Annotated in this window: 50 protein-coding genes and 2 tRNA genes (2 of these 52 running past the window's edge); 23 read left to right on the plus strand and 29 right to left on the minus strand. The window is 67.5% G+C overall.

Annotated elements, in window-relative coordinates; translation table 11 throughout:
* Both KF783_RS09430 and KF783_RS09435 read left to right on the plus strand, forming a co-directional pair.
* Positions 1 to 724, plus strand: partial view of a nitronate monooxygenase gene (locus KF783_RS09430; protein ID WP_294078527.1) — the 3' portion only. Its footprint begins 680 nt before the window's first position; the window shows 724 of its 1404 coding nt (coding positions 681-1404); its start codon lies off the left edge, out of view; its stop codon occupies positions 722 to 724.
* The gene (locus tag KF783_RS09435; RefSeq protein ID WP_294078529.1) at positions 724 to 1116 is read left to right on the plus strand and encodes a hypothetical protein; all 393 of its coding nucleotides are present in this window, start codon (positions 724 to 726) and stop codon (positions 1114 to 1116) included. The genes KF783_RS09430 and KF783_RS09435 overlap by 1 nt, the downstream gene beginning before the upstream one ends.
* A gap of 48 nt (positions 1117 to 1164) precedes the next feature.
* Here KF783_RS09435 and KF783_RS09440 read toward each other — a convergent pair.
* A tRNA-Gln gene (locus tag KF783_RS09440) sits at positions 1165 to 1238 on the minus strand.
* A gap of 182 nt (positions 1239 to 1420) precedes the next feature.
* Between KF783_RS09440 and KF783_RS09445 the strand changes: the two genes are divergently transcribed.
* From KF783_RS09445 to KF783_RS09470, 6 genes are all read left to right on the plus strand, one after another.
* Positions 1421 to 2491 (plus strand): Ppx/GppA phosphatase family protein, encoded by a 1071-nt coding sequence (locus KF783_RS09445; RefSeq protein ID WP_294078531.1) that lies wholly within the window; start codon positions 1421 to 1423, stop codon positions 2489 to 2491.
* A gap of 10 nt (positions 2492 to 2501) precedes the next feature.
* A complete protein-coding gene (locus KF783_RS09450) occupies positions 2502 to 3194 on the plus strand; it encodes an RlmE family RNA methyltransferase (protein ID WP_294078533.1) in 693 nt (230 codons plus the stop codon).
* A 51-nt stretch (positions 3195 to 3245) separates the two neighbouring features.
* The gene (locus KF783_RS09455; RefSeq protein WP_294078534.1) at positions 3246 to 4724 is read left to right on the plus strand and encodes an NAD(P)/FAD-dependent oxidoreductase; all 1479 of its coding nucleotides are present in this window, start codon (positions 3246 to 3248) and stop codon (positions 4722 to 4724) included.
* 67 nt (positions 4725 to 4791) lie between these two features.
* On the plus strand, positions 4792 to 5559 hold the full coding sequence (otsB, locus tag KF783_RS09460) for a trehalose-phosphatase (RefSeq protein ID WP_294078536.1): 768 nt from the start codon (positions 4792 to 4794) through the stop codon (positions 5557 to 5559).
* On the plus strand, positions 5526 to 7352 hold the full coding sequence (locus tag KF783_RS09465) for a glycoside hydrolase family 15 protein (RefSeq protein WP_294078538.1): 1827 nt from the start codon (positions 5526 to 5528) through the stop codon (positions 7350 to 7352). Before otsB ends, KF783_RS09465 begins: the two co-directional genes overlap by 34 nt.
* A complete protein-coding gene (locus tag KF783_RS09470) occupies positions 7349 to 8767 on the plus strand; it encodes a trehalose-6-phosphate synthase (RefSeq protein WP_294078540.1) in 1419 nt (472 codons plus the stop codon). Before KF783_RS09465 ends, KF783_RS09470 begins: the two co-directional genes overlap by 4 nt.
* Before the next feature lie 12 nt (positions 8768 to 8779).
* On the opposite strand, the gene KF783_RS09475 is transcribed toward KF783_RS09470, so the two are convergent.
* Positions 8780 to 9136 (minus strand): Rieske (2Fe-2S) protein, encoded by a 357-nt coding sequence (locus KF783_RS09475; RefSeq protein ID WP_294078542.1) that lies wholly within the window; start codon positions 9134 to 9136, stop codon positions 8780 to 8782.
* Between the two features lie 100 nt (positions 9137 to 9236).
* Positions 9237 to 10289: a 4-hydroxyphenylpyruvate dioxygenase gene (gene hppD, locus KF783_RS09480; RefSeq protein ID WP_294078543.1), complete on the minus strand. Its 1053-nt coding sequence runs from the start codon at positions 10287 to 10289 to the stop codon at positions 9237 to 9239.
* A gap of 172 nt (positions 10290 to 10461) precedes the next feature.
* Here hppD and KF783_RS09485 point away from each other — a divergent pair, with 172 nt between their 5' ends.
* From KF783_RS09485 to KF783_RS09530, 10 genes are all read left to right on the plus strand, one after another.
* Complete coding sequence (locus tag KF783_RS09485; protein WP_294078545.1) at positions 10462 to 12147, plus strand: tetratricopeptide repeat protein; 1686 nt, start codon at positions 10462 to 10464, stop codon at positions 12145 to 12147.
* A gap of 124 nt (positions 12148 to 12271) precedes the next feature.
* The gene (locus tag KF783_RS09490) at positions 12272 to 13699 is read left to right on the plus strand and encodes a trypsin-like peptidase domain-containing protein (RefSeq protein ID WP_294078547.1); all 1428 of its coding nucleotides are present in this window, start codon (positions 12272 to 12274) and stop codon (positions 13697 to 13699) included.
* Complete coding sequence (locus tag KF783_RS09495) at positions 13699 to 14505, plus strand: response regulator transcription factor (protein ID WP_294078548.1); 807 nt, start codon at positions 13699 to 13701, stop codon at positions 14503 to 14505. Before KF783_RS09490 ends, KF783_RS09495 begins: the two co-directional genes overlap by 1 nt.
* 4 nt (positions 14506 to 14509) lie before the next feature.
* Positions 14510 to 15901: a HAMP domain-containing sensor histidine kinase gene (locus KF783_RS09500; protein WP_294078550.1), complete on the plus strand. Its 1392-nt coding sequence runs from the start codon at positions 14510 to 14512 to the stop codon at positions 15899 to 15901.
* A gap of 20 nt (positions 15902 to 15921) precedes the next feature.
* Positions 15922 to 17301: a trypsin-like peptidase domain-containing protein gene (locus tag KF783_RS09505; protein WP_294078553.1), complete on the plus strand. Its 1380-nt coding sequence runs from the start codon at positions 15922 to 15924 to the stop codon at positions 17299 to 17301.
* 313 nt (positions 17302 to 17614) lie between these two features.
* Positions 17615 to 18286 (plus strand): hypothetical protein, encoded by a 672-nt coding sequence (locus KF783_RS09510; RefSeq protein ID WP_294078554.1) that lies wholly within the window; start codon positions 17615 to 17617, stop codon positions 18284 to 18286.
* A gap of 351 nt (positions 18287 to 18637) precedes the next feature.
* Positions 18638 to 20401 carry a CHAT domain-containing protein gene (locus KF783_RS09515; RefSeq protein ID WP_294078557.1) on the plus strand — a complete coding sequence of 588 codons (1764 nt, stop codon included), beginning with the start codon at positions 18638 to 18640 and terminating at the stop codon, positions 20399 to 20401.
* 79 nt (positions 20402 to 20480) lie between these two features.
* Positions 20481 to 21596 carry a tetratricopeptide repeat protein gene (locus KF783_RS09520; RefSeq protein WP_294078559.1) on the plus strand — a complete coding sequence of 372 codons (1116 nt, stop codon included), beginning with the start codon at positions 20481 to 20483 and terminating at the stop codon, positions 21594 to 21596.
* A gap of 130 nt (positions 21597 to 21726) precedes the next feature.
* Complete coding sequence (locus KF783_RS09525) at positions 21727 to 22425, plus strand: hypothetical protein (RefSeq protein ID WP_294078561.1); 699 nt, start codon at positions 21727 to 21729, stop codon at positions 22423 to 22425.
* Between the two features lie 18 nt (positions 22426 to 22443).
* Complete coding sequence (locus tag KF783_RS09530) at positions 22444 to 24843, plus strand: caspase family protein (RefSeq protein WP_294078562.1); 2400 nt, start codon at positions 22444 to 22446, stop codon at positions 24841 to 24843.
* Between the two features lie 18 nt (positions 24844 to 24861).
* Here KF783_RS09530 and KF783_RS09535 read toward each other — a convergent pair whose 3' ends face one another.
* Positions 24862 to 26352 carry a glycerol-3-phosphate dehydrogenase gene (locus tag KF783_RS09535; RefSeq protein WP_294078564.1) on the minus strand — a complete coding sequence of 497 codons (1491 nt, stop codon included), beginning with the start codon at positions 26350 to 26352 and terminating at the stop codon, positions 24862 to 24864.
* 194 nt (positions 26353 to 26546) lie between these two features.
* Between KF783_RS09535 and KF783_RS09540 the strand changes: the two genes are divergently transcribed.
* Genes KF783_RS09540 through KF783_RS09550 form a run of 3 tightly spaced genes read left to right on the plus strand, consistent with a single transcriptional unit; the run spans position 26547 to position 29747 of the window.
* Positions 26547 to 27923: an acyclic terpene utilization AtuA family protein gene (locus KF783_RS09540; RefSeq protein ID WP_294078566.1), complete on the plus strand. Its 1377-nt coding sequence runs from the start codon at positions 26547 to 26549 to the stop codon at positions 27921 to 27923.
* A 10-nt stretch (positions 27924 to 27933) separates the two neighbouring features.
* Positions 27934 to 28740 carry a lipocalin-like domain-containing protein gene (locus KF783_RS09545; RefSeq protein ID WP_294078568.1) on the plus strand — a complete coding sequence of 269 codons (807 nt, stop codon included), beginning with the start codon at positions 27934 to 27936 and terminating at the stop codon, positions 28738 to 28740.
* Positions 28737 to 29747: an NADP-dependent oxidoreductase gene (locus KF783_RS09550; protein WP_294078570.1), complete on the plus strand. Its 1011-nt coding sequence runs from the start codon at positions 28737 to 28739 to the stop codon at positions 29745 to 29747. The genes KF783_RS09545 and KF783_RS09550 overlap by 4 nt, the downstream gene beginning before the upstream one ends.
* Before the next feature lie 65 nt (positions 29748 to 29812).
* Here the strand turns inward: KF783_RS09550 and KF783_RS09555 are convergent, their stop codons facing one another.
* The 23 genes from KF783_RS09555 to KF783_RS09665 form a co-directional block, all read right to left on the minus strand.
* Positions 29813 to 31165, minus strand: a complete 1353-nt coding sequence (locus KF783_RS09555) for an MFS transporter (RefSeq protein WP_294078572.1) — start codon at positions 31163 to 31165, stop codon at positions 29813 to 29815.
* Positions 31159 to 32028, minus strand: coding sequence for an SDR family NAD(P)-dependent oxidoreductase (locus KF783_RS09560; RefSeq protein WP_294078573.1), 870 nt, complete (start codon positions 32026 to 32028; stop codon positions 31159 to 31161). The genes KF783_RS09555 and KF783_RS09560 overlap by 7 nt, the downstream gene beginning before the upstream one ends.
* Entirely contained in the window at positions 32028 to 32828 is an 801-nt protein-coding gene (locus tag KF783_RS09565) for an acetoacetate decarboxylase family protein (protein WP_294078575.1), read from the minus strand. Before KF783_RS09565 ends, KF783_RS09560 begins: the two co-directional genes overlap by 1 nt.
* A gap of 57 nt (positions 32829 to 32885) precedes the next feature.
* Positions 32886 to 33869, minus strand: coding sequence for a Rieske 2Fe-2S domain-containing protein (locus tag KF783_RS09570; protein WP_294078577.1), 984 nt, complete (start codon positions 33867 to 33869; stop codon positions 32886 to 32888).
* Positions 33870 to 34001: 132 nt separating this feature from the next.
* The gene (locus KF783_RS09575) at positions 34002 to 34907 is read right to left on the minus strand and encodes a LysR family transcriptional regulator (protein ID WP_294078579.1); all 906 of its coding nucleotides are present in this window, start codon (positions 34905 to 34907) and stop codon (positions 34002 to 34004) included.
* 61 nt (positions 34908 to 34968) lie between these two features.
* Positions 34969 to 36162 (minus strand): amidohydrolase family protein, encoded by a 1194-nt coding sequence (locus KF783_RS09580; protein WP_294078581.1) that lies wholly within the window; start codon positions 36160 to 36162, stop codon positions 34969 to 34971.
* A 127-nt stretch (positions 36163 to 36289) separates the two neighbouring features.
* Entirely contained in the window at positions 36290 to 37528 is a 1239-nt protein-coding gene (locus KF783_RS09585; RefSeq protein WP_294078681.1) for an MFS transporter, read from the minus strand.
* 25 nt (positions 37529 to 37553) lie between these two features.
* Positions 37554 to 39893, minus strand: coding sequence for a TonB-dependent receptor (locus tag KF783_RS09590; protein ID WP_294078582.1), 2340 nt, complete (start codon positions 39891 to 39893; stop codon positions 37554 to 37556).
* A gap of 258 nt (positions 39894 to 40151) precedes the next feature.
* The gene (locus KF783_RS09595; RefSeq protein ID WP_294078584.1) at positions 40152 to 41693 is read right to left on the minus strand and encodes a FadD3 family acyl-CoA ligase; all 1542 of its coding nucleotides are present in this window, start codon (positions 41691 to 41693) and stop codon (positions 40152 to 40154) included.
* Positions 41690 to 42079 (minus strand): nuclear transport factor 2 family protein, encoded by a 390-nt coding sequence (locus KF783_RS09600; protein WP_294078586.1) that lies wholly within the window; start codon positions 42077 to 42079, stop codon positions 41690 to 41692. Before KF783_RS09600 ends, KF783_RS09595 begins: the two co-directional genes overlap by 4 nt.
* Entirely contained in the window at positions 42072 to 42548 is a 477-nt protein-coding gene (locus KF783_RS09605) for a MaoC family dehydratase (protein WP_294078588.1), read from the minus strand. The genes KF783_RS09600 and KF783_RS09605 overlap by 8 nt, the downstream gene beginning before the upstream one ends.
* Positions 42545 to 43324 carry an SDR family oxidoreductase gene (locus KF783_RS09610; protein ID WP_294078590.1) on the minus strand — a complete coding sequence of 260 codons (780 nt, stop codon included), beginning with the start codon at positions 43322 to 43324 and terminating at the stop codon, positions 42545 to 42547. Before KF783_RS09610 ends, KF783_RS09605 begins: the two co-directional genes overlap by 4 nt.
* Positions 43321 to 44499, minus strand: coding sequence for an acyl-CoA dehydrogenase family protein (locus KF783_RS09615; protein WP_294078591.1), 1179 nt, complete (start codon positions 44497 to 44499; stop codon positions 43321 to 43323). Before KF783_RS09615 ends, KF783_RS09610 begins: the two co-directional genes overlap by 4 nt.
* On the minus strand, positions 44496 to 45533 hold the full coding sequence (locus KF783_RS09620; protein WP_294078593.1) for an acyl-CoA dehydrogenase family protein: 1038 nt from the start codon (positions 45531 to 45533) through the stop codon (positions 44496 to 44498). Before KF783_RS09620 ends, KF783_RS09615 begins: the two co-directional genes overlap by 4 nt.
* Before the next feature lie 2 nt (positions 45534 to 45535).
* On the minus strand, positions 45536 to 46438 hold the full coding sequence (locus KF783_RS09625; RefSeq protein WP_294078684.1) for an SDR family oxidoreductase: 903 nt from the start codon (positions 46436 to 46438) through the stop codon (positions 45536 to 45538).
* 2 nt (positions 46439 to 46440) lie between these two features.
* Positions 46441 to 47592, minus strand: a complete 1152-nt coding sequence (locus KF783_RS09630; protein ID WP_294078595.1) for an acetyl-CoA C-acetyltransferase — start codon at positions 47590 to 47592, stop codon at positions 46441 to 46443.
* A gap of 6 nt (positions 47593 to 47598) precedes the next feature.
* Entirely contained in the window at positions 47599 to 48534 is a 936-nt protein-coding gene (locus KF783_RS09635; RefSeq protein WP_294078597.1) for an acyl-CoA dehydrogenase family protein, read from the minus strand.
* Complete coding sequence (locus tag KF783_RS09640; protein WP_294078598.1) at positions 48534 to 49697, minus strand: acyl-CoA dehydrogenase family protein; 1164 nt, start codon at positions 49695 to 49697, stop codon at positions 48534 to 48536. Before KF783_RS09640 ends, KF783_RS09635 begins: the two co-directional genes overlap by 1 nt.
* Complete coding sequence (locus KF783_RS09645) at positions 49697 to 50446, minus strand: enoyl-CoA hydratase family protein (protein ID WP_294078600.1); 750 nt, start codon at positions 50444 to 50446, stop codon at positions 49697 to 49699. The genes KF783_RS09640 and KF783_RS09645 overlap by 1 nt, the downstream gene beginning before the upstream one ends.
* Positions 50446 to 51540 carry a nitronate monooxygenase gene (locus KF783_RS09650; protein ID WP_294078602.1) on the minus strand — a complete coding sequence of 365 codons (1095 nt, stop codon included), beginning with the start codon at positions 51538 to 51540 and terminating at the stop codon, positions 50446 to 50448. Before KF783_RS09650 ends, KF783_RS09645 begins: the two co-directional genes overlap by 1 nt.
* A gap of 4 nt (positions 51541 to 51544) precedes the next feature.
* Entirely contained in the window at positions 51545 to 52453 is a 909-nt protein-coding gene (locus KF783_RS09655) for an enoyl-CoA hydratase (RefSeq protein WP_294078604.1), read from the minus strand.
* On the minus strand, positions 52450 to 53238 hold the full coding sequence (locus tag KF783_RS09660; RefSeq protein WP_294078606.1) for a ketoacid CoA transferase: 789 nt from the start codon (positions 53236 to 53238) through the stop codon (positions 52450 to 52452). The genes KF783_RS09655 and KF783_RS09660 overlap by 4 nt, the downstream gene beginning before the upstream one ends.
* Entirely contained in the window at positions 53238 to 54122 is an 885-nt protein-coding gene (locus KF783_RS09665; protein ID WP_294078608.1) for a CoA-transferase, read from the minus strand. The genes KF783_RS09660 and KF783_RS09665 overlap by 1 nt, the downstream gene beginning before the upstream one ends.
* Before the next feature lie 123 nt (positions 54123 to 54245).
* On the opposite strand from KF783_RS09665, the gene KF783_RS09670 reads away from it, so the two are divergent.
* Together KF783_RS09670 and KF783_RS09675 are read left to right on the plus strand one after the other, a co-directional pair.
* Positions 54246 to 55025, plus strand: a complete 780-nt coding sequence (locus tag KF783_RS09670; protein WP_294078609.1) for an SDR family oxidoreductase — start codon at positions 54246 to 54248, stop codon at positions 55023 to 55025.
* Positions 55022 to 56185: a helix-turn-helix transcriptional regulator gene (locus KF783_RS09675; protein WP_294078611.1), complete on the plus strand. Its 1164-nt coding sequence runs from the start codon at positions 55022 to 55024 to the stop codon at positions 56183 to 56185. The genes KF783_RS09670 and KF783_RS09675 overlap by 4 nt, the downstream gene beginning before the upstream one ends.
* Before the next feature lie 176 nt (positions 56186 to 56361).
* Here KF783_RS09675 and KF783_RS09680 read toward each other — a convergent pair.
* Together KF783_RS09680 and recJ are read right to left on the minus strand one after the other, a co-directional pair.
* Positions 56362 to 56436, minus strand: a tRNA-Glu gene (locus KF783_RS09680).
* Between the two features lie 60 nt (positions 56437 to 56496).
* On the minus strand, positions 56497 to 57671 hold the 3' portion of the coding sequence (recJ, locus tag KF783_RS09685; protein ID WP_294078612.1) for a single-stranded-DNA-specific exonuclease RecJ. It continues 580 nt past the right edge of the window; the window shows 1175 of its 1755 coding nt (coding positions 581-1755); its start codon lies off the right edge, out of view — the gene reads right to left on this strand; the stop codon is at positions 56497 to 56499.

The following is a 57671-nucleotide window of genomic DNA, read 5'->3' on the forward strand; positions in this document are numbered from 1 at the left end:
CGTGATGGCGGGCGGGGTCTGGTATCTGCGCGACTGGAACGACTGGATCGACAATCCCGAGCTTGGCACCATCGCGTTCCAGTTCGGCACGCGCCCGCTGCTGACACAGGAATCGCCGATCCCCGACGCGTGGAAGGCGAAGCTGACCCAGATCGAGGAGGGCGAGGTGCTGCTGCACCGGTTCTCGCCGACCGGCTTCTATTCCTCCGCGGTTCGCAACCCCTTTCTGCGCAACCTTGAGGCGCGGTCGGAACGGCAGATTCCCTATTCGACCGAGCAGGCGGGCGATCACACCTTCCAGCTCGATGTCGGGGTGAAGGGCAAGAATTTCTGGGTGACACGCGGCGACCTGTTGCGCGCGCGCGAATGGGTCGGGCTGGGCTATACCGACGCGCTCAAGACGCCCGACAACACGCTGATCTTTGTCGATACCGACGAAAAGAAGGACATCCGCAAGGACCAGGCCGATTGCATGGGCTGCCTCAGCCAGTGCAGCTTTTCGTCCTGGGCGGATACCGAAACGAATTCGACCGGCCGCCTGGCCGATCCGCGCAGCTTCTGCATCCAAAAGACGTTGCAGGACATCGCCCATGGCGGCGATATCGACCAGAATCTGATGTTCGCCGGCCACGCCGCCTATCATTTCAAGCGCGACCCCTTTTATTCGAACGGGTTCGTGCCGACCGTGAAGCAACTGGTCGATCGCATCCTCACCGGCGACTGATGCGTCGCGCCGGCGTCGCGGCGGGACTGGCGCTGGCGCTGCTGGCGCCGCCCGCGACGGCGAGCCGGCTTCTGGGTCCGTTCGAGGTGCGGTTCGACCCCGGCACCGCGCGTCCCGCCGCGGGTGAGGCGGCAAGGCTCGCCGCCGGACTGCGCGACGTGGTCCGCTTCGGAAGGCCCGGCGCCGTCGCCTATCTGTGCGCACCGGGTGAGGCGGGGCGGGGGGATGGCCGCGCGCTGAAACGCCGCCGCGTCGCCACGGTCCGCGCGATGCTCGCCACGGGCGGGGTACGCGCGGCGCGCTACGATCCGGAAAAATGCGCCGAAATCGAGGGGCAGGAACGCGCCTATGACCGGGTCACGGTACGGATCTGGCCCGAATGGGTAGGCTGACCACACCGCTCGCTCGGCACGGCTGATACTGGCGCGGTGGAAGCGGATTGGATGCCCGACGTGGATTCGAACCACGATTGACGGAGTCAGAGTCCGTTGTCTTACCATTAGACGATCGGGCAGCACCGATAGGGGGGCGCATCTAGGCGGGGGCGTGGCGGGGGTCAAGGGGGTTGATCGCCTTTGCGCCGGATCGCCGCGCTCTCCCTCGCCTTGCCCCTGGTTCGCGCATGCGCTAGCGTTCCTGCCAAGCACCGGCGGCCCCTGATGGACCGTGACGGAAGAACATAAGCGAGTTGGTTTGATGGGGGATGGCTCCGCCAGGATGCCGCGCCCGCCGGCGTCCCAGCCGGCCCGAGCGGCCCCGATACAGGCCCCGCCCAAGATCAGGGCGCGATGGCCGGAGGCGCGGCACTATGCCGCGCTCGACCTCGGCACCAATAATTGCCGGCTGCTGATCGCGCGTCCGCAAGGCGGAGGGTTCACCGTGGTCGATGCCTTTTCGCGGATCGTCCGTCTGGGCGAGGGGCTGGCATCGACCGGCCGCCTGTCCGACGCGGCGATCGAGCGGACCATCGCGGCGCTGCGAATCTGTGCGGACAAGCTGCGCCGGCGCCATGTCGCGCTCGCCCGCTCGGTCGCGACCGAGGCGTGCCGCCAGGCGGCGAACGGTGCCGAGTTCATCGAACGCGTCTATCGCGAGACGGGCATCGTCCTCGACATCATCACCGCGGAGGAAGAGGCGCGGCTCGCCGTGCTGGGTTGTCATGCGCTGCTGGAGCCGGGGGACGGACCGGCGCTGGTGTTCGATATCGGCGGCGGCTCGACCGAACTCGTCCTGGTCGAGGGCGGCGGCGATGACGGCGAAACCCTGCCGCGCATCATCGACTGGCACAGCGCGCCATGGGGCGTCGTGTCGCTGACCGAGGCGCGGGGGATCGCCCCCGATGCCGACGCGGCCGCGCGCGAGGCCGGCTATGCGCGGATGCGCGAGAGCGTGGCGGAGGCGTTCGCGCCCTTCGTCGCCCGCCTGCCCGCGATCAACGGCAACCGCCGGCTGCTCGGCACCAGCGGCACGGTGACGACGCTCGCCAGCGTGCATCTTGGCCTGTCCTCCTATGACCGTTCGGCGATCGACGGGCTGATCGTCCCGGTCGCGTCGATGCGGTCGGTCAGCCGGCGGATCGCCGGACTGGACATGGCCGGCCGGTCGGCAGTGCCGTGCATCGGATCGGAACGCGCCGATCTGGTCGTGGCGGGCTGCGCGATCCTGGAGACGATCATGGATCTGTGGCCGGCCGAGCGGCTGGGCATCGCCGATCGCGGCATTCGCGAGGGCATTCTGCGCCATTTGATGGGGAGCCGCGCGCAATGAGGAGGTGGCGATGAGCCGGGGCGGAACCCGGGGACGCACCCGCGTGCGCACCGCGCGTGGCCGGTCGAGCCAGTCGGTCCGCTGGCTGGAGCGCCAGCTCAACGACCCCTATGTCAAACAGGCCAAGGCAGAGGGTTATCGCAGCCGCGCCGCCTACAAGCTGATCGAGCTGGACGAGAAGTTCGACGTGCTCAAGGGGTCGAAGCGCGTCGTCGATCTGGGAATCGCGCCGGGTGGCTGGAGCCAGGTGGTGCGGCGCAAGCTGCCCCGGGCGGCGGTCGTCGGCATCGATCTGTTACCGGTCGATCCGATCGACGGCGTCACCATCTTTCAGATGGATTTCATGGACGACAGCGCCCCCGATCAGTTGATCGCGGCGCTGGGCGGCGCGCCCGATCTGGTCCTGTCGGACATGGCGGCGAACACCGTCGGCCACCCCCAGACCGATGCGTTGCGGACGATGGGGCTGGTCGAAACCGCGCTCGATTTCGCGATCCGCAACCTCGCGCCGGGCGGAGCCTTTGTCGCCAAGGTGTTCGCCGGCGGCGCGGACAGCGGCCTGGTCGCCGAGATGAAGCGCAATTTTTCGACCGTGAAGCACGCCAAGCCGCCGTCCAGCCGCAAGGGGTCGGTCGAATGGTTCGTCGTCGCGCAGGGGTTCAAGGGACGTTCCGGGGCCGGTGATCCCGAAGGCGCGGAATGATTGCGCTTTATTGACATCGGTGTAAATATCGTCGGAATGTGAGAGGACGCGATGGGCGAACATTTCGACGTGGTGGTGGTGGGTGCCGGCATTTCCGGCATCGGCGCGGGCTATTTCCTGCAACGGGACTGCCCCGACCGCAGCTATGTGATCCTGGAGGGACGCGAGCGCAGCGGGGGGACGTGGGACCTGTTCCGTTATCCCGGCATCCGATCGGACAGCGACATGTACACGCTGGGCTACAGCTTCCGTCCATGGACGCAGGCCAAGGCGATCGCCGACGGCCCCTCGATCCTCCACTATCTCGACGAGACCGCCCGCGAATATGGCATCGATCGCCATATCCGGCACCAGCACAAGGTGATCGCGGCCAGCTGGTCGAGCGACCAGGCCCGCTGGACGCTGACGGTCGAGCGCGGCCCCGATCGCGAGATCGTGGAGATGAGCTGCAACTTCCTGTTCAGCTGCACCGGCTATTATAATTACGAAGCCGGCTATTCGCCCCGGTTCGAAGGCAGTGAGACCTTTGCGGGGCGGATCGTCCATCCCCAGCATTGGCCCGACAATCTCGATTATACGGGCAAGCGGGTCGTGGTGATCGGTTCGGGCGCGACGGCGGTGACGCTGGTCCCGGAAATGGCGAAGACTGCGGCACATGTGACGATGCTTCAGCGCTCGCCCACCTATATCGTCTCACGCCCCTCGCAGGATGCGCTCGCCAACTGGCTGCGGCGCAAGTTGCCGGCGCGGCTGGCCTATCGACTGACGCGGATCAAGAACGTGTCGCTGCAACAGCTGTTCTTTCGCCTCGCGCGCAAGAACCCGGAAAAGACCAGGGAGCGTCTGCTCCAGATGGTGCGCGACGAACTGCCCGGCCACGATATCGAAACGCATTTCACGCCGCGCTACAATCCGTGGGACCAGCGGCTGTGCCTGGTGCCGGACGCCGATCTGTTCGCCGCATTGCGCGAAGAGCGGGCGTCGGTGGTCACCGGCCATATCGACCGGTTCGAGGAAACGGGAATCCGCCTCAAATCGGGCGACCTGATCGAGGCGGATGTGATCGTGACCGCGACGGGGCTTGACCTCAAGCTGATCGGGGGGATCGAACTTGACGTCGATGGCGTGGCGAAAAACCCCGCGCAATCGCTCAGTTACAAGGGGATGATGTTCTCCGGCATTCCCAATCTGGCCTATTCCTTTGGCTACACCAATGCGTCCTGGACGCTGAAATCGGACCTTACCGCCGCCTATCTGTGCCGTCTGCTCAACGCGATGAAGCGGCGGAGGATGCGCCAGGTGACGCCCCGGCTGGACGCGAGCGTGACGCCCGAGCGATTGTTCGAATTCACCTCCGGCTATATCGAGCGCGCGGTCGATCGCATGCCCCGCCAGGGCGACCGCAAGCCGTGGCGCGTGCCGCAAAACTATACACTCGACCTGATGGCGCTGCGGTTCGGCGGGATCGACCAGGACATGGAATTCTCCAACCCCGCGCCGGCCGCGGCGCGCTCACGCGAGTCCGCCTGAGCAAAAAATCCCGCATTGCAGCGAAAAATCGGAACGAACGCGTTCCAATTGCTTTAAGAGGGGTCAGATGCCTGATCCTGCGGAAACGAAGCTGGCGGACGCACTCGCGCCGCCTCCGGTCGATTTGCTTGTCGGCGCCAGCCTGTTCCTCGATTTCGACGGCACGCTCGTCGAGATCGTCGATCGGCCCGATGCGGTGCGCGTCGATGCCGATCTGGGCGGATTGATCCGCGCGCTGGCGCGCCGGCTCGATGGCCGGCTCGCGATCGTGAGCGGACGCGGCGCGCATGAGATCGCCGCGCTTTTCGATCATCCGGATTTCACGATCGGCGGCAGCCATGGTGCGGAGCTGCGGCTGGCCGACGGGACCGTTCGGGGGGCGACGCGCCCGGCGGAGCTGGATCGGGTTCTCGACACAATGCGCGCCTTCGCCGCTCGTCGCCCGGGCGTGCTGGTCGAGGCGAAGACGCTGGGTGCCGGCCTTCATTTTCGCGGCGCACCGGCGGCGGAAGCGGAATGCGCCGCGCTCGCCGCCGACCTCGCCCAGACCTCGGGGCTGACGCTTCAGGAGGGCAAGATGGTGTTCGAGCTGCGCGCGCCGGGCGACAAGGGCGCGGCGATCGGCGCGCTGATGGCGATGACGCCATTCGCCGGGTCGCACCCCGTCTTTCTGGGCGATGACGTGACCGACGAGGATGGATTTGCGGCGGCGGACGCACTGGATGGCGCGGGCATTCTGGTCGGGCCGATGCGGGCGACGGCTGCACGCCACCGCCTGCCCGATGTCGCCGGGGTCCGCGCATGGCTGACGCAATTCGTGGAGGAATGCCGGTGACGCCCAATCTTGACCTGTGGCCGATCGGCAATTGCCAGGTCAGTGCGCTGATCGACCGCGCGGGCCGGTTCGTCTGGGGCTGCGTGCCGCGCGTCGATGGCGATCCGGTCTTTTCCTCGCTGGTCGATGGTCGCGATCCGACCGCCGATGACGCGGTGGGCCTCTGGGCGATCGATCTGGAGGACCGGGTCGGGATCGAGCAGACCTATGTCGCCAACACGCCGATCCTCGTCACGCGGATGACCGACAGCCAGGGCGGCGCGATCGAGATCACCGACTTCTGCCCGCGGTTCGAACGGCTGGGGCGGACCTATCGCCCGGTCGCGTTCGTGCGGATCGTCCGCCCGGTTCACGGATCGCCGCGCATCCGGGTGCGGCTGCGTCCGACGCGCAACTGGGGCGATGCGAACGTCGTTCACACCAGCGGGTCCAACCATGTCCGCTTCCTGCTCGACGGGCTGCAACTGCGCCTGACGACCACCGCGCCGGTCGGCCTGTTGCAGGAGGAGCGCAGCTTTCGCGTCGAACGGCCGCTGCATTTCTTCCTCGGACCGGACGAGAGCTTTTCCGGCGACATCGGCACCACGGTCGAGGAGATGGAGGGCTATACCCGCCACCACTGGCAGAGCTGGTCGCGCGGCCTGGCCACCCCGTTCGAATGGCAGGAGGTGGTCATCCGCAGCGCGATCACGCTGAAGCTGTGCCAGCACGAGGAAACCGGCGCGATCGTTGCCGCGCTGACGACCTCGATCCCCGAACATGCCGGTTCGGAGCGCAACTGGGACTATCGCTACTGCTGGATCCGCGATGCCTATTACACCGTCCAGGCGCTGAACCGCGTCGGCGCGCTCGACGTGCTGGAGGGGTATCTGGCCTATCTGCGCAACATCGTCGATCAGGCGCGCGGGGGGCATATCCAGCCGCTTTACGGGGTGCAGGGCGAACCCACGCTGATCGAGACCCAGGCACCGCGCCTGGCCGGCTATCGCGGCATGGGGCCGGTGCGCGTCGGCAACCAGGCCTATGAGCAGGTTCAGCACGACGCCTATGGCCAGATCGTCCTGTCGAACGTGCAGGCGTTTTTCGACCGCCGCCTGTTCCGCATGGCGGGGCGCGAGGATTTCGAGGCATTGGTGCGGATCGGCGAGCGGGCGCTGGAGCTGTTCGACAAGCCCGATGCCGGGCTGTGGGAGCTTCGCACGCGCCAGAGCGTCCACACCTATAGCGCCGCAATGTGCTGGGCGGCATGCGACCGTCTGGCCAATGCCGCGGAGCGGCTGGGCATGGAGGGCGAGCGGGCGCTGTGGCAGGAACGTGCCGACCGCATGCGCAGGGCGATCGAGGAAGCGGCGTGGCGGCCCGAAACCAACCGCATGTCGGCCACATTCGGCGGCGATGACCTGGACGCGAGCCTGATCCAGCTGCTCGAGCTGCGCTTCCTGAAGCCCGACGATCCCCGGTTCCTCGGCACGCTGGAAGCGGTGGAACAGGGCTTGCGGCGCGGCAGCCACATGCTCCGCTATGCGACCGAGGATGATTTCGGCCTCCCCGAAACCGCATTCAACGTCTGCACCTTCTGGTTGATCGAGGCGCTGCACTTTACCGGCCGCGACCCCGATGCGCGACAATTGTTCGAGGAGATGCTAGAACGGCGCACCGCCGCCGGCCTGTTGTCCGAGGATATCGATCCCGTGACCGGTGAATTGTGGGGCAACTACCCGCAGACCTACTCGCTTGTCGGCATGATCAACTGCGCCGTCCTGTTGAGCAAACCATGGAGCGCCATCCGATGAGCCGCCTGATCGTCATTTCCAATCGCGTCACCGCGCCGCTGGAGTCGCATTCGGGCGCGCAGGGCGGGCTGGCCGTCGCGTTGCAGGCGGCGATCCGCGAGTTTGGCGGTATCTGGTTCGGATGGTCGGGCGAGACGACCGAGCAGTTCACCGGCCACATCAACCTTCAGCGTGCGCAGGGGGTGACCACCGCGACCGTCGATCTGGAACAGCAGGATGTCGAGGAATATTATAACGGCTATGCCAACCGCACGCTGTGGCCGCTGTTTCACTATCGCATCGATCTGGCCGAATATGAGCGCGGGTTCGCGGGCGGCTATCGCCGGGTGAACCAGCGCTTCGCGGACACGCTCCGCCCGCTGGTCGAGGCCGACGACATCCTGTGGATTCAGGATTACCACATGTTCCCGCTGGGCCAGGAAATGCGCGATCGCGGGTGCCGGAACCGCATGGGCTTCTTCCTGCACATCCCCTGGCCGCCCAGCCGCCTGCTCGCGACGCTGCCCGAGGCCGAGGCGCTGGTGCGGACCATGTTCGCCTATGACCTGGTCGGATTCCATACCCGGCAATGGCTCGATTCGTTCCGCCATTACGCGACCCATGAGATGGACGCGGTCGCCGATGGCGACACGCTGACGCTGGATGGGCGAACGCTCAAGCTGATCGTCGCGCCGATCGGCATCGATACCAAGGAGTTCGTCGAGGGCGCGAATGGCGGGGCGGCGAAGCAGGCATTCCGCCGGATGCGCGACAGCGCGGTGGGGCGCGACATGATCGTCGGCGTCGATCGGCTCGATTACTCAAAGGGGCTGGAAGAGCGGTTCCTGGGCTATGAACGGTTCCTTGAAGAGCATCCGGAAGAGCGCAAGGAGGTGTTCCTGCTCCAGATCGCGCCCCCCTCGCGCGGGGCGGTGGAAAGCTATCAGAAGATCCGCGCGACGCTGGAGGGGATCGCGGGGCGCATCAACGGCGCCTATGCCGATGTCGATTGGGTGCCGATCCGCTACGTCAACCAGGGATATCCGCGCGACGTGCTGGCCGGCATCTATCGTGCCGCACGGATCGGGCTGGTGACGCCGCTGCGCGACGGGATGAACCTGGTCGCAAAGGAATATGTCGCCGCACAGGATCCCGAAGATCCCGGCGTGCTGATCCTCTCACGCTTCGCCGGCGCGGCCGTGCAGTTGCCGGAGGCGGTGCTGGTCAACCCGTACAGCGCCGACGAAATGTCGGACGCGATCCTGACCGCGCTGCGGATGGACCTGGGCGAGCGCAAGCGGCGCTGGCGGGCGATGATGGACAATATCGAGGCGGAGGACGTGGTGTGGTGGCGAACGCTGTTCACCGACGTGCTCATGGCCGATGGTGACAAGACCGCGCCGCTGGCGACCAGCCACGACAGCGCCGCGGCCTGATCGGGCCGGCCGTCACGCGGTCCAGATCGCCCCGTCGCGCAGCGCGATCGGCCACGGGGTCAGACACGCGCCCGCGCACGGGCCGCCGACGCATGCGCCGTCATTCGTGCGGAACAGCGCGCCGTGCCAGCTGCACCGGATGAGCGTGCCGTCGTCGGTCAGGTAATCGTCGAGCTGTTGCGCAAGCGGCAGCCCCATATGCGGGCAGCGATCGACAAATCCCCGGACGCCGTCGCCCGAGCGGACCGCGAATCCGTGAAAGCGGCCCGCCTTCATCTCGATCACGAAATTGCGCGCGGCGCCATCGGCGATCAGATCGACCGGACCGAGGCGGATTCCGGGCGGCGTGGCGGTGAGGCGATCGGTCATCGCCAGGTACGATAATGGCCGGGGTGGAGCGACGCCATACGCAACCCGCGCGCTCCCCCCGACTCTCCTCTCCAACCCGTCTCAGGCGTCCCGAACGCGATCAGGCATCCACCTTGATCACGCCGCGACGAATCTGGTCCAGCTCGATGCTTTCGAACAGCGCCTGGAAGTTGCCGTTGCCAAAGCCTTCATTGCCCTTGCGCTGGATGATTTCGAAAAAGATCGGGCCGAACATGTTCTCGGTAAAGATCTGAAGCAGAATGCCTTCGCCGGTTTCGACCGATCCGTCGATCAGGATCCGGTTCTGCCGGAGCCGCTCAAGATCCTCGCCATGGCCGGGAACGCGCTTATCGACCAGCTCGTAATAGGTGAGGATCGTGTCCTGCAACTTGACGCCGCGTGCGCGAAGGCGCTCGACCGTGTCATAGATGTCGTCGGTGGTCAGCGCGAGGTGCTGGATGCCCTCGCCCTTATAGTCGCGGATGAATTCCTCGATCTGGCTCTTGTCATCCTGGCTTTCGTTGAGCGGGATGCGGATCGCCCTGTCCGGCGCGATCATCGCCTGGCTGAACAGCCCGGTGGCCTGCCCCTTGATGTCGAAATATTTCTGCTCCTCGAAATTGAAGAGCGTGCGATAGAATTCGCTCCACACCCGCATCTGGCCGCGCCGGACATTGTGGGTGAGATGGTCGAGCAGGTCGAGCCCGACATTGTTCTCCGCCTCGGCCGCCTGCCAGCCGGGAATTTCTTCCCAGTCGGCATAGAGATCGGTGCCGTCCTGGATGAAATAGAGATAGGATCCGCCGATGCCCAGGATGCAGGTGTCGTCCTCCGCCGTCCGCTCGGCCCCATGTTCCAGCGCCCATTTCATTGCCGCGTCGGGATCCGCGACGCGGAAGGCCATCGCGCTGGCCGACGGGCCGTGCGCGGCACGGAACGTCGCCACGCGACCGCTCTCGTCGCGGTTGAGCATCAGGCTGATCCGCCCCTGCTTGTATCGGGTGATCGCCTTGGTCGGGTGGCGATGCGAGGGGACGAAGCCAAGCTGTTCGAACTGCCGCGCCATCGCCTCCGGATCGGGCGAGGTGAATTCCACGAACTCGAACCCGTTCAGGCCAAGGGGGTTGTCGGGCGTGGTGGTGGGGCCGGTCATGTCGATCGCTCCTGTGCTTTGCGCGCCGGTTACAATGCACGCAATTTGGTGTCAAATGATACCAGTTTGATGCGTGCGGCCTGGTTTGACCTGCCGGGGCCTGTCAGGGGTTGTCGCTTGTGAACGCGCGGGGATAGGCTGAGGTTCACCGGTAAGAGGGGGAGCGAGCCGGATGCTTGAGCTGCACCGATCAATTGCCATCGCGATATTGCCGGCCGCCTTCGCCGTGTCGGCGGCGCACGCCCAGGTGCAGGTTCAGGTCAAATCGCCCAGCGACGCCTTCACCGCCGCGTTCGAGGCCGGCGATCTGCGCAAGGCACTCCCGCTGATCGAGCCGGACGCAAAGGCGTGCATCGCCGCAGCCGGCGGTGACAAGGCGACCGTGGACTCGCTCGATTCCTGTGTCCTGCTGCTCGCCTATTACGGCATGGCGCTGAGCGAGAATGGTCGCTCGATAGAGGCGGTGCCGATCGCGCGGCGCGCGGTCGATGTGGCGGCGACGTTCGGCGTCGAGAGCGAGGTCTCGCTGGTCGCCAACTTCTTCTACGGGCTGGTGCTGGAGCGGCAGGGACGCAATGCGGACGCGGAGGAGCCGTTCCGGCTCGCGCTCGAAGGCGCCGAAAAGCTGCTGGGCGACGATCCCGCGCTCGCTTCCTATGTGGCGCGGCGGGGCAACAACCTGGTCATGCTGGGCAAGTTTGCCGAGGGCCTGGTGTTTGCGGAACGGGCGATCCGCATCGCGGGCGATACGGTCGATGGCAATTTCTTTCGCCTGACCCAGGCAAATGCCCTGATGGCGCTGGGGCGGCTGGGCGAGGCGGAGGCGACGTTGCGCACCGGCATCGCGCGGCTGGCGGCACTGACGAGTCCGGCATCGGCGGAGGTCGTCTCGCTCCAGCAGTCGCTCGCGCTATGTCTTGAAAAACAGAACCGCACCGATGAGGCGATCGCATTGTGGCGCCAGACGCTGGTCGCGCGCCGCGCCGCCGGGGACGAAGCCGGCACCGCCGACAGTCTGACGGGTCTTGGCGTCGCGCTGGTGCGCAGGGGCGACCTGCGCGAGGCGGAACCGGTGCTGCGCGAGGCGCTGACGATCCGGCTGCGCCTGTTCGGAGAGACGAGCAACCTGACCGGGCTCGCCTATTCCAATGTCGGGCTGGTGCTGATGGAATCGGGACGCAATGACGAGGCGGGGAACATGTTCCTGCGGGCGGTGAGTGTCCTCAACGCCAGCGGCGGCGCCAATCCCGACGAACTGGTGACCGTGATGGGCAACCTCGCCACGGTGCTCACCCGTACCGGCGGACTGGAAAGCGCGGTTTCGATCCAGCGACAGGTGTTGCAGATCGCGGTGACCAGCTTCGGCGCCGGCCATGCACGGACCGTGCTGATCCGCAACAACCTGGCGGTCGCGCTGCTGAAGCTGCGGCAACGCGCCGAGGCGATCGATCTGCTCAAGACGAACTATGCGGCGGCGACGGACCTGGGGGCGGAGGCCGCCCAGCTGCGGGTGATGATCGCCGGCAGCCTCGGCACCGCGCTGGAGGAGGCGGGCGACATGGCGGCGGCGCGCATGTGGTTCGGGCGCGCGGAGCGCGATTCGCGTACCGCGTTCAGCGCCGATCACAGCCAGCGGATCAACATCGCCTGGCGCTATGGCCGGTTCATGATGGGCCAGCCTGCCGGCCTTCCGCTCGCGCGCACGTTGCTGCGCGACGCGGGGCGGCAGGTGCTGACGCGGGCGGGCGGTGGCGCGGGCTTCGATGCGCGCGCGCAGCAGGAACTGTCGGATTTCACCATCGTCTTTCGCGACCAGGTCCGCGCCGATTGGCAACTGAGCGCCGGGGCGGGAAAATAGCAGGCGCACCCGGCCGGAACCGGGCGAAGCCACTGCGAATCGGGGACTTGTCTGAACCTGACCGTCGAACCGGGATGAACGAAATGACAGATAGATCGGGTCTTAGTCTTTACCCGGATTATCCATGACTTCCACAACATCCGCAAATCTGATGCGCCGGACGCTCGGCTGGTTTCTGGCGTCGGCGCTGTGCCTGGGCATCGCGCTTCCTTCGACCGCGCGGGCATCGGCGATGTCGCCCGTCGCGATCGCACAGGCCGCCGCGCCGGCACAGACCGGCATCGAACGGGCGATGAAGGCGGTCGTCGCGATCAGCCCCCAGGACGAAGCGGCCCGCAAGCGCAACGGCGACAGCGAAGCGGCGGGCGGCTCCGGCTTCGTCATCGACGCGTCGGGCCTGATCCTCACCAACGCGCATGTCGTCGCGAAGCTCGACACGGTCGAGGTCGCGTTCGCCGATGGGCGCAAGTACAAGGGACGGGTGCTTGGCCGTGACGGCCGGACCGATCTCGCCGTCGTCAAGATCGATGCGGAGGGGCCGCTGCCGGTGGTGCGCTTCGTCAAATCGTCACGGCTGCCGCTCGGCACACGCGTCTATGCGCTCGGCAATCCGCTGGGAAATCGCTTTTCGGTCAGCGCGGGCATCGTCAGCGGCTATGATCGTTCCTACGACGTTGCGTGGCCCGTGAATTTCATCCAGCATGATGCCGCACTGAATCCCGGAAACAGTGGGGGGCCGCTGATCACGGAGGATGGGGAAGTGATCGGTATCAACACGGCGACTCCGCCCGAGACGATTTTCGACATCGGCATCGGCCTCGCGATTCCGGCCGAACTGGCCGAGAAGATCGCGGCCAAGCTGGTCGCCGACGGCAAGGTGGTGCGCGGCCGGCTCGGCGTCACCGCCAGCAGCGCGGATGCCGGTATGGCCGAAGCGCTGGGCGCGCCGGGCCAGAGCGGCCTGATCATCGACGCCGTCGGCAAGGGTGGTGCCGCCGAGCGGGCGGGCGTCCGCATCGGTGACCTGCTGCTCTCGGTCGAGGGGCGCAAGCTGGAGGTCGTTCGCGACCTGTCCATGGCGCTGATCGACACCGTGCCGGGCGAAAAGGTCAAGGTGAAGATCGTCCGCGATGGCAAGCCGGTCGAATTGTCGGTTGCGCTGGAAGCCGATGAGGATACGGCGGGCGAACGCGGCAAGGTCGCCGCATTGTCCATGTCCGACGGCATCGCCCCGGACGGGGGCTTCACACTCGGTTTCGAACTCAAGGCTGGCGCCCCCGGCAAGGTGATGGTGGGCAAGGTAGAGGAGGCTTCGATCGGCCAGATGTACGGACTTTACGAAGGCGATGAATTGCTCGCCGTCGATGGCGCCCCGGTTCGCGACGCGGCCGCGGCGATGACGGCGATCACCGGGTCCAAGCGCGATGTGGCGGTGCTGCGCATCCAGCGCGCCGGGCAGGGAACGCTCCATGTCGCGCTGCCGCTGAGCGCGCAGGCCGCGAAGGCCCGCCGCCCCGGCGTGCCGCGCCGCTTCCCGCGGGGGCCGCTCTGATGGCCGCGCTGAACCTGGACGCGGAAGCCGCGCAGAACATCGCCGACACCTTCGCCGGATGCCGCGCGCTGATCCTGGAGGACGAGATCGGTGCCGAGATGAAGGCGGCGCTGGAAGATGCCGGATGCGAGAGCGTCGATCTGTTCGAAACCGGCGATGCCGCGCTCGAAGCGATGGTCGATGCCGCCTATGACGTCGTCGTCCTCGACCGCATCAATCCGGGGATCGAGGGGCTTGAGGTGCTCGACCGCATCCGCCGCCGTCCCAACGGACTGAAGACCGATCCCGACGTGCCGGCGCTGGTTTATTCGCTGCTCGGCGGGGAGGACCAGCGGATCCACGGGCTGATCGCGCGCGGCGCCGACGATTATGTTCCCAAGCCGGCGACGAGCGAGGAACTGGTCGCGCGGGTGGCGGCGCAGCTGCGCCGTCGCAAGCCGACGATGCGGTCGAAGGGGTGGACCTGCGCGCCGATCGAGGTCGATGCGGATACCAAGGAAGTCCGCTGCAATGGCCGGCTGCTCCAGCTGACCAGCCGCGAGGCGGACATCCTGGTCGAACTCTATCGCGAGCGGGGCAATCCGCTGTCGCAATCGATGCTGTGGGACCGGTGCTGGATCGGCAAGGGGTGGAGCCACTTCCCCGAGGAATTCGCCAACACCGTCGATCAGGCGATCAAGCGGTTGCGCAAGTCGCTGAAGCGGCAATGCCCCGACATTCCCGACGAATATCATCCGCTGGTGACCAACATCTGGGCGCAGGGGTTCGCGCTGCGCAATCTCGCCGGGATGGAGGGCGCGCGCTGAGCTGATGCTGCGCTGGCTTCCGCTTCGCACGACGCTGGTGATCGGCGCGCTTGCCGCCGTCGCGCTGGCCGGGCTGACGCTCGGCCTGTTGCAGATGGTGGCGGGCAACGCCCGGGACCTCGCGCTGGTGCGTTCGCAGGCGGACGCGGCGGTGTTGTCGAGCAAGATCGCGAGCCTGCCACCGGGCTATTCGGTCGAGGAGCGCGAGGCGGAGGTGCTGACGATGATCGCCGCGCGCGCGCTGCAAGCAACCGATGGCGGGCGCTGTGACAGCGGCGAGCGGACCCGCGCCCTGTTCCTCTATCGCATGGCCGATGGGACGACGCGTGGCACCCCCCGGCTGGTCTGGCCCGGCGGCAGCGGCGAGGTCCGGTTTTCGGTGCCGGCCGGCGTGGCCTGTCAGCATGCGAGGGCGACGGCGGTCGGGGTGATCGAGGATCTGGGCGGAGGGCGCAGCTTCCTCAGCGCGCGTATCTACAGTCCCGACCCGCGCCTGGTCACGCGCGCCTATCTGCTCGCGGGCGGGGTGGCGATCGCGTTCCTCGCGCTGGCGAGCCTGCTTGCCTGGGCGCTGATGCGGGGCTGGCGCACCCGGCTCGACCGGTTCAACGCGCTGCTCGACCGGGCGGACCGCTCCGGCTTCTCCGAGCGCGCGGAGGAGGATGATGACCAGCCCGAATTCCGGTCGCTCGCCCGTCATCTCAATGCGTTGCTTGCCCGCTCGGAGGACATGATCGGCGGCATGCGGCGGCTGCATCGCCACGTCGCGCACGATCTGCGCGGGCCGGTAATGGTGGCGCGTCGGCATCTTGAGGCGCTGGGCGCGAAGGCGCCGGGCGAGCCGCTGATCGGAGAAACCGATGCGAAGCTGGTCACCGTCGACAAACGGTGCCGGATGCTGCTCGGCATCATCGACGCGGAGGTGTCGCGGGGTGCGGGAACCGACATCGTCGATCCCGCCGCGCGCGTGCGCCAGCTGATCGACGACATGTTCGTCTATCTGGGCGACGACAAGGATCTCGATTTCGATCTGGACGCGCAGCAGGGGCAGGTGCGGGTGCCGGGCGACCTGTTCGACCGAATGATCGAGAACATCCTTGGCAATGCGGTGAAGTTTGCGACGCCCGAAACGATGGTGCGCTGTCGCGTCGAACGCGACGGCGACGAGATGCGGATCACCGTCGAGAATGACGGGCCGGGGATCGAGCCGAGCAAGATCGACCGGATTTTCGAACCGGGCTATTCGAGCGGTGGCGCGGACAGCCACGGGCTGGGCCTCGCATTCGTCAAGACGGTGTCGCTGCGTGCGGGCGGAAATGTCCAGGCATCGAACATCGCACACGGGTTTCGCATTGCGATTTCGTTGCCGGCGGTAAAGGAAGAGGCAAGGGCATGAATCGGGGAAAGGGTTACATGATGTCGAAGGTTCGTTCGCTGCTGGGCGGCGTCGCCGCAGTGGCGCTGATTGCCACGTCGGTGCCGATCGCGACCGCGTCGGCGCAGACCGCCCCGGTTCCCTATGACACGCAGCGCGGCGTCTATTCCTATGCCCGCGACCTGCGCGCGGTGGCGCCGGCGGTGGTGAAGGTGATCGTGCTCGGCCAGAAGGGCGCGAGCAGCGGCGACGATGACGATGATTCGCCGCGTCAGCAGGCGCCCGCCCAGGGCAAGCCGGAGCCGATCGGCAGCGGGTCGGGCGTCATCATCGACGCGGCGAAGGGCGAGATTCTGACCAACAACCATGTCGTCGAAAAGGCGCAGGCGTTGCAGGTCCAGCTTTATGACGGACGCGTGGTCGATGCGACGCTGGTCGGTCGCGATCCGCAGACCGACATCGCGCTGATCCGGATCAAGCCGGGCGGGTTGCAGGCGATCCAGGTCGGTGACAGCGGCAATATCCAGGTCGGCGATCTGGCCTTTGCGATCGGCTATCCCTTCGGGTTCGACCAGACGCTGACGATGGGCATCATCTCGGGCCTGGGGCGGACCGGGATCGGCGACGGATTCCAGGACTTCATCCAGACCGACGCAGCGGTGAACAGCGGCAATTCCGGCGGCGCGCTGATCGACAGTCGCGGCCGCCTGATCGGTATCAACACCGCGATCTGGTCGAAATCGGGCGACAATGCCGGCATCGCCTTTGCGATTCCCGTCAACATGGCGATGGCGATCGTCGATCAGCTGCGCCGCAACGGCACTGTCAAGCGCGGACGCATCGGCGTCACCGTCGGCCCGGTGAGCCGCGAGGCGGCCGGGGGCGGATCGACGCGCGGCGCGATGGTGTCGGAAGTGCAGGCCGACAGCCCGGCGGCGCGTGCCGGCCTGCGCGCCGGCGACGTGATCGTCGAGGCGGATGGCCGCACCATCGAGGGGCCGGGCAACCTCACCGCGATCCTGGGCGTGCTCGAACCGGGCAAGACCGTGGCGCTCAGCTATCGCCGCGGCGGCCAGACCGCCCGGACCACGGTGACGGTCGAGGCGCCGCGCCCGGTGCAGGTCCAGCGCCCGACCACCGGCAGCGGTCAGGGCCTGGGCGCGCTCGGGGCCACGTTCCGCGACGTGAACGCGGGCGATCGCCTGCCCGCGCAGGTGCGCGGCGCGGTGGTCGCGTCGGTGCAGCCGGGGTCGCCGGCTTCGCGCTCGGGCTTGCAGACCGGCGATGTCGTCGTTGGCGTCAATGGCGAACAGGTGCGCAGCGCGGCCGAGTTCGCCCGCGCGCTTCAGAACATCGCCGGCGGCGCGGTGCTGTTCGTCGCGCGGGGCAACAGCCTGGTCCAGCTGCGACTCGAGCGCTGACCGCCACGAGCGGGCGGGTTTAGTCGATTCGCGAGACTGGCAAGATGACGTGAAGATGTAACAAGGTTACATTTAGGCGCGTCTGTCGCCAGCGACTCGGCTTCGCCGTCCCATAAACCGCTCTTTTCGGGCGCCGATTCGGGTTCGGAACACCAAATCGGTCTGGAATTGAGGACTGAAACTGTTAGTGTCGCGGCGGCGGGGGCCACACTACAGAAGAACCTGCCTGATCGAGGGATCAGTAACGAAGGTCTGCTTGGGAGCAGGACCTGAGAGTGAGGAGACGTAGGTAATGGTTAAGTTCAACAACAAGATGGCGCTGGCTCTGCTCGCTGCGAGCGTTCTGGCCTCGCCGTCGATCGCGCAGGACAAGAAGGGCACGAACCTTGGCGACAAGGAAGTGGCCGCCACCGACAGCTCGAAGGCCGTCGATACGCTGACGCTCGGATATCGCCTGGCCGATTACGCCCGCACCACCAAGGATGCGCGCGCGATGATCGTTGCCGCCAAGATGATCGATTCGATCACCGTCAAGGAAGGCACCGACAAGGGCAAGATCGAAGGCACCGGCAAGGGTACCGGCACCGCGAAGACCGCGACTGCCGCCGACCTGTTCGCCGAGGCCAAGCAGCTCGCCGCGGGTGACCCGGACGTCATCGCGGCGGTCGACGAAGCGCAGGCCGGTGGCGCCAAGGGCGTTGTCGGCGGTGCGATCCGTACCGTCCAGTACGTCCCGAGCGCGACGACCTGGACCGTCCGCTTCGCTGCGCGCGGCGGTGAGCCGCTGGTCGTCGGCGCCCGCCGCGACTCGGCGACCCCGGTGGACATGAAGGTCTATGACGAGAACGGCAACCTGGTCTGCCAGGACATGTCGCACAACGTCACCCTGTACTGCCGCGTCAACCCGATCTGGACTGGCCCGTTCTCGGTTCAGCTGATCAACCATGGCGATTACGGCACCGGCATGGCGCTGGTGACCAACTAAGCCAGAGAACCGACCGCCCCGGACGTCATCGGCGTCCGGGGCGGCGGCTTTTTCGCTGGATCGCGCACGACGCGATCGCGAAAGCAGGAGTGGGCGCATGAACCGGACCGCGATGATCCGATCGTTCCTGCCGCTGAACGCGGCGCTCCCCCCTTGCACCCCCTGCCGCCGCGCGGGACAGGCGCGGTCCCGATATCAGCGACGGCCAGGCGGCGGAAACCGAACGCGTTCGCGCGGTTTCCACGATCGCGCGCGGCGGTCGCTCTCGATCCAGACGATCAATCATCGCGACACCGGCACCGGCATCAAGTTGGTGACGAACTAATCGAACGACGAAACGGAGGCGGCTCGGTGGTATCGAAATTCAAGCAATTGGTGGCGTTGCCGTTGCTCGCCGGCCTGCTGACCGCGCAGACCACGCCCGATATCAAGATCGAGCCGGTTCCCTCCCCCGAAGTGCTGCGATCCGAAGCGTTCGTCGCCGCGCAATATGCGCTGATCTCGGGCGCGGCCGCCGCGCTCGACCGGGTGACGGCGCGCTACGCGGCGGGGTCGGGCGGCCTCGCCGTGCTGGAGCAGGAGCGTGACAAGAAGCTCGCCGAGATCGAGGCGGTCGATCGTCAGTTCAGCGCGCTGATCGAACGCGGCAGCGCCGTGCCGGAGGAGGAGCGCCGTACGCTCACCCAGCGCCGCGCCGCGCTGCGCGACGAGGTGACCGCGATCGAAGCGAAGATCCAGAAGGATTTTCCGCAATATTTCGACCTTACGCGCCCCAAGGCGCTGGACATCGCGCAGGTGCAGAAGCTGCTCAACCCCGATGAGGCGATGGTGATGATCCTCGTCTCCGACGATGCGAGCTACACCTGGGCGATCACCCGCGAAAAGGCGAGCTGGTCACGGTCGGAAGCGATGAAGGAAGAGGCGCTCGCCGCCAAGGTGAAGGCGCTTCGGGCCAGCATGCAGGTCGATGGCGCGCGGGGCAGCGCACGCCAGCCGCCCCGCGCCGCCGGAGCGACCGGCCCCGCGCCGGGCGAGCAGGTGTTCGATCGCAAGGTCGCCTATGAAATCTACAAGGAACTGCTCGCGCCGTCCGAGGCGGTATTGGCGGGCAAGAAGGTGCTGCTGACCAACGTCACCGGGCCGCTGACCTCGCTCCCGCTGTCGCTGCTGCTCACCGCGCCGCCGCAGGGGAGCGACACCGATGCGGTGGCGGTCGCGACCAGCGCGTGGCTGATCGACAAATATGCGCTCGCCGAACTGCCGTCGGTCTCTTCGCTCCGTTCGCTGCGCTGTCTTCTCATCGCCAATCCGGCGGATGCGCATCCCGGTTGCGACGTGAAAGCGGCGTCGGCGAGCTATGCCCAGGCAAAGGCCGGCAGCGTGGCGCTCGCCGCCTATGGTGCGCCGACGCTCGCGGGCAAGTTCACGACCGCCGACAAGGATCGCTCGGTCACGCCGGATCTGGCCGGCAGCATGTATGACGGCAAGCTCGCCAATACCGAGAAGCTGCGCGCGCTCGCCTATCTGCCGCAGGCCGCGGCCGAGCTGAAGAGCCTTGGCGCGACCTTTGGCGACAAGGCGCAGGTGGTGCTGGGCGATGCCGCGACCGAAACCGCGGTCAAGCAGAGCAAGGTCATCCCGGCTGCGCGGTTCGTGGTCTTTTCGACCCATGGCCTGCTCGCCACCGAAGTGGGCGACAATGCCGAACCCGGCCTTGTCTTCACCCCGCCAAAGACGGCGACGCCGCTCGACGACGGGCTGCTGACCGCGTCGGAGGTCGCGCAGCTCAACCTGCGCGCCGATCTGGTCGCGCTGTCGGCCTGCAATACCGCCGCGTCGAGCGGCAAGCCGGGTGCGGAGGGCCTGTCGGGTCTGGCGCGCGCGTTCATCTTCGCGGGTGCGCGCTCGCTGATGGTTAGCCACTGGGCGGTCAGCGACGAGGCGACCTCGCTGCTGATGCGCGAGACGTTCCAGCATATCGAAAGGGGCGATGTCGCCGGTCGCGCGCGGGCGTTGCAGGCGGCGATGAAGACCGTGCGCGAGGCCGGATCGGGCCAGTTCGTCAGTCCGAAATTCTGGGCCGCCTTCTCGCTGGTCGGCGATCCGGGGAAGTGACGTGAGGCGGGGGGCGCCTGGTCGATCCCTCGCCGCGCTGAACCGCGCGTTCGCATATTGCCCTGGCGCCTGGGCGGCCGTGCTCGTCCTCGCCAGTGCCGGCACCGCCGCCGCGGCCGAGCGCGCGCCGATTCCCGCCGACGCCTCCGCCGCGCTGGAAGGCGGCGATGCGGCCGGTGCGCTGGCGCTGGCGCAGGCGGCGGCGGAGCGCTGCACCGCGAGCGCGCGCGAACGTGACGCCTGTTTCGACATCTGGGAATTCGTCGCGCAGGCGGGATTGGCCGCCGATCGCGCGGACGTGGCGGAGATCGGCGCCCGCCGCGCGATCGCGCTTGTCGCGCCGGACAGTGAGGACGGCATCGGTGCCGCCGTGGTCCTCGCCAGCGTGTTGCAGGCACGGGGCCGATATGCCGATGCCGAACCGCTGTTGCGCGCCGCCCTTGCAACCGCGATCGGCGTCGAGGGGGCGGGCGGCGCCGGCGCGGCGATCATCTCCGCGCGGCTGGCGGCGGGGCTGATCGCGACCGGCAACTGGGACGAGGCCGAACGGCTCGCGCGGCGGGCGGTGGCGGTGCTGTCCGCCATGCCGCAGGTGCCGCCCGAATTGCTGGCCGGGGTGCTGGTCCAGCATGGGCTGGCGCTGGCGATGCTCGATCGCCATGCCGAGGCCGAACCGGTGCTCCGCCGCGCGCTGACGATGACCGACTCGGCGGGACTGGGCGGCACGAAGGAGCTTGCCAACGCCACGCTTGCGCTGGGCATCGGGCTGATGGGGCAGGCACGTTATGCCGATGCTGCGGCGATGCTCGCCCGCGCGGTCGATCTGTGCGAACGTCAATTCGGCAAGACGCATTTCGAGACGCGCAAGGCGCTGGTCGCACTGGGCCTTGCCCAGCAACAGCTGGGTGCGACCGCCGAGGCGGAGCGGACGCTGCGCCGCGCGGTCGCCCTGCACGCGGTGACCGGTATCTGGGACAATGTCGAGGCGATCACGGCGGCGGCCGCCGCCGGCGACCTGATCGCGGAACACGACCCGCGCGGGGCGCGCATCTATTTCGCGCGCGCGACGCTTGGTATCCGGCAGCGGATCGACGGCGCCCGCGACTATGGGCCGGCCGCGCAGGCGGAACTGCGGATGTTCGGCCCGATCTTTCAGCGGCAGGTGAGGGTCGCATGGCTATCCCAGGCGCGATGACGGCCGCAGCGGCGAACCGGGATCCCGCGCCCTGTCTGTCAGGGAATGACAGTGGATCGCGGTTGCCCGCGATGGCAGGGTTGCCGGACTGGTTTGAACCGAGAAGAATTCGATCGATCCCATGCGATTCATGAAATCCCTATTCGCCCTGATCCTCGCCACCGCGCTCCTTGCCGTTCCGTCGGGGACGGTCGTCGCGCGTGGGAATGAGACGCCGTCCGCCGATGCGTCGGCCACCGATGCCATGATCGAGCGCGCGGAGCTGGTCCGCGACCTGATCGCGCGCGCGCGCGCCGATCGCGACGTGCCGATGATGCTGGTCGCCGCGCGCATGTTGCGCGAGGGCGATTTCGTGCTCGTCCCGGCGGAGAACGCGCCGCTGGTGCTGGGCCGTGCGCGCAAGGGGGAGGAACTGCCGGTCACCGAACCCGCCGCGCTGCTGGTCGAGGCGAAGGGCTGGGCCAAGGGCGATCCCGATCAGCTCGCGGCGGTCGATGAGGCGCTGGCGGAGGCATCGCGCGGGATCATCCCCGCCGCCATCGTCTACACCCACGACCTGCCGGCCGAACGGACGCTGACGATGCGCGCGCGTGCCGAGGGCGGGCGCATCGCGCTGGTCCGCGTGCGCGGCGATGGTGACGCGGCGCTCGAACTCTCGGTGACCGACAGCAACGGACGCGTCGCCTGTACCGACCGGCCGACCGACGCCGTGGCGATCGCCCGCCGCGACCTGCTCTGTCGCTGGACACCGAACCGGACCGAGGAATATCGTATCGTTCTGAAAAACCGGGGGCGGGTGTGGACCCGCGCGATCCTGGTATCGAACTGACCCGCAGGGAGATTATGCGTGTTCAAGCGGCTGCTGCTTTCGATCATCACCATCGCCATGACCGTTTCCGCCGTGCCGCAGCCGTTGCTCGCGGCCGGCGCCGCGCCGACGCCGGTTCCGGCGCCGGAGGCGAAGGGCCGGATCCGCGCGGTGATCGTGGCGGTCGCTGCCTATAAGGAGGGGATCGCAAGCCCGCTGCTCGGCACCTATAACGACGCGATGCTGATCGCCGAAACGCTGATGCGATCGGGCGCGAAGCGCGACGACCTCACCATTCTCGCCGACAAGCCCAGTCCGGAGCTGCTCGCCTCGAAGGGGAATCCCCGGCTGGTGTCCACCGAGATCAAGGCCGATGCGATCGCGACCCGCGACAATATCCTCGGCGCGTTGAAAAAGGCGGCCCAGGATACCAGGCCGGGCGACGAGGTGTTGCTCAGCTTCTCCGGCCATGGGGTACAGCAGGTCGAGGCGGTGGCGGGTTCCGAACCCGACGGGCTGGACGAGGTGTTCCTGCCCTATGACACCGGCCCACCCGACGCGAACTTCACCAAGGTGCAGAATGCGGTGATCGACGATGAGATCGGCGCCGCGATCGATGCGATCCGGTCCAAGGGGGGCAATGTCACCTATATTGCCGATTTCTGCCATTCGGGCGATTCGAGCCGCGGTACCGAGGGCGCTGCGGCAGTCGAGCCGATCGAGGCGAGGCTGAAACTGCCCCCGGCTAAATATGCGTCGCTGACGTCAGCCGGGTTTATCCGCGACCTGTCGGGCGAAACGCAAAAGGGTCGCGCGGGCTGGGGCGCCTATGTCGGGATGATGGCGGCGCCATCGCCCACCCAGGCGCGGCAGGCGATGGCCCCCAAATCGGCCGACCGGTCCGAACAGATGTCGCATGGCCTTTTGAGCGTCTATGCGATGGCGAACTGGAACAATCCGCGCGTCGTCACCTATCGCGATCTCGCCAACCGCATCACCGCGGGAACGGACATGTATCCCGGCGCGCCGCGACCCGAATTCGATGGCGACGTCGATCGCCCGTTGATGGGTGGCCTGATCAAGGCGTCGGCGGGCGGTGGCAGCTGGGCGGTGTACAAGCCGGTCACGATCGACGGAAAGATCGACCAGCTTCAGATGACGGCGGGGCAGTTGCAGGGCGTCGTACCCGGCACGATCGTCCGCCTGGCGATCCCCGGACCCCAGGGGGACAAGACCGTGCTGTTCGGCCGCGTGGACAAGGCGGACGCGAACACCGCGATCCTGGTGCCGGTCAGCTTTGGCGACATTCCGGCCGAGCGCTGGGCCGACGCGCGCGTGTCCGATCCGTCGATGACGCGCGAGATGCGCCTGATCGCGACGATCGAGCAGCAACCGGTCCAGCTCGACTATCGCGTCGCATTGCCCAGGGTGCCGTCGGCACCGACCCCGGCACAAAAGGCCGCGCTCGCCGCGTTGGCGGCGCTCAAGCCGGCGGATATCGGTGCGACATTGGTGCCGGCCGGGCAGGATGCCGACCTGATCCTGAAATTCGAACCGGAGGACAAGATGTCGCTGCGCCAGCCCCCGGGCATGGTGACTGCCTCGTTCGGCGATATCGATCTGGGCGCGGTCATGGCGGCGGGCGGCAACGATCCCGAACTCGCCATGCGGCTGCGCGTGATCGGCCCCGCGCTGATGAAGGTCGCGCGGTTCAGCCGGCTGAAGAAGGTCCTCGCCAATCCCGGCCTCGCGACCTCGACCGAAGACGGTGAGGATCCGGCAAAGGCGCTGAAGGTCGAATTCTATGTGGCGCGGCCCAAGCCGGTCGCGGCGGATGCGGCATGCCCGGATACGAGTGCGGACTTCTATGCGGTCGCCAAGGACGCCACGAAGATCGGCGGCGACGGCAGCGAACAGGGCAGCTTCACCTTCCAGCGGTGCGACTGGCTGTTCGTGAAGTTCACCAACACCGGCAAGGCCGATCTGTACGTCAATCCACTGATCTTCTCGCCCGATGGCGGCATCCTTCTGTTCGATGGCCGGGACGATCGTGCCGGCATCAAGCAGGACAATCCGACCCGCCTGCGCGCGGGTGAGACGGGCGTGCTGCAATACAGCCTGAGCGACGCCGAGCAGGGCGCCAGCCTGAAGGACGATCTGGTGGTGCTCGTCAGCGACGTCACCGACGGCGTGCCGGCAAGCTATGCACGCCTGGTCCAATGCCCCGTCGTTCCGGGGCCGGAGGATGGTGAGGCCTGCATGAAGGAGGCGGGGGTTTCGCTCGCCAGCACCCGGCTGCGCAGCGGCGGTGCCGGCGGCACCTCGGTCGAGGATCTGATCGACTCCGCGCTGATCGGGTCGGCAACGCGTGGCGGGATTTCGAAGAAGCCGACGGCGGTCAGCGCGCTGCGCTATAGCTGGCGGACGCAGGAACGCTGATCCCGCGCGTCGCCCGGCTTACCCGGCCGGGCGCGCCACCTCCAGATAGGTGGCGAGCGCGGCGCGTTCGTCGGCGCTGAACCGCAGGCCCAGCTTGCTGCGCCGCCACAGAATGTCGTCCGCCGTCCGCGCCCATTCGCGCGCGACCATGTGATCGACCTCGCGCGCGGTCAGGCCATGGCCGAAATGCTGGCCCAGGTCGTCGAGCGATTGCGCGTCGCCCAATATCCTCCACGCCGTCGTGCCATGGGCCGGGACGATCCGCGCCAGCCATTCGGGTTGGAGAAATGGATAGCGCGCCGCCAGATCGGCATGGAGCGCGGCGACCCCCAGCTTCGGAAAATCGCCGCCCGGCAGCGGCGCGCCCGCAGTCCAGTCGCCGCCATTCAGTGCGGGAACGAACGGCGCGAGCAGATCCACCGCCTCCCGCGCGAGATGGCGATAGGTGGTGATCTTGCCCCCGAACACAGAGAGGATCGGCGCGCCGCCACCCTCGCCATCGTCGAGATCGAAGCGATAGCCGCGCGTCGCGGCTTCGGGCTTGCCCGAGCCGTCATCGACCAGCGGGCGTACCCCCGAATAGCTCCAGACGACGTCCGACGGCGCGATCTGTGTCCGGAAATAACGGTTCGCGCCGTCGCACAGATAGCTGATCTCGTCCGGTGCCGCATGGACCAGGTCGAGATCGCCATGCTCGTCGCGGTCGGTGGTGCCGATCAGGGTGAAGTCACGCTCATAGGGAATCGCGAAGAAAATCCGTCCATCGGGCAATTGAAAGAAATAGGCATGGTCATGGTCGAACAGGCGCGGGACCACGATGTGCGATCCGCGTACCAGCCGCATCGCGCGATCGGTGGGTATCGCCGCGCGCGCGAGCAGGTCGAGCACGCGTGGTCCCGCCGCGTTGACGACCGCACGCGCGTGATGGGTTTCGTCCCCCGCCTCGATCCGCCAGCCATCGCCCAGGCGCGTCAGTCGCGTCGCCTCGCACCGGGTTCGCACGCTTGCCCCCCGGTCCGCGGCGTCGCGCGCGTTCAGCATCACCAGCCGCGCGTCATCCACCCAACAGTCCGAATAGGCATATCCGGTATGGAATTCGGGCTTGAGCGGCGCGCCGGCGGGATGGCGCGCCAGATCGATCGTGCGCGTCGGCGGCAGATCGCGTCGACCGCCGATATGGTCGTAGAGGAACAGGCCGGTACGCAGCAGCCAGCGGGGCCGCAGCCCGGGGCGATAGGGGAGCACGAACCGCATCGGGCGGATGATGTGCGGCGCGATGCCCCAGAGCCGTTCGCGCTCCTGTAGCGATTCACGAACCAGCGCGAATTCATAATGCTCCAGATAACGCAATCCGCCATGGATCAGCTTGGTCGAAGCCGACGATGTCCCCTGTGCAAGATCGCCGCGCTCGATCAGCAGAACATGCGCGCCGCGTCCGGCGGCGTCGCGCGCGATTCCCGCGCCGTTCACGCCGCCGCCGATCACCGCGATATCATAGGGGTCGCTCATGGCGCCCTCATCCCGCCTCGATCGTACAAGCGCAAGGGGGAAGGCGCGCGCCGCGACCGCCGTCTTCCCCCCTCGACTGGTTCGCGCTCGCGAACAGAGCGTGCATGCCAGACGGCTTATTCACGCGCGTGCGCTCCTTTAGGGTTCGGGTCGAATTCACGGGCCAGGAGGTCCGGAAGCGGGAGAGAGTTGCGATGACCCGAGCGGCGCCGGACCGGCAGGACGATCGCGTGGTCCGCATCGGCTGTGGATCAGGCTGGTGGGGCGATCCGATCGAACCGGCACGGCGGATCGCGGCGGAGGGCCGGCTCGACTATCTCTGTTTCGAAACCATGGCGGAGGTGACGATTTCCGCGGCGCAGGTGCGCAGGCGGCGCGATCCGGAGTTCGCCGGCTATGAAACGCATCTCGACGCGCGCGCGGAGGCGGTGCTCCCCGCCTGTATCGAGCAGGGGGTTCGCATCGTGTCCAACCAGGGCTGGATCAACCCGGTCGGCGCGGCCGAGCGTTATGCCGATCACGCCAGGCGGATCGGCGCGGCAGGCATCCGGATCGCGGCGGTCGAGGGGAGCCTGATCACCGACCGGATTCTGGATCTCGCGGATACGATCCTGGAAACCGGCGCCCCGCTGGCGGACCTTGCCGACGCGATCGTGTCGGCAGAGGTCTATCTGGGGGTGGCGGGCATATTGGAGGCGCTGGCGGGGGGCGCCCAGATCGTCGTCACCGGGCGCGTCGCCGACCCGTCGATCTTTGCCGCGCCGCTCATCCATGAATTCGGCTGGTCACTCGACGACTGGGACCGGCTGGGCCAGGCGCATGGCATCGGCCATCTTCTCGAATGCGGGACGCAGGTGACGGGCGGCTATTTCGCCGATCCCGGGTTCAAGGATGTACCGGCCCTGTGGGACCTGGGCTTGCCGATCGCCGAGGTTTCGGCGGACGGAACGGCGATCCTGTCGAAGCTGGACGGCACCGGCGGCGCGATCGATCTGCGCACCGTGAAGGAACAGATGCTCTATGAGGTGTTCGATCCCGCCGCCTACATCACGCCCGACGTGGTGGTGGATTTCACCACGGTCGAGCTTGCGACGGCCGGTCCCGACCGCGTGCGCGTCGCCGGAATTTCCGGGCATCCGCGCCCCGATATGCTGAAAGCCTCGATCGGCTGTCTGGAGGGGTTCGTCGGGGAGGACTGGTTCTATCACGCCGGCCCCGGGGCGATCGACCGGGCGATGCTGGGGGTGGATGTGTTGCGACATCGGCTGGCGGCGGCGGGGATGTCGGCATTCAGCGTCGATCTGCTGGGCGTCAACGCGCTGCATCGCGCCGCGACGCCGGCGGACGTGCCGACACCCCATGAGATCGGCATCCGCGTCACCGCGCACGGGGCCACGCGGGAGGACGCGGAGAAGATCGCGCGCGCGGTCGATGGCATGGCCGTTTCCGGTGTGGGGATGACCGGCAAGCGTCTGCCCGGAAGCGATCGCGTGCGTGAGGTGGTCGGCGTGTGGTCCGCATTGGTCCCGCGCGCGGCGGTTCCGCCCCGCGTTCACTGGGTGGAGGTTTGAGCCGATGCGATTGACGACACTCCGCCGGATCGCGCATGTCCGATCGGGGGACAAGGGCAATGCCGCGTCCCTTTCGGTCATCGCCTATGCGCCCGAATTCTACCCGTTGCTGATCGAGCAGGTGACCGCCGCGCGCGTTGCGGAGCGGCTGGGCGCGGCGGCGACCGGGCCGGTCACATGCTATCGCGTCGATGCGATCGAGGCGCTCAATTTCAGGATCGACGGCGTGCTGGGCGGTGGCGTGTCGCGCAACCGGCTGCTCGACGTCTATGGCAAATCGCTCTGTACGGCGATGCTCGACCTGCCGGTGTTCGTGCCGACGGCGCTGACGCCGTTGCTGGCGGGACCGGGGGACGCGCCCGCATTGCTCGCCGGGTCGTGGGAACTGGTGGCCTATCGGCGGCGACAGCATGGCGAAACGCTGTTCCCCTTTGGCCCGGATGCGCGCGGGTGGATCAGCTATACCGGTGAGGGGCGGATGTCGGCGACGCTGTGCGAACGCGCGCGCCCGCCGATGCGCAAGCCGGTGGATGCGCGCTGGAACGGCGATCGCGACGAACTGGCTGCCGCCGCGGCGAGCTACCTTGCCTATACCGGCACCTATGTCGTGCATGAGGATCGCGTCGAACATCTGGTCGAGGCATGTTCCTATCCGAACTGGATCGGCACGACGCTGACCCGCTGGTTCGACTGGGTGGAGCAGGATGGCGACATGCTGCTGCGGCTCGTTACCGCGCCGCCGGAGCGGGACGACGCGCGCGAACTGGTCAGCGAATTGCTGTGGCGGCGCTGGCAGCAACCCGGGGGAGGGGCATGACCGTCAATCGCCAGTTCGTGCTGATGGCGCGCCCCAGGGGAATGCCGGTCGAAAGCGACTTCGCGCTGCGCGACATGCCGGCACCCGAACCGTGCGAGGGCGAATTCCTGATCCGCAACCATTATGCCTCGATCGACCCGGCGATGCGAAACTGGCTCGACGATGTCGAAAGCTACTATCCGCCGGTCCGGATCGGCGATGCGATGCGCGCCGGCACGGTGGGACAGGTCGTGGCCAGCCGCAATGCGGCGTTCCCGGTGGGCGCATGGGTAAAGGGCGTCAACGCGATCGAACGCTATTCGGTCGGGCGGGCGGGGGACGCGAACCGGCTGATCGATCCCGATCTGGCCGGGTCGATGCGCGACTATATCTCGGTCGTCGGCGGGGCCAGCCTGACCGCCTATTTCGGCGTGCATCGCATCCTGATGCCGCAGGCGGGGGAGACGTTGCTGGTCAGTTCCGCCGCCGGCGGCGTCGGCGCCGTCGCGTGCCAGTTGGGCCGGCTGGCCGGCGCGCGGGTGATCGGCATTGCCGGGGGCGTCGAAAAATGCCGGCGACTGGTCGATGAACTCGGGATCGACCATGCGATCGATCATCGCGGCAGGGACGAAAACGACCTGGCGGCGGAAATCCGGCGGGTGGCGCCCGGCGGGCTGGACATGGTGTTCGAGAATGTGGGCGGGGACCCGCTCGATGCGGCGTTGCGCAATCTGGCAAAGGGCGCACGGATCGCGCTGTGCGGCCTCATTTCCGAATATAACCGTCCCCGGCGGGGCGCACGCAACCTGATGGAGCTGGTGTTCGCCTCCGCGACGATGCGCGGCTTTGTGATGCTCGATTATGCCGAGGCGATTCCCGATGCGACGCGCGCTCTGTTCGCCCATGCCCGTTCCGGCGAAATCCGCTTCGCGGAGCATGTCGAGGAGGGGATCGACCGGGCCTTCGCGACGCTGATGATGCTGTTCAAGGGCGGCAATCGCGGCAAGCTGATCCTCAAGATCGCCTGACCGCGCCGCCGCCGCGCCGCGCACCCGAAAGGCGCGCAACGCGGCGGCCGACTGGACTGGACCCGTCAGGCCGAAAGGCGCTCCACCTCGCGGCGATAGTCCGGCAGCGCGATCGCGAGCATGGCCAGGATCAGCGGCAGCGTGACCGCGCCGGTGATCGCGATCGAATAGCGGAGCGCGGACTGATCGCCGAACCCGAATTCGGTGATCGCCGCGATCACCGCAGCGCCAAGCCCCATGCCGAGCAGGTTGACGATCAGCAGCGCGATCGCGGTGACCTGGCCGCGCAGCTGATTGGGCGTCACATCCTGAAGCGCGGCGAGCATGACGCCTTGCGACGCCTGTCCGATCAACGTGCCGATTCCCATCAGAACGAGCGAGAGCGTCATATTGGGCATCAGCGGCGCCAGGATCAGCGGCAGCCCCTTGAGCACGGTCGAGACGAGCACGATTCGCATGTTCGCGTCGCTGCGCCCGGAACGCATCAGGCGCACCGACAGCCAGCCGCCGCACAGCGTGCCGATCGTGCCGCAGACCAGCATCACCGTGCCGTAGGACGCGCCGACCTGTGCCGGCGTCATGCCATAGGTGCGGATGAGAAAGGTGGGAAACCACAGCGACGTACCGATCGCCAGCAGCGCGATCAGCCCGAGCGAGCCGATCAGCGATCCGAACACCAGCTTGCGCTTCCACAGATAGGAGCCGGCGTCGCGCAGCGTCGCTTCCCTCGAAAGCTCCGCCGTCACGTCGCGGCGTTCGGGTTCGCGGATCAGCAGCATCAGCGCGGCGATCAACACCCCCGGTGCCGCGACGCACAGGAACACCGCCTGCCATGGCGCGAACTGGCCGATGCCGGGGATGTGCAGGCCCCCGGCGCGGGTGAACATGCCGAGCAGATAGCCGCCGATCAGCAGCGCGAGGCCCCCCCCGATCGGATAGCCGATCGCATAGAAGCTGATGGGCAGTGCGCGACGGGCGCGGTCGAAATAGTCGCTGATCAGCGAATAGGCCGTCGGGCTGAGCGTCGCCTCGCCCGCGCCCACCCCGATCCGCGCGATGAACAGCGCGACGAAACTGCCCGCAAAGCCGCAACTCGCGGTCATCAGCGACCAGAAGATCACGCCCCACATGATCAGCACCGATCGCCGCTTCGTGCGATCGACGAAGCGGCCGATCGGCAGCGCCGAGATCGAATACATGATCGAGAAGGCGAAGCCCTGAAGCAGGCCCATCTCGAAATCGCCAAGGCCCAAGTCGCGCTGGATCGGCCCGACCATCAGCGTCAGGACGCGCGCGTCGATGGCGCTGAAGCAATAGCCCACGAACAGGATTGCGACGACCAGCCAGGGATACAGGCCGCCGGTCGGCGTCCGGTCGGCGGCGCGCGGCGCCGTCGCGGCGACGGATCCGGTCACCATGCCGATGGCGGGTCAGCGCGGGCGATGATCTGTTCGTGGCGGGCGTTCAGCAATTGATCGTTCTCCGCACTGTCGGGCAGCATCCAGAACCGCCCTTCCGCCACGCAGTCAAGCGCGAAGGCGGCGACCTCTTCGGGTTCGGTCAGCTTGAGCTTGAGGCCGGTCGCGACGAGCAGATCGTCCATCGACTTGTAGGCGACGTTCCGCTGCGATTCATGTTCGACATAGTCGTCGGGCCGGACCGCGCCAGAGGCGAGGATGCCGGTATTGACGGTGTGCGGGCCTGGGAAGAGCAGGCCGGCCTTCAGCTTCCCGCCCTCGCGCAGCAATTGCTGGTGCAGCACTTCGGTGATGCTGGTCACCGCCGCCTTGGTCGCGGCATAGATCGGCGTGTTGGGCAGCGAGCGTAGCCCGCCATTGGTGGAGGAGGTGTTGATCACCATCCCCTCCTGCCCGGCGGCGAGCATGCGCGGCACATAGGCGGCGATGCCATGCACCACGCCCAGCACATTGACGTCGATGCCCCAGCGCCAGTCGCTGAGCGGAAGGTCCCAGATCTTGCGCTGCGATTCGCCCAGCCCGACGCCGGCATTGTTGAAGAGCAGGTGGACCGTCTCGAACGCATCGAACACCCGGTCCGCAGTCTCGCGGACCGACGCCTCCTTGGTGACGTCGCAGGCGAGCGCGAGCGTTCGGCCCGCGCCGAGTGCATCGATCTCCTCCCGCACCTGTTCCAGCCGCGCCGGATCGATATCCACGATCACGACATGCGCGCCGGCGCGGGCAAGGTCTGCGCACAGACACTTGCCGACCCCGCTCGCACCACCGGTCACGACGGCGACCTTGCCCGAGAAATCCTGCATCAGGCAGCCTGCTTCCGGCCGAGTTCGACGCCGATGTTGCGCGGATCGTCGAACCGGCCGACCCAGTGCGGCGCGATCCATTCGCCCGGCACGGTGCGCAGGATCTGGCCGCCGGTGCGCGTGCCGCCCTCGACATAGTTCATCGAGGTGAGCTTGCGCACCGGGATGTCCGCGAGCGGATCATAGGCCGAATCGCGCAGCGTGATCGTGCCGGTCATCGCGCGGCGATCGCTGTAGTTGCGTTCCCAGTTGAGGCGCGTGAGATAGACGTCGCCGTCGAACGCGCCGGGATCCTGGATCGCCACCAGCCCCTTGTAGCAGAACAGATGCTCCTCGAACTTGAGCGGCTGGTCGATGCTCTCGCCGATCGTCCCTTCGATCTCGAAATAGGGGATGCCGTGGCGGGTGCAGGTAGCGCGCAGACGATCGCCGTCGCGCTCGAAATGGGTCTGGGCGATCTTCTTCGGCTCGCCGAAACGCTCGCGGCCCGAAGTGACGACGCTTTCGCCCTCCATCGCCATGTGAAAGCAATAGGCGCCGGGCGCGCCTTCATGCGTGCAGGTCACGCCGACCGTCAACGCGCCGATCTCGACCGCGTCGGTTTCGGTGACGTGCATGGTCACATGCATCATCTGAAGCCAGATTTCCGGGCGCTCCACCGCTTCCAGCGGGCGCGGCAGCAAGGCGTCGATCACCTCGCGATCGGTTTCATAGGTGGCGCGGATGCCGTAAACCGAATTGCGCAGCATGCCCGCATCGCGCGATGCGGCGGGACCCTGGACGTAGCGAAGGCGTGTCATGGCATTCTCCTGACTTCGTGATTTGTGTCGGCCGGTCGGACCGGCGCGATGGGGGAATTATTCGGCCGCGACCGCAAGTTCGCCGCCTTCGGGACCGTCGGCGTAGAACTGTTCGAAATATTTGCGGAAACGCAGGATCGGCCCGTCGCCGTCGCACAGGAACGGCCGTTCGAGATGGATCTTGTTCGCCCAGATGGGAATGTCGCCCTCGACCCCGGCCTGGCCACAGGTGTTGGCGATCGCCGCCTTCACCGCCGCTTCCTGCGGCGAGCCGGGCTCGACCCTGGGATGGGTGAAACAGAAGCGCAGTTCGACATCGTCGCGCTCGACCGGGGTCGCGATCACCAGCAGGCTGAGCTCGACGATACCCTTCAGCCGGGTATATTTCTGGCCGGCACCGTTCTGCACCGTTTCCACCGAATAGGGGATCTGCCGGGTTTCGCCATCGATCGGCACGGTGCGGTGGCCGCGCGCGACGCTGCGGCGCTGGACGCCGTCATAGCTGGTTTCGCCCTCCGGCACCGCGTCCATCTGATGGACATAGGCGAAATGGGCGACATCGACGCCGTTCTCGGCGATTTCCTGCGGGTTGCTGGCAAAGCGCCATTCGCGCTTGGTCGGTTCGGCCCACTCGGCGTCGGTGAATTCGGGATAGTCGATGACGTCGAACGCCGGTTCGGCATTGTCGGGATGATACCAGGCCCAGATCACGCCCGATTTCTCGACCAGCGGATAGGCGCGGGTCAGTGGTTCCCGTTTCGCACGCGGCGGAAACGCCTTGGCATAGGGGATCTTGCTGCAAAAGCCGTCGGGGCGATACTGCCACGCGTGGAACGGGCAGCGGATGCTGTCCCCCTCGACCGTGCCGCCGATGCCGAGATGCGCGCCGAGATGCGGGCAATAGGCGTCGAGCAGTCCCGCCTCGCCCTGTTCGTTCCGGAAGAGGACGAGGTCGCGACCGAAATAGCGCAGTGCGCGCACATCACCGATCGCCAGATCGCCGCTATAGCCGATGCCAAACCATCCGAACGGAATGGACATCGGGAATCGTTCGACCTTTGACACGGGCCGCTCTCCTATCATCGCGTCTGTTTGGCAGCATACTAGCCGGACGAGACGCAAAGGTAAGACAGTCGCGGTGTACGCTTTGTACACAAAGGTGGACAATTGCCGCTATTTGCGGCGGGCAATGTCCTTCGCCATGGCGGGGCGCACCTTCACCCGCGACACGCTCTTGACCAGATAGTTGATGAACGCGCGCGAGGAGGCGGGCATGATGCCCGGCGAATAGACCGCCCAGCACTCGCGGTCATAATAGGCCCATTCCTCGTCCAGCGCGACGACCGATCCGTCGATCAGCGAATCGATCAGGATGCTGACCGGCAGGCTGGCGATGCCGATTCCCCGTCGCACCGCGCTGCGCAGCGCGATCCCGCTGTTGCTGCGCCAGCGTGGATCGACCTTCACCTCGATCCCGCCGTTGAAGACGAGCGTCGAGCTGAGATCGGTCAGGCAGTCGAAATTGCGCAGGTCGGAGGGGCCGGTCGGCCAGCCATGCTGATCGACATAATCGCGCGAGGCGCACAGACAGTGGGAGAGATAGCCGAACATCCGCGCCTTGCGGTTCGAATCGGACAATTGTCCGTAGCGGATGACGAGATCGAACCGCTCCTGCGCGACGTCGCCTTCGTCGAGATAGGCGATCGGCTCGATCTTGATCCCCGGGTTGCCGCGGCTGAAATCGGCGAGCAGGGTGGACATATAGTCCGATCCGAAGATGTCGCTGAGGCCGATGCGCAGCCGGCCGACCGGCTCCGCGCTGTAGCGCCCGATCGCATATTCGACGTTGCGGAGCCGTTCCTGAAGCTCCGAACATTCGCCATGGAACACCTTGCCCGCGTCGGTCAGCGACAGGCGGCGCGTGGTGCGGATCAGCAACTGGGCGCCAAGCCGGTCCTCAAGTTCCTGGACGGTCTTGCTGATGAACGATTTGGAGACGCCCAGCTTGCGCCCGGCGGCGGTGAAGCTGCCATAGCGTACGACCGCCAGAAATTCCTCGATCCCGCGCCATTCCGACATGATTCACCCCCGCCCAACATCGCTGCCGGACGGGGGTGCGGAACCTGCGACCGTCCGATGCCTATTCGGCCGCGTGCTTGAGGAAATTCTCGCGCTTCGGACCGATCCGCTTCGCGATATCCCACATGGCCTTTTCGTCAACGTCATAGAGTTCGAGCGAGTTGGTGCCGAGCATCTTCTGGATATCCTCGTCCGGCAGACCGCCCAGGCTCTCGATCATCTTCTGGAGCGTGTTGGGCCAGGTGCCTTCGGGATGCGGATAGTCGGTCCCCCACAGGATGCGGTCGATGCCGATCTCGTAATAGGACTGGGTCGTCTCCTCGTCCGGCAGCGCCGAACAGCCGACCCACACGTTGCGGGCGAAATACTCGCTCGGCTTCATGCTCATATTGGCATAATAATCGCCCAGCTTGCCGCTGGTGTGCTTGGCCGAGGCGCGGATGTCCATCAGCTGAAGGATCCAGGGGAACCAGAACTCGCCGCCCGCTTCGGTAAAGCAGACCTTGAGGTCGGGATAGTCCTCGAACACGCCGCCGAACGTCATCCCCCATAGCGGGCGCGTCATCCAGAACGCATATTCGCACAGATAGGTGCCGATCCAGCCGGGCTGGCTGATGTCATAGCCGGGCGAGGCGCCCGAATGAAAATGCAGCGGCATTTTCATTTCCTGAAGCATCGCCCACACCGGATGATATTTGCGGTGATTGTAGAGATCGAACTCGCCGGAAAAGGCGGGGAAGAACACGCCCTTCAGGCCGTTTTCCTTGGCCCACAGAATTTCCTTCTTCGTCTCTTCGATGTCGTACAGCGCCGGGACGACGGCCAGGCCGATGCGGCGATGCGGATCCTCCTGGCAGAAATCGGCCATCCAGCGGTTGTGGGCGCGCGCGCCGGCCCATTGCAGCTCTGCCCGGTCGCGGGAGGGCTTGAGGCCGATATCCGCGCCAAAGGGCGGGGCGTTGCGTTCGGTGATGCCGTCGGGGAACAATACTTCCGCCACCACGCCGTCGCCGTCGAGGATCTTGTTGCGCATCGCGCCGTCCCACGCGCCCTCAAGCCCGTCGCCGACCTTCGCCCGCCATTTGGTGTTGAAATCGTCGATCAGGAACTGCTTTTCATGCTCCTCGCGCGCCTTGATCTCGAGCGGCACGGTCTCGTCGAAAATCTGGTGATATTTGGAGTCGAGATAATCCCGGTAACGCTCCGGGGGGAGGCCGGCATGGCCGTCCGACGAAATGACGAGATAGCGGTCCATAATCCTTCTCCGGCATCGTTATGGTCTGGCGCTGCGGTGCCGGTGCCGCCGATGGGCGACGCCGGTTGCGCTTGGCCGGCAGTTTAGACGCGCGCGACACCGGATAAAGCGGGGCGGCAAGAACGCTTTATTGCCCTGAGTGGACAATGGCCCGGGAAGCGGCACCGCGAACGACAAAGCCTAGCGCCGCCACCGCCAGCACGATCGCCAGCGCGAACGGCGCGTCGTGCCAGCGTCCATAGGCGGCGGTCGCGATGATCGGCGGCAGGGTGATCGAGGCGCCAGCGATGAACGAAACCGCCGTGGCGATCGCGACCTGCTGCTCGTCGGTGCCGGCGAGCGAGGCCTGCGCGCTGTAGCCCGGCCTGCCTAGACCATAGCCGAAGCTGGCGACGATGAAGCCGATCGTCGCATGGAGCGCCGAGTCGCCAACCAGTGGAATCAGGTTGCCGAGCAATGCCAGCGTGCCGCCCAGCTGGGTCATCCGGCGCGGGGTGATCGCCACGAGGCGCGGTAACGCCCATTGCGCGGTGAGCGCGGCGAGCGCGCCGCCGGTCATCGTCAGCCCGATCAGCGTCTGTGCGGCCGCTGGTGCATCGCCGCTACGGTCGATCAGCACGAAGCCGGTGGTATAGATGTTGATCGCCTGCGCGCAGCACAGGAAGATGCCGAAATTGAGCGGGGCGGCGGTGGCGGGCTGGCGCCAGATGTCCTGAAGACGCACATGGCGCCCGGCCGCCGGAACGCTGGCCTGCTCCGGGTGACGGCGCCGCTCGTGGGGGAGCAGCAGGAAGGACGCGGCGAGGGTCAGCAGGCCGATCATCATATAGGCGAGCATCGGCCCGGTCGCGCCGAGTGGGCGCATCATCAGGAACGGCGCGACCGCCGGGCCGACGATGGTGCCAAGGCTGAGCGCCCCGGCGAGGCTGGTGAGCGCGCGGGTACGATCGGCGCCGAGCGTGTTGCGCGCGACGAGCGTCTGGGTGGCGATCGCCGAGGCCGATCCCAGCAGCCCGAAGATCGCGCGCAGGAAGAAGAAGATCAGGAAACAGGCGAGCGGCCCGACGATCCCGTTCATGCCGAGCGCGACCGCGCCGGCGCACCCCGCCATCGACAGCGAAAAGCCGATCAGCCCGGCACGGATGAAGAGGTTGCAGCCATGGCCGGCGACGTGCCGCGTCCAGAAAGGCGAACTGATCGCCCAGGTGAACGCGGACAGCGAAAAGATGCTGGCCACCAGATAATCGGCCATCCCGATCATCCGGCCGATCGCCGGCATGATCGAGATAAGACCGGTATTGCCGATCGCGGTGAGGAAGGTGACGACCCCCAGGAAAAGGATCAGCGGTCCGACCCGGGGATGCATCACGTCCGTCGCTCTTGGCCGGGGATCAGAACCGGATCCGCGCTTCCGCGCCAAAGGTCCGCGGATCGCCATATTGGCTGAGCGTCAGCACCGACAGGTTGATCGCGCTGACCTTGTACTTGGTGTCGGTCAGGTTCTTGCCCCACAGCGCGAATTCGAGCCGGGCCTTGCCGCCCAGATCGATCCGCGTCAGCCCCAGCCGCGCGTCGAGCAGGCCATAGGCCGGCAGCACCGCGAGCGGATCGGGGGTGATGTTGGTATATTGCGAGTCGCGCCAGCTCCAGTTCACGCTCGCCTCGACCGTCGCGAACCCGGCATCGGCGCGATACAGGGCGCCGAGCTTGTAATTCCATTCCGGCACGCGCGGGATGACATAGGTTTTGGTGACGTCGGTGCCGTTGGGCAGCACGAAATCGGTATAGCGCGCGTCGATATAGCCGCCGCCGAAGCTGAACGTCAGGCCGCGGACCGGCTCGACATTGCCCTCCACCTCGACCCCGGTGAACTGCGCTTCGCCGGCGTTGATGATGTTGGTGGTGACCAGCGAGGGGACGAACACGCCCGCCTGGAAATCCTTGTAGATCGAATGATAGGCCGCAACGTCGAGCCGGATGCGGCGATCCGCGCTCGCATATTTGAAGCCGAGTTCGAACGAGGTCAGCTTTTCCGGGTTATAGGGCGTCGCGAACGCATCGTTGGTGGCGGCGGTGTCGTTGATGCCGCCGCTCTTGAAGCCCGAAGCGACCCGGCCATAGACCGAGAAGGTCGGCGCGAACTTGTAGAGGATGTTCAGCTCCGGATTGAAGCTCGACCAGTCGCCGCTCGCGGTCAGCGGATAGAGGTCGGTATAGCCGATCCCGCCAGCGCCCGGCCGCGCGCCCGCCGCCGGCTGGCCGCTGCGCGTGATCGGGTTGCCCGCGGCGTCGCGCCGGAACACGCCCGAACTGGCCGATGCCGGATTGGTGCGATAGGCGGTGTTGGCGAGCAGTAGCTCATAAGCCGACTTCTCTTCCTTCGTGTAGCGCGCGCCGACGGACACGGTCAGGCGGTTGTCGAGCGCCGAAGGGCTCCAGGCGAGCTGGCCATAGCCGGCATAGGAGTTCGAATTGCCGCCGCGCTGAGAGACGTCGAAGGTCGAATTGCCGCCGAACTGGAAGTTCCAGCGCGGGTTGAACACGTCATAGGCGTCGTCGAGGTAGAAGGCGCCGAGCGTGTAGCGCAGGTCGCCCACCGATCCGATCGCCTGAAGCTCCTGGGTGAACTGGCGATAGTCGTTGTTCAGCGTGAAGCGGAACAGGTCGAGCGGGCTGCCGTCGAAATCGCTCTGCGAAAACGTCTTGGCGGTGCGCCACGCGGTGATCGACTTGAGCACCATGTCGCCCACACCCGGTTCCCACTGCACGGTCACGGCGTGACCGGTGGTGCGGAAATCGCTCTGCAACGCGCTCTGCGCCGCGATGGTGCGCGTGCGCCCGGTGACGACATAGGGTGCGAGCATCGCGTTGATGAACGCGGTCGATCCCGATCCGGTCACCGCCGTGGTCGCCAGCTGGCTGGGCGTGCCGTGGCTGTCGGTGATGTCATAGGCATAACGGACGCTGAGCGAATCCACCGGACGCCACATCAGATCGACGCGGCCCGACCAGGTATCGGCCTCGCCGAAATGGGTGTTGTTGAACGAATTGCGGTAATAGCCCTTGAGCTGCTTGGTGGTGCCGCTCAGCTTGAGCGAGAAGCCCGCCACCTCGGGAAGATCGACCACCGCCTTGGCATTGAACAGGCCATAGCTGCCGACATTGGCCGACACCTGGCCGCCGAATTCGCCGGTCGGTTCCTGCGTGATCAGGTTGACCGCGCCGCCGATCGTGTTCTTGCCGTAGAGCGTCCCCTGCGGACCGCGCAGCACTTCGACGCGTTGCAGGTCGATCGTGTCGAACGCGGCGCCGGTGGATTTGCCGATCGGAACGCCGTCCAGATACAGGCCGACCGGCTGGTCACGGGCGAGGCTGGTGTCGGCGGACGGCGAAAGACCGCGGATCGTGATCAGCGGGCCAAAGGTGTTGCCGATCGTCTCGTTGATCTGAAGGTTCGGAACGACGGTCGCGATGTCGGTCACGGTGCGGACCTGGGCGCGATCGAGTTCGGCGGGGCTGACCGCCGATACGGACAGCGGCACATCGATCAGCCGCTCCTCGCGGCGCTGCGCGGTAACGACGATCTCGCCCGACTGGGCGGGGTCGGTGGCATCCTGCCCATCGACGCCCTGCGCGGCCGTGGTGGACGGTGCCTCATCCGCCTTGGCGAATGCCTGAGCCGGCATCAGCGCGATGACAGGCAACGCGGCATAAAGATGGAACTTACGCATAATAGCCCTCTCCCTTCTCGACTGGCGACCTGAACGGTCCGCTCTGTTCGCTGCCTGCGGTCGTTTCGCGCCGCGCGGCCATTGAGCCGCTATAGCGCATTTCAAAGAAAACATTGTCCGCAGGGACGACTTATTTGTTCACGGATAGGTTCAGTATCTTGGCATTTATGAACTAACCAATTGATTTAACATATTGTGACGCACGGGATTGTTTCCGCACGAGGCGGATTGTCTTCTCTCCATGACTTTGACTCGCGATCACATAGGCAGATCCGACTTCACGACCTTGCCCGCAGCATTGATCGGAAGCCGCTCCACGAACGCGATTTCGCGAGGGGATTTGTAATTCGCCATATTCTCCCGCGCCCAGGCGAGCAGATCGGCGGCGGTCGGCGCGGCGGTGGCGCGCGGCACCACGAACGCCTTGCCCACCTCGCCCAGCCGGGTGTCGGGAATGCCGATCACCGCCACCTGCGCGATGTCGGGATGCGCGGCGAGCAACCGTTCGACCTCGGCCGGATAGACGTTGAAGCCGCCGCAGATATACATGTCCTTCTTGCGATCGGTGATCCGCAGATACTGGTCGGCATCGAGTGCGCCGACATCACCGGTATGCAGCCAGCCATCCGCGTCGATCGCGGCGGCGGTCGCGTCGGGATCGTCGAGATAGCCGAGCATCACGCCGTTGCCGCGCACCAGGATCTCGCCGGTTTCGCCGACCCCCAATGTGCGGCCATCGGCATCGGCGATGCGGACCTCGCTGCCATGGATCGCGGTGCCGCAGGTCTGGGCGATGCGCAGCGCCGGGTCGCCCGGCCGGCAACTGGTGATGATGACGCATTCGGTCATGCCATAGGCGGTGACGATGTCCGCAATGCCCAGTTCGTCGCGGATGCGTGTGACCAGGCTGGGCGGCACCGTCGCCGCGCCGGTCGTGCCGCCACGCAGGCTCGATCCGTCGAAATCGCGCTCCTCCTTGCGAGCCAGCAGCATCTGAAAGATCGTCGGCGGTCCGGGGAGGAAGCTGATCCGCAGCCGCTCGATCGCGGCGACGGCGGCTTCGACATCGAAACTCGCCATCGGCACGGCGGTCGCGCCGACCAGCAGGCACGCGACCCAGCCGACCTTTGTCCCGAAGGCGTGAAAGAAGGGATTGGCGATCAGATAGCGGTCGCCATGACGCAGCTGGCAATTGGCGATCCATTCGGCACAGGGCGGCAGCACGCGGCCATGCGTCATCAGCACGCCCTTTGGCGCACCGGTGGTCCCGCTGGTGAAGGGGATGTCGGACAGCGTATCCGGGCCGATTCGGTCCAGCGCGGCATCGACGCGCGGATCGCCTGCCCCGCGCCCGGAGGCGAGGAAGGCGTCGAGGCCGGTGTCGAGCTTCACAAGGCCATCGAGCGCGGGCAGCGTTTCATCGGCCAGCAATGCGGGATAGTCATTGCCCAGAAAGTCGCCGACGGTGAACAGCAGGCGGACGCGTGCGCGGCGCAATATGTCTCCCGCCTCCCGCCCTTTCAGCCGGGTGTTGAGCGGGACGATGGCCGCGCCGCAGCACATCGCGCCGATCGCCGCGACGATCCAGCCATAGCCGTTCGGCGCCCAGATCGCGACGCGGTCGCCGGCGCCGATGCCGCGCGCGATCAGCGCAGAGGCGGCGGCGCGAGAATCGGCCCAGAGCCGCGCGAAGCTGACGGTCCGTTCGCCATCGATCACCGCCGCCAGATCCGGCCAGCGCGCGGCCGCGTCGCGCGCGGCGTGCGGGATGGTGGGGGGCAGCGGCGATGCGCGCGTCATGCCTGGTTCTCCGCGATCGCGCGTTCGTTCGCGGCTCCCCAGAATGCGCGCATTTCGACGATGCGGTTCGCGCCGTCGAAGCGAAAGGTATCGATCGCGTCGATCATCCGCCAGCCGTCGGCGCGGCGCAGCCGGATCGAGAAGGGAAAGGCGGCGTGATCGTCGGTCAGCCGGATCGGCCCGTCGAGCGCCAGGCGGATGTGCAGCCCCACTGCCCGCCGGTAAAAGGTACGGATCGCGTCGGTTCCGCGCAGCGGCGCGGTGCCGACCGGATCCTCGACCGTGGCGTCGTCCGCGAACAGCGCGACGATCCGTTCCGCATCGGCGCACGCGAACGCAGCGACATAGGCGTGGACCGCCTCGATCATCTTCGCGGGATCAGCCATCGGCCGTCTCCGGGAAATAGCGGCTGATCGTATCGACAACACAGGCGGGACGCGCGCCCCCCTCAATCTCCACCGTGACCCGCACGGTGGACTGGATCGCCGCGTCGCGCGGGGCGACGGCGACGATCTCGCCGGTCGCGCGAATGCGGCTGCCGACCGGAACCGGGGCGAGGAAGCGCAACCGGTCTGCGCCGACATTCACGGCATGGGCAAAGCCGCGCACCTCGATCAGCTGGGGCAGGAAATGGTTGACCAGCGACAGGGTGAGATAGCCATGCGCGATCGTCGCGCCGAACGGCCCGGTGCGTGCGCGATCGGGATCGACATGGATCCACTGGCGGTCCTCGGTCACCTCGGCAAAGCCGTCGATCCGGTGCTGCGCGATCTCCAGCCAGTCGGTGGGGCCGAGCATCGTCCCTTCCGCACCGAGCAGCGCGTCGGGGCTGGAAAAGATCGCCGGCCCGCTCATGCGCGCTGACTCGATACGGAGACGATCTCGCCGGTCATGTAGCTGGCCAGGTCGGAGGCGAGGAAGATCATGACGTTCGCCACCTCCCACACCTCGGCCGGGCGGCCGAACGCTTCGCGCTGCGACAGCGCGGCGAGCAGGTCGTCGCTGGTCACCTTGGCGAGGAAGGCGTGCATCGCGATCGATGGCGCCACCGCGTTGATCCGCACGCCATGTTCCGCCGCCTCCAGCGCGGTGCAACGGGTGAAGGCCATCACCCCCGCCTTCGCCGCGGCATAATGGGCCTGTCCCTTTTGCGCGCGCCAGCCGAGCACCGAGGCATTGTTGACGATCGCACCGGTCCCCCGCGCGCTCATGTGCGGCAGAAACGCGCGGGTCATGCGGAAGACCGAGGTGAGGGTGACGTCGAGCACGCGGTGCCATTGCGCGTCGCTCATCTCGACCACCGGGACCTCGCCGCCCAGCCCGGCATTGTTGATGAGCACATCGACATGGCCCAGCGTGTCGATCGCCGCCGTCGCGAGTGCATCGACCTGATCCTGGGCGGTGACGTCGCACAGGCAGGTGGCGGGCGCGGGCAGGCCGGTTTCCGTCGCAAGCCGCTCGGCCGCCTCGCCCAAACGGCGTTCGTGCCAGTCGCTGATCAGGACGCGCGCGCCTTCCTCCATCGCCCGGCGGGCGACGGCATAGCCGATGCCGGTGCCGGCGGCGGCGGTGACCACCACGGTTCGGTCGGCGAGCAGGTTGCGGGGCGGGGGATAGGGGGGAGGGATCATCGGTCGCCTCGCACTTCGCGGGGAAGGCCCAGCGCACGCTCGGCGATGAGGTTGCGCTGAATCTGGTTGGTGCCGCCGTAGATCGTGTCGGCGCGGCTGTAGAGATACAGGTTGGCGAGCGGGCCATAGCCGCCGTCCGGACCGTCGAGAATTTCCCCGGCCTGACCGGCCACGTCGATCGCGAGCTCGCCGAGCGACCGGTGCCAGCTCGCCCACTGGATCTTGTAGGTGAGCGCGGCCGCGCTTTCCTCGAGCTGGGACGCGCGCGAGAGCATGCGCAGCGCGCCATAGCGCATCAGCTGAAGGCCGATTTCCGATTCCGCCAGGCGCTGGCGGATCAGCGGGTCGCGGGCCGCGTCGTTGGCGCGCGCCTGGGCGACGATGGCGTCGAGTTCGTTGCGGAACTGCATCTGCTGCGCGAGCGTGGAGACGCCGCGTTCGAAGCCGAGCAGGGCGGTCGCCACTTCCCACCCCTGGCCCTCGACGCCCAGCAGTGCGTCGGCGGGGCAGCGGGCGTCGGTGAAGAATACCTCGTTGAATTCGGCCTCGCCATTGATCTGGCGGATCGGACGGACTTCGACCCCCGGCTGGCGCATATCGACGAGGAGGAAGCTGAGGCCGTCGCGCCCGCGCGACCCCTCGGCGGTGCGCGCGACGACGAAGATATGGTCGGCGAACTGGGCGAGGCTGGTCCAGATCTTTTGCCCGTCGATCACCCATTCGTCGCCATCGCGGCGGGCGCGGGTGCGGATCGCGGCGAGATCGGACCCGGCGCCCGGCTCCGAATAGCCCTGGCACCAGATATCGGCGCCGGCGGCGATGCCGGGCAGGGTTCGCGCCTGCTGCGCGGGCGTGCCATAGGCCAGGATGGTCGGGCCGATCAGTTCGACCCCCATATGGTTGAGCCGGTTGGGCGCGCCGGCGCGGGCATATTCCTCGGCAAAGATCACCTGCTGCGTCAGCGTCGCGTCGCGCCCGCCCCATTGGCGCGGCCAGCCGATGCATGACCAGCCGTCCGCCGCCAGCCGCCGCTCCCAGTCGCGGCGCCGTTCGGGCTTGGCGACCAGGTTGCCGATGCCGCGGATATCGGCGAAATCGCCGTGCATCCGCGCCTGGAGCCAGTCGCGGCATTCGGCGGCAAACGCCTGTTCGTCCGGAGTGAATCCCAGCCTCATGCGGCACGGTCCAGCAGCGCGGCGGCGACCTGTTCGCGGTGCCAGGCGGACGACCCCATCATCGCGGCGATCGCGCGGGCGCGCTTGAAATACAGGTGCGTATCATGCTCCCAGGTGAAGCCGATGCCGCCATGAAGCTGAAGCATGTCGGCCGCCATGCGGGTGAAGGCGTCGGCGCAGAACGCCTTTGCCGCGTGGACGGCGGTGCCGGCGTCGGAGGTTCCCTCGTCCAGCGAACAGGCCGCCCAATAGATTGCCGAGCGGGCCTGTTCGAGATCGACCTTGCGGTCCGCCAGCCGGTGCTTGATCGCCTGAAACGAGCCGATCGGGCGCCCGAACTGCTGGCGTTCGAGCGTATAGGCCACGGTGGCGTCGAGCGCCGCCTGCGTGCCGCCGGTGGCTTCCGCCGCCAGGCAGAGCAGGCCGGCGGCGCGTGCCTGGCGGACCGCGTCCGGCGGAATTGTGTGCGCCGGCGCCCGGTCGAGGGCGATCCGTGCATAGGGGCGGGTGGCGTCCATCGTCGCGCGCGGTTCGACGGTGACCCCCGGCCCGCCGAGCGCGATGCGCCAGCCGCGCCCCCCGTCGAGCAGCAGCAGATGATCGGCGACCGCGCCATGCGGCACGAAGTCGGCAATGGCGGTCACGCTGCTATCGTCGGCGATCACCTCGCCATCCGCCTCGCCCGCAGTCGCGATCGCATCGCCGGCCAGGCAGGCGGCAAGCGGCGCCCGCGCGTCGTCGCGCATCGCGCGGGTCGCCATGATGTGACCCAGCAGCGGTATCGCGGCTACCCGCTCGCCGGCCGCCATCGCCACCAGCGCGAATTCGACCATGCCCAGGCCGGCGCCGCCGCGCGCTTCCGGCACCGCGATGCCGCCCAGTCCCAGCTCGCCGCAAAAGGCGCGCCACAATTCGCGATCCAGCCCGCCGGCATCCATCGCCGCGCGGGTGCGCGCGCTCGTCGCGCCTTCCGCAAAGAAGGCGTTGGCGGTGTCCGCGATCATGCGCTGTTCGTCGGTGAGCGCGAAATCCATGTTCAGCTGCCCCAAACCCGGCGCGGCGGTTGCCGCTGTTCGAGAAGCCGGGTGACCGCCGAACCGACCTCGGCGGGCGCCCAGCGCACGCCCGCGTCGATGAACGGTCCTTCGCGCCAGCCATCCTCGATCATGATCTTGCCGCCCTCCAGTTCGAAGACGCACCCGGTCACCCCGGCGCTCTCCGGCGAGCCGAGCCAGACGACGGCGGGGGCGACATTGGCCGGGTCCATGACGTCGAAGCCGCGGCCCGGCGTCGCCATCTTGTCCGCGAACGCCTGTTCGGTCATCCGCGTGCGGGCCGAGGGCGCGAGCGCGTTGGCGGTGATCCCGTAACGGCCCAGTTCGGCGGCCTGCACCAGCGTCAGCGCCGCGATCCCGCCCTTCGCGGTCGAATAGGCGGCCTGGGCGATCGATCCCTGAAGCCCCGCGCCGCTGGTGGTGTTGATGATCCGCGCGTCGGGATCGGCGCCGCCCTTCTGCTTGGCGCGCCAATGGTTGACGGCGTGGCGGCTGAGGCAGAAATGGCCGCGCAGATGGACGTGCATCGTCGCGTCCCATTCCTCCACGGTCGCCGAAACGAACATCCGGTCGCGCACGATTCCGGCATTGTTGACGACGACGTGCAGGTCGCCGAACGCGTCCAGCGCAGCATCGACGATCCGCCCCGCCGCCTCCCAGTCGGTCACGTCGTCGTAATTGGCGACGGCATGGCCGCCCGCCGCGACGATTTCCGACACCACCGCGTCGGCGGCGCTGGTGTCGCGCCCCGCGCCGTCCAGCGCGGCGCCGATATCATTCACCACCACATTCGCTCCCTCGGCAGCGAAGGCGAGGGCATAGGCACGACCCAGGCCCCGGGCGGCGCCGGTGATGATGACCGTACGATTGTCGCAAATTCCCATCGTCACAGCCTCTCGATGATCGTCACATTGGCCTGGCCGCCGCCCTCGCACATCGTTTGCAGGCCGTAGCGGCCACCGGTGCGTTCGAGTGCGCCGAGCAGCGTCGTCATCAGCCGCGCGCCCGTGGCGCCCAGCGGATGGCCAAGGGCGATCGCGCCGCCCTGTACGTTCACCCTTTCATGCGGAACGCCCAGTTCCCGCATCCACGCCATCGGCACGCTGGCAAAGGCCTCGTTGCATTCGAACAGGTCGATATCGTCGATCCGCATCCCCGCCTTTTCCAGGGCGCGGCGGGTGGCGGGAATGGGGGCGGTGAGCATCCACACCGGGTCGTCGGCCAGCACGCTCATATGATGGATGCGCGCGCGCGGGGTCAGGCCGTGATCCTTCACCGCGCGTTCGGACGCGATCAGCAATGCCGCGGCGCCATCGGAATTCTGGCTGGCGATGCCGGCGGTGATCCGACCGCCCTCCTGCACCGGTTTCAGCGCGGCGAGGCCGTCGAGCGTCGTGCCGGGTCGGATCGTCTCGTCGCGGTCGAGGGCGTCGAGCGGTGCGACCTCGGCGTCGAACCAGCCCTGGTCCCATGCCGCCTGCGCCCGCTGGTGGCTGGCGAGCGCGAACGCCTCCATCGCCGCGCGGTCCAGCCCCCATTTCTCCGCGATCATCTCGGCCGAATTGATCTGGTTGACTAGCCCGTCGCCATAGCGGGCGACCCAGCCGGTCGAGCCGGTGAAGGGATCGCCGAAGCCATAGGGCTGTCCGGCGAACATCGCGGCGCTGATCGGGATCGCGTTCATCGCCTGGCTGCCGCCGGCGACGACCAGCTCCTGGGTCCCGCTCATCACGCCCTGCGCGGCGAAATGCACCGCCTGTTGCGAGGAGCCGCATTGCCGGTCGATCGTCGTTCCCGGCACATGCTGGGGCAGGCCGGCCACCAGCCAGGCGGTGCGGCCGATGTCACCGGCCTGCGGCCCGATCGTATCGCAGCACCCCCAGACGCAATCGTCCACCGCGCCGGCGTCGATCCCGCTGCGGTCGATCAGCGCGCGCAGCGGGTGCGCGGCCAGATCGGCGGGATGGACCCCGGCCAGCGACCCTTTCTTGCGGCCCATCGGGGTGCGGACGGCGTCGATGATATAGGCTTCGGGCATGGATCCTCAGGCAAAGCTGTGTTCGGGGCCGATCGGATGCGCGCCGTCGAGCAGCGCCGCCTCCATTCGGTGATAGTGGAAATTGCGATCGCCCCATGCGCCGACCAGCGCCCAGCAGCGCTTCATCCAGAAATGGAGATCGACCTCATAGGTATAGCCCATCGCGCCATGGACCTGGATCGCGGTTTCGGCGGTGAGCCAGGCGGCGTCCCCGGCGGCGAGCCTGGCATGGCTGACGTGCAGCGGCGCGCTGGCGATCCGCGTCTGCATCGCGTCGGCGGCGCGAAGCACGACCGGCCAGGCGAATTCCAGCGCGACGGCACAATTGGCGAGATGGTGCTTCACCGCCTGAAACGCACCGATCGGCTGGCCGAACTGTTTGCGCAGCTTGGCATAATCGGTCGCCTGATCGCGCATCGCCTCGCCGATGCCGATCAGCTGGGCCGCGCCCATCAGCGCGCCCAGATCGAGCAGCAGCGGATCGTCGCTCGCCGGCTGCGTGGAGCGGGCGAGCAGGCGCAGCGGATCGACGCTGTCGAGCGGTTCGCCGGTGCCGTCGGCGGTCCAGCCATTCGCCGCGTGCGCCAGCGGGACCGTGCGGTCGCCCGCGACGATGGCGCCGATCTCCTCAACGCGGTCGTGCGCGGCGAGCCAGGGGACCGCGACCAGCGCGGTATCGACCAGCGGTTCGGCAAGGCAGGCGCGCCCCGCCTCGCGCGCGACCAGCGCGCCCTCGACCAGCCCCAGCCCCATGCCTCCCTGCGCTTCGGGCGCGAGCAGCCCGGTCAGGCCCATTTCCACCAGCCCCTGCCAGATCGCCGGGTCGCGCGGACGCTCCTGCTGGTCGAGCCGGCGCAGCACATCGGTGCCGTGTGTGCCGGCAAGATAGTCGCGCACCCCGGCGGCCAGCGCCTCCTGATCTTCGGTCAACCGGAACGCCATCACCCGGCTCCCATGCGGGGCAGGCCAAGCAGGCGTTCGGCGGCGATGTTGCGCTGAATCTCGTTCGACCCGGCATAGATCGGGCCGGAGAGCGAGAAGATATACCCTTCCAGCCAGTCATTGGCGGCACCGTCGGCGCGCTCACGCAATTCCGCCGCCGCGCCCAGGATCAGCATCGCGGTGCGGTGCATGTCTCGATCGAGCTCGGACCAGAAGATCTTGTTGAGGCTCGCCTCCGCGCCGATCCGCCCCCCCGCCATGATCTTCGCGGCGACCATATAGGTGTTGTAGGCATAGGCCTGTGCCGCACCCCACGCCGCGACCACCTTTTCGCGCAGGGCGGGGGAGGCGCTGTCGCGATGCGCGCGAAGCAGATCGACCAGCCGCCGCGCGGTCGCCTGAAACCGTCCGGGAGAGCGAAGCATCAGGCCGCGTTCGAACCCGGCAGTCGCCATCGCCACCGACCACCCGTCGCCCTCGCCGGCCAGCCGGTTGTCCACCGGCACGTGGACATCGTCGAAAAACAGTTCGGCAAAGCCCGGATTGCCGTGCAGCTGGCGGATCGGGCGGCGGGTGATGCCGGGCGTATCCAGATCGAAGAGCAGGAAGCTCAGCCCCTTGTGACGGCTGCTGCCCTCCTCGGTCCGGAACAGGCCGAATCCCCAATCGGCGAAGGCGGCGCGGCTCGACCAGGTCTTCTGTCCGTTGATGACATAATGGTCGCCCTCGCGCCGGGCGGTCGTCTTGATCGCCGCCATGTCGCTGCCGGCGTCCGGTTCCGACCATGCCTGCGCCCAGATGACGTCGCCCGCCGCCATCGGCGGCAGGAACCGCGCCTTTTGCGCGTCATCGCCATATTCCATGATCGTCGGGCCGAGCAGGAAGATCCCGTTCTGGTTGGCGCGCAGCGGCGCACCCGCCCCCCAATATTCCTCCTCGAAGATCAGCCATTCGATGAGGTCGAGGCCGCGCCCGCCATAGGTTTCGGGCCAGGTCACCATGCTCCAGTTGCCGCTGGCGAGTTCGCGTTCCCATGCGACATGCTGATCATATCCCTCGCGGCATTCGAGCGTCGTCAGCGGTGCGGGCGGCAGATGCGCGGCGAGCCAGCTGCGCACCTCCTGCCGGAACGCCTGCTGCGTGGGGGTGAAGGCGAGGTCCATCAGAATTTGGCCGCCTTGCCGGTTTCGACGAACGCGTCGCGCGACCGCTGGCTGTCCTCGTGCATGTACATTTCGAGGGTGAAGCCCTGTTCCCAGCGATAGCCGTGATCGACGTCGCGCGGTTCGAGGCCGTTGAGCGCTTCCTTCGCGATCACCAGCGCCTTGCGGCTCTTGCCGGCGATGGTCGCGCAAAAGGTGCGCGCCTCGGCCAGCAACGCCTCGCGCGGGACGACGGTTTCGATCGCGCCCAGGCGATGGGCCTCGGCGGCCGGGATTCGCCCGCCGGTGAAGAAGGCGGCACGCACCTTGTGCAGCGGCAGCATCCGCGACAGATGGCTGGCGCCGCCCATCGCGCCGCGATCGATCTCCGGCAGTGAGAAATAGGCGTCGTCGGCGGCGATGATCGTGTCCGATGCGCCGCAGATCCCGATCCCGCCGCCGATGACGAACCCATGTACCGCGCTCACGACCGGAACCTCCGCATCGCGCACCGCCTTGAAGGTCAGGTAATTGCCGCGATTGAGATCGGTGATCCGTTCGGGATGCGCCTGCATCTCCTTGATATCGACGCCGCCGCAAAAGCCCCTGCCTTCGGCGCGGATCAGGACGCAATGCACGTCCTCCCGGGCCGAAACCTGGCGGATGATGCCAGGCAGTTTGAGCCAGGTCGTGGAATCGAACGCGTTGACCGGCGGCACGTCGAACACGATTTCGGCGATGCGATCGCTCACGCTCCAGTTGATCGGCATCAGTCGGCTCCTTCGCGCACGGGCTGCGCGTCGCGTGTCATGAGGGCGTCGATCCGCGTGCGCGCCTCGGCTTCGATGCGGGCGACGAGGTCGGCGCAGCTCGGCAGGTCGTCCAGCCGCCCGGCGACCTGGCCGGCGGCCATCAGCCCGTTCCGCGAATCGCCCTCGACCACCGCGCGCTGGAGCAGCATCGGCGCGGCGGCGGCGAGCATCGCCTGGGACAGCGGCTGTTCGCCATGCGCGGTCATCGCGCGCGCCGCGCCGATCATCGTCCGCCAGCTCGCGCCGGTCTCGCGCTTCATCTCCAGCCCGGCGATCAGGCCGCGCCGCCACTTGCCCAGCGCGCCGCCGGCAAGAATGCGGTCGAGCATCGGGTTGCGGATCATCCGTTGCGGGATGCCGTCGATCCGGTCGGTGACCAGGATGTCGGCGGTCGTTGCGCCGGTATAGGCCGCCTTCACCGCCGCCGGGACCGGGCTGTCCGCCGTCATCATGAAGCGCGATCCCATCGCGATGCCGTCCGCCCCCCAGGCGAGCGCGGCGGCAAGGCCACGTCCGTCCGCGAACCCGCCGGCCGCCGCGACCGGCACATCGACCGCGTCGAGAATCTGGGGCAGCAGCACGGTGGTCGCCACCGATCCGGTATGCCCGCCGCCCTCACCGCCCTGTGCGGTGATCGCCTGACAGCCGAGCGCCACCATCTTCTGCGCGTGCTTGAGCGCGCCGACGGTCGGCATGCAGACGATGCCGGCGCGGCGGAACCGGTCGATCATCGACGCGTCGGGACCGCGCCCGAAACTCACCGCGCCCACATGATCGGCATTGGCAAGGATGATCTCGACGATCTGCGCCGCGCCGGGCTGGAAGCTGTGGAAATTGACGCCGAACCTATGCCCCGTGCGGCGGCGCGTTTCGGCGATCGCGGCGTCGAGCTGCGTCGGCGTCATCACCGCGCCGGCCAGAAACCCGAACGCCCCTGCCTCGCTGGCTGCCGCGACGAGCTGCGGCGTCGCGATCCATCCCATCGCGGTCTGGATCACCGGCACGCGACATCCGAGCAGGCGGGTCAGGCGGGTGGCGAGCGGGGCGGTCATCGCGTCAGTCTTCGCCCGCCTGCTTCTTGTTGGCGCGGGCCATCGCCTTGCCGTCGAAGCCGGCGATATAGTCGCCCTTCACCAGCGTGTTGTTGGCGTGCGCGAAGTGATGATAGCCGAACGCGGCGTCGATCCCGGCATTCTTGCCGGCCAGCGTCTCCATGTGATTGCACGCCTGTTTGGCGAGTTGCAGCGCGAGCCGGGGCTGCTGCGCGATCCGGCCCGCGACCTTCGCGACCTCCGCGTCCAGATCGGCGCGCGCGACGACGCGGTTGACCATCCCCATCTCATAGGCGCGCTGGGCGCTCATCCGCTCGCCCAGGAACAGGAATTCCTTTGCGATCCGCACGTTGAGTTCGTGACAATGCGCGAAATACTCGAGTCCCGGAAACCCCATCTGAAGCACCGGATCCTGGAAAAAGGCATCGTCCGACGCGATGATCAGGTCGCAGATCCAGGCAAGCATCAGCCCACCGGCGATGCATCCGCCATGGACCTTTGCAATCGTCGGCTTGGGCAGGTCGCGCCAGCGCTTGCACATGCCCAGATATTGTTCCTGCTCGCGGATATAGGCCTTTTCCGCCCCGGCCTTGTTCGAATGATCGTACCACATCAGCCGGCGGTCGACCGGCGCGTGGAAATCGCGTCCGGGCGATCCGATGTCGTGGCCGGCGCTGAAATGCTTCGCGTCCGATGTGAGGATGATGCATTTGACGGCATCGTCATCGACCGCGCGGCGGAAGGCGTCGTCCAGCGCATAGGTCATCTGGCTATTCTGGACGTTGTGGAATTGCGGCCGGTTCAGCGTGACCGTCGCGATCCCGTCGTGCGCGGCGTAGAGGACCGGCGCGTCGGTTTCGTAGACATGGTCGCTCGGGGTCGGCGGCTCGATGCCGTCGTCGAACTGGCTCATGCAGTGGCTCCGCTTGCAGGTGGGTTGCCGGCGATCGCGCCGGCGCGCAGATCATGCGGGTCGAGCCGCGCGATGATGGCGAGCTGTTCCGCATCCGGAAGCGGAGTCTCGCCCGCGACCGCGTCGATCAGGTCGAATCCGGTCGCCCGCTCGACATCGATCAGCGTCACGCCCGGATGCAGCGAGATGACGCGGATCGCATGGTCCGGTCCGCCGAAATCCATGACGCACAAATTGGTCACGATGCGGTGCAGCGCGATGCCCGAATAATTGGCGCCGGCGATCCGTCGCGCCGGATTGTAGCCGGGGCTGGACACCCGATCGACTTCGCCCGCGACGAACACGCGCGGCGAATGGACGGGGATGAACATCGAATTGGGATGGTAGATGCCGTTGCCGGGAAAGCCGCGCGCGCCCAGCATCTGGGTTTTCGGCTGGCGGTGCGTACCGCCCAGCGCCGACAGGTTGGTCTGGCCGAACCGGTCGATCTGGGTCGGCGTCACCATCGCGTGGCGGCGGCCGGTCCACACCGCCGCGTCGAAAAAGCGCGAGAAGGGGAGGTAGCCCGCGCGCCGGGGCAGATCATATGCGCGCGGACCGATCGGGACCGGCTGTTCGACCAGATATGCCTCGCCATCGGTCATCATCAGGCCGGGCGAGTGGGTAAGCTTGGCCAGGCTCGCGCCCAGTCGCGGGACCGGGCCGATGCCGGTCGCGATCCGCTCCTGGTCGGTCCGGAAGGCGTCGGCGCAGGCGACGATGCAGAGTTCGGCAAGCGTCGCCATCAGTAGATCGCCAGCGGCACGTTCATCACCGCCTCCGTGCCGCCCACGCGGTTCAGATAGGCCGCCTCGTCCGCGCCGACGAAATCCGGGGCCACCGCGTCCCAGTCGCCCGGATCGCGCGCCGCCTGCGCATAGGATTTGAACCAGCGCATATCCGGCCCGTGCAGCGGCGGCATCGACGTGGGGTGCGCTCCGCCGGGTAGTTCGACGACGCCGGAAACGAAGCTGCGCTCGACGATATTGGCATGCACATCGCCGGGATGGCTGTCCTCCATCGCCGCGACCAGCTCCTCGCAGCTGACGAAGCAGCGCGCGGCGGCGCGGGCGAACCATTCGTCATAATAGGTGTCCGGCCCGAGGGCCTGGAGGTTGCCGCGCCGGTCACAGCGATGGACGTGGATCAGCGCCGCATCGAGCGGGATCGCCGGCATCGCCACCAGCACTTCGCCGTCGCCATAGGGCGATGTCACCGTCTTCAGCCCGCCCAGTTCGATCAGGTCGGTGCCAAGTCCGACACGGGTCGGCAGGAAGGGCAGGCCGAACGCCGCCGCCTTCAGCCCCCATTGGAACATCCCCTCGTCCAGTTCGAGCACCTCGATCTCGCCCGCCTCGCGTGCCTTGCGGAACCAGGGTTCGAGCGGGATCGCGTCGAGCGAGACGAAGGCGAAGACGAGCTTGCGCACCTTGCCCGCCGCGCACAGCATGCCGACATCCGGCCCGCCATAGGAGACGATGGTCAGGTCGCGAAGGTCGCTGCGCAGGATTTCGCGGACCAGCGCCATCGGCTTGCGGCGCGGACCCCAGCCGCCGATCCCCAGCGTCATGCCGTCGCGCAACTCGCCGACGATGTCGGCGGCGCTCATCCGTTTGTCGATCGCCTTCAACGGCCCTCTCACCTTTTATTTCGGCACAGGATGGGGACGGCGCGGGCGGGCCGATACTCCCATTTGGGGGCCTCGCCTTGCCGCTGCGGCATTTAGGGTTCAGGCTCGATCGAAACGCTCGGCATGGACGGGGAGGATGAGGAGTTGGCGCAACGCGTCGCATTGGTGTCAGGGGGGACGCGCGGGTTGGGACGCGCGATCGCGCAGCGGCTGTTGGGCGAGGGCTGGCGGGTCTTTGTGTGCGCGCGCAATCCCGCCGATCCGGTGACCGCGCCCGATGGCGCCGCCGCGAGCTTCATCGCCGCCGATCTGCGCGATCCCGGCGCGATCGCGGGGCTGGTCGATACGGTCCTGGGCGATGCGGGGCGGATCGACCTGCTGGTCAACAATGCCGGCGGGTCGCCCGCCGTCACCGTGGCCGACTCCTCACCGTCGCTGATTCAGAAGGTGCTGGCGCTTAACCTGACCGGGCCATTGTTGCTGGCGCAGGCGGCGGGGCCGGCGCTGCACGCGGCGGGTGGATCGGTGGTCAATATCGCCAGCATTTCCGGCACGCGACCGGCCCCCGGCACGGTCGCCTATGGCGCGGCGAAGGCGGGGCTCATCAACGCGACGCGCGGCCTGGCGATGGAATGGGCGCCGCATGTGCGGGTCAACGCGATCGTCGTCGGGCTGGTCGACAATGCCGATCAGGCCGAACATTATGGCGGTGCCGCCGGCGTCGCGCGGATCGCGCGCACCGTGCCGATGGGGCGGCTGGCGCGTGGCGAGGATATCGCCGCCTGCGTTTCCTGGCTGGCGAGCGACACCGCCGCCTATGTGACCGGCGCCGCGATCGAGCTGCATGGCGGGGGCGAGATCCCGGCCTTTCTTTCCCTCGCGGGAGAGACTGGCGGGGCATGAGCGGCCAGGAAACCCGCGCGGACGCGATCGCGGCGCTCGATCCGGCGCTGCTCGCGGCGCTGTATCACGGGCCGCTGGAGCCTGAGCCGTGGCGCGGCTTCCTCCAGGCGCTGGCGCGGCATGCGGGGTGCGACAACGCCGCGATCTCCCTGCAATTGAGCCGCAAGGGGCTGGCGTCGGTGACGATGTGGGCGGAGCCGCCGCCGATCGCCCGCGACGACGCGCGGCAGGTGAAGGCGCGCCACGCCGCGCTGGGCGACATGGACCCGATGAGCAACGCGCTCAAACGCACCGGCGAGGTGCTGCTGCTCGACGAGGTCGCATCGCGCGAGGGGCTGGAAAAGGACGATTTCTACCTTGAGGTGATGAAGCCGTTCGGCATCGCCCAGGCGATGGGGATGTATGTTGCCGAGCCGGGCGGGCTGGAGTGCAATGTCGGGCTGATCGCCCATGACGACCGCTTCCGCTTCACCCCGGCGCACAAGGCGCTGATGCTGGCGTTACGCGATCATGTGCGGACTGCGCTCGAACTCTTTTCGCGCATCCACCGCGACGAAACCGAAATCGCGGCGCTGAACGACACGCTCGACCGGCTGACCATTGCCACCTGCATCCTCGACGGGCGGGGGCAGGTGCTGCGCGCGAACAAGGCGGCGCGCGCGCTGCTCGCCCGTGACGAGACGTTCACCACCGACAACGGCCGCTTGCGGGTGCGCGGGCGAAGCGACCAGCGCAAGTTCGACAGCGCGCTGGACGAGGCGCTGGCGGCGCGCATCGCCGGGCGTGAGGAAAATGGCGTGCGCGCGTTCCGCTGCACCGACCCCGAAAATCTGGAGCGCGGGATCCTGGTGCGTTCGATCCCCAGCCCGCCCAAGGCCCCGATCGATCGCAGTCCGGCGGTGCTGGTCTATGCCACCGGCGGCGATTCGCTGGGCTCGTTCGAGCAGCTGATCAGCGCGCTGTTCGACCTGACCCCGTCGGAGGCGCGGCTCGCGGCATTGCTGACCCAGGGCTATTCGCTTTCCGAAGCGAGCGAGCAGGCGGGGATTACGGAGGGGACCGCGCGATCCTATTCGAAACGCGTCTATGCAAAGGTCGGCGTCAACCGGCAGACCGAACTGGTCCGGCTGATCCTGCGCAGCGTCGCGATGCTGGGCTGACCGCGCAGGAGCCGATCCGCCCCGCCGGGCCGGGTGCGGCGCGGACCGACCAACGCCGCATCGCCACAGCGACTTCAGGCGCATCAGGCCTGCTCAATCCATTTGAGCGCAAAATCGGTGCGGGATGTCGGGTCACACGGACCCCGTTTGCCGCCGCGCCCGTGAAAACAAAGGCGTGGTGACCCCTACGGGAATCGAACCCGTGTTTCAGCCGTGAAAGGGCCGCGTCCTAACCGCTAGACGAAGGGGCCGTGAGGCGAGGGGGCCGGTTAGGCGCGGTTCGGCCTCGGGTCAAGTCGTTTCAGCGGCATCTAATCCGCCCAGGCCGCGTCCTCGAGGTGAATTTCCGCCGCAGGCCGCGCCCCCCAATCGTCGATCTTTGCGCGCCCGGCGATCCACAGCCGCCGGTCGCGGGGGGCGCCGAGCAGAGCGAGACCGAGCGGCGTGTCGGCGGCGCGAAAGGCGACGCATTTGATGCTGCGTCCGTCCTCGCCCGCGACGATCGCGCGGACATGCCCGTTGCCCACCACATCGCACTTGATCATCCGAACCGGCCCGGCGGCGACCCGCGGCGCGGGCCAGCCCATGCCATAGGGGCCGCCCGCGTCCATCGCGGTGACCAGATCGGGGCTGACCCCGCCGGGCGCGAGCACCGCGTCGAGCAGCAACGCGCGCTCTCCCGCGGCGCGCTCCACCCCTTCGGCCAGCTTCGCGTCGAGAAAGGCGGCAAAGGCGGCGATCTGATCTTCGGCGATCGTCACGCCCGCCGCCATCGCATGGCCGCCGCCGGCGATCAGCAGTCCCGCCTCGCGCGCGGCCAGGATCGCCGCGCCCAGATCGACCCCGGCGATCGAACGGCCCGATCCCTTGCCGATCCCGTCTTCGCCGATCGCGATGACGATGGCCGGCCGACCAAGCTTTTCCTTGAGCCGTCCCGCCACAATGCCGATTACGCCCGGATGCCATCCGCGTGCCGCGACGACCGCGACCGCGCCATCGGCGGGCAGCGCTTCGGCCGCCTGCTGCACCTCCGCCTCGATCGCGCGGCGTTCTTCGTTCAGCCGGTCGAGCTCGTTGGCGATCGCGCGCGCCTCGTCCGCGTCGTTCGTCGTCAACAGTCGCACGCCCAGATCGGATTTGCCGACCCGTCCGCCGGCGTTGATCCGGGGACCCAGCGCAAATCCCAGATCGGTCGCGGTCGGCGCGCGGGTCAGTCGGCTCGCCTCGATCAGCTCGTTCATGCCGATGTTGCGGCGCTGGCCCATCACCTTCAGCCCCTGGGCCACGAACGCGCGGTTGAGGCCGCGCAGCGCCGCGACATCCGCGACGGTGCCGAGAGCGACCAGGTCGAGCAGGTCGAGCAGGCGCGGTTCGGGCCGCTGTGCGAACCAGCCGCGCGTGCGCAGCGTCCGGACCAGCGCCGCGCCCAACAGCCATGCGACGCCCACGGCGGCAAGATGGCCGTGCGCCCGCCCTTCCTCCTCGT

The sequence above is a fragment of the Sphingomonas sp. genome (assembly GCF_019635455.1).
Lineage (GTDB): Bacteria > Pseudomonadota > Alphaproteobacteria > Sphingomonadales > Sphingomonadaceae > Sphingomonas.

Bases quoted from the DNA above. Each gene is read 5' to 3' on its own strand.
- KF783_RS09435 (WP_294078529.1), top strand. From the start codon at position 724: ATGCGTCGCGCCGGCGTCGCGGCGGGACTGGCGCTGGCGCTGCTGGCG.
- KF783_RS09445 (WP_294078531.1), top strand. From the start codon at position 1,421: ATGGGGGATGGCTCCGCCAGGATGCCGCGCCCGCCGGCGTCCCAGCCG.
- KF783_RS09450 (WP_294078533.1), top strand. From the start codon at position 2,502: ATGAGCCGGGGCGGAACCCGGGGACGCACCCGCGTGCGCACCGCGCGT.
- KF783_RS09455 (WP_294078534.1), top strand. From the start codon at position 3,246: ATGGGCGAACATTTCGACGTGGTGGTGGTGGGTGCCGGCATTTCCGGC.
- otsB (WP_294078536.1), top strand. From the start codon at position 4,792: ATGCCTGATCCTGCGGAAACGAAGCTGGCGGACGCACTCGCGCCGCCT.
- KF783_RS09465 (WP_294078538.1), top strand. From the start codon at position 5,526: ATGGCTGACGCAATTCGTGGAGGAATGCCGGTGACGCCCAATCTTGAC.
- KF783_RS09470 (WP_294078540.1), top strand. From the start codon at position 7,349: ATGAGCCGCCTGATCGTCATTTCCAATCGCGTCACCGCGCCGCTGGAG.
- KF783_RS09475 (WP_294078542.1), bottom strand. From the start codon at position 9,136: ATGACCGATCGCCTCACCGCCACGCCGCCCGGAATCCGCCTCGGTCCG.
- hppD (WP_294078543.1), bottom strand. From the start codon at position 10,289: ATGACCGGCCCCACCACCACGCCCGACAACCCCCTTGGCCTGAACGGG.
- KF783_RS09485 (WP_294078545.1), top strand. From the start codon at position 10,462: ATGCTTGAGCTGCACCGATCAATTGCCATCGCGATATTGCCGGCCGCC.
- KF783_RS09490 (WP_294078547.1), top strand. From the start codon at position 12,272: ATGACTTCCACAACATCCGCAAATCTGATGCGCCGGACGCTCGGCTGG.
- KF783_RS09495 (WP_294078548.1), top strand. From the start codon at position 13,699: ATGGCCGCGCTGAACCTGGACGCGGAAGCCGCGCAGAACATCGCCGAC.
- KF783_RS09500 (WP_294078550.1), top strand. From the start codon at position 14,510: ATGCTGCGCTGGCTTCCGCTTCGCACGACGCTGGTGATCGGCGCGCTT.
- KF783_RS09505 (WP_294078553.1), top strand. From the start codon at position 15,922: ATGTCGAAGGTTCGTTCGCTGCTGGGCGGCGTCGCCGCAGTGGCGCTG.
- KF783_RS09510 (WP_294078554.1), top strand. From the start codon at position 17,615: ATGGCGCTGGCTCTGCTCGCTGCGAGCGTTCTGGCCTCGCCGTCGATC.
- KF783_RS09525 (WP_294078561.1), top strand. From the start codon at position 21,727: ATGAAATCCCTATTCGCCCTGATCCTCGCCACCGCGCTCCTTGCCGTT.
- KF783_RS09535 (WP_294078564.1), bottom strand. From the start codon at position 26,352: ATGAGCGACCCCTATGATATCGCGGTGATCGGCGGCGGCGTGAACGGC.
- KF783_RS09540 (WP_294078566.1), top strand. From the start codon at position 26,547: ATGACCCGAGCGGCGCCGGACCGGCAGGACGATCGCGTGGTCCGCATC.
- KF783_RS09550 (WP_294078570.1), top strand. From the start codon at position 28,737: ATGACCGTCAATCGCCAGTTCGTGCTGATGGCGCGCCCCAGGGGAATG.
- KF783_RS09555 (WP_294078572.1), bottom strand. From the start codon at position 31,165: ATGGTGACCGGATCCGTCGCCGCGACGGCGCCGCGCGCCGCCGACCGG.
- KF783_RS09560 (WP_294078573.1), bottom strand. From the start codon at position 32,028: ATGCAGGATTTCTCGGGCAAGGTCGCCGTCGTGACCGGTGGTGCGAGC.
- KF783_RS09565 (WP_294078575.1), bottom strand. From the start codon at position 32,828: ATGACACGCCTTCGCTACGTCCAGGGTCCCGCCGCATCGCGCGATGCG.
- KF783_RS09570 (WP_294078577.1), bottom strand. From the start codon at position 33,869: ATGTCCATTCCGTTCGGATGGTTTGGCATCGGCTATAGCGGCGATCTG.
- KF783_RS09575 (WP_294078579.1), bottom strand. From the start codon at position 34,907: ATGTCGGAATGGCGCGGGATCGAGGAATTTCTGGCGGTCGTACGCTAT.
- KF783_RS09580 (WP_294078581.1), bottom strand. From the start codon at position 36,162: ATGGACCGCTATCTCGTCATTTCGTCGGACGGCCATGCCGGCCTCCCC.
- KF783_RS09585 (WP_294078681.1), bottom strand. From the start codon at position 37,528: ATGCATCCCCGGGTCGGACCGCTGATCCTTTTCCTGGGGGTCGTCACC.
- KF783_RS09590 (WP_294078582.1), bottom strand. From the start codon at position 39,893: ATGCGTAAGTTCCATCTTTATGCCGCGTTGCCTGTCATCGCGCTGATG.
- KF783_RS09595 (WP_294078584.1), bottom strand. From the start codon at position 41,693: ATGACGCGCGCATCGCCGCTGCCCCCCACCATCCCGCACGCCGCGCGC.
- KF783_RS09600 (WP_294078586.1), bottom strand. From the start codon at position 42,079: ATGGCTGATCCCGCGAAGATGATCGAGGCGGTCCACGCCTATGTCGCT.
- KF783_RS09605 (WP_294078588.1), bottom strand. From the start codon at position 42,548: ATGAGCGGGCCGGCGATCTTTTCCAGCCCCGACGCGCTGCTCGGTGCG.
- KF783_RS09610 (WP_294078590.1), bottom strand. From the start codon at position 43,324: ATGATCCCTCCCCCCTATCCCCCGCCCCGCAACCTGCTCGCCGACCGA.
- KF783_RS09615 (WP_294078591.1), bottom strand. From the start codon at position 44,499: ATGAGGCTGGGATTCACTCCGGACGAACAGGCGTTTGCCGCCGAATGC.
- KF783_RS09620 (WP_294078593.1), bottom strand. From the start codon at position 45,533: ATGGATTTCGCGCTCACCGACGAACAGCGCATGATCGCGGACACCGCC.
- KF783_RS09625 (WP_294078684.1), bottom strand. From the start codon at position 46,438: ATGGGAATTTGCGACAATCGTACGGTCATCATCACCGGCGCCGCCCGG.
- KF783_RS09630 (WP_294078595.1), bottom strand. From the start codon at position 47,592: ATGCCCGAAGCCTATATCATCGACGCCGTCCGCACCCCGATGGGCCGC.
- KF783_RS09635 (WP_294078597.1), bottom strand. From the start codon at position 48,534: ATGGCGTTCCGGTTGACCGAAGATCAGGAGGCGCTGGCCGCCGGGGTG.
- KF783_RS09640 (WP_294078598.1), bottom strand. From the start codon at position 49,697: ATGGACCTCGCCTTCACCCCCACGCAGCAGGCGTTCCGGCAGGAGGTG.
- KF783_RS09645 (WP_294078600.1), bottom strand. From the start codon at position 50,446: ATGCCGATCAACTGGAGCGTGAGCGATCGCATCGCCGAAATCGTGTTC.
- KF783_RS09650 (WP_294078602.1), bottom strand. From the start codon at position 51,540: ATGACCGCCCCGCTCGCCACCCGCCTGACCCGCCTGCTCGGATGTCGC.
- KF783_RS09655 (WP_294078604.1), bottom strand. From the start codon at position 52,453: ATGAGCCAGTTCGACGACGGCATCGAGCCGCCGACCCCGAGCGACCAT.
- KF783_RS09660 (WP_294078606.1), bottom strand. From the start codon at position 53,238: ATGGCGACGCTTGCCGAACTCTGCATCGTCGCCTGCGCCGACGCCTTC.
- KF783_RS09670 (WP_294078609.1), top strand. From the start codon at position 54,246: ATGGACGGGGAGGATGAGGAGTTGGCGCAACGCGTCGCATTGGTGTCA.
- KF783_RS09675 (WP_294078611.1), top strand. From the start codon at position 55,022: ATGAGCGGCCAGGAAACCCGCGCGGACGCGATCGCGGCGCTCGATCCG.